Source organism: Streptomyces cylindrosporus (genome assembly GCF_022698165.1).
Taxonomy (GTDB): Bacteria; Actinomycetota; Actinomycetes; order Streptomycetales; family Streptomycetaceae; genus Streptomyces; species Streptomyces cylindrosporus.
Window position 1 is genome coordinate 1 of sequence record NZ_JALDAY010000025.1, and the last position, 57,091, is coordinate 57,091.

Below are 57,091 nucleotides of genomic sequence, written 5' to 3' on the forward strand. Positions count from 1 at the left end.
TTTCGAAGCCCTGAAGGACAAGCAGCAGGCGGAGGAGGCGGTGATCCGCCTGGACCACGGGCAGCCGATCCGCTTCGGTGCGGACGGTTCTCGGGGGGTGGTCCGGGATGCGGTCACGGGTGACCTGAAGGTGGTCGACGTGACGCCGGACAACGAGTCTCAGATCCTGGTCCACGACGCCCACGCCGCCTCCCCGACAACCGCCTTCGCCCTCTCCCGCCTGGCCGACCCGGACACCCTCCACCACACGCCGATCGGCGTACTGCGGTCCGTGGACCGGCCGGTGTACGACACGCAGATGGCGGACCAGCTGGATGCGGCGATCGAACAGAACGGGAAGGGCGACCTGGCGGCGTTGCTGGCGGGTGGGGATACCTGGACGGTTGTGGGCTGACCGAACCGACCGCCCTCGGACACACGAAGGGCCCGGATGCGTACGGCATCCGGGCCCTTGGCGCGTCAGGGCGTCAGGCGTCGGGGATGTCGCGCTTGGCGCGGAGCAGGGTCTCGCGATCGATGACGACGATGCGCTCGTAGTCGGCGCGGGCGGCGTCCTCCGGCAGCAGCGCGTCCAGCTCTTCGGTCCGGTCGGTGCCGATCACCGCGAAACTACCGTCGCTCAGTTCGAAGAGGTCCGGGCACGTCTCCATCGTTGCGCTGCCTCGCAGCTTGGGTGGATCTCCGAGACGGCGGACGACGCTCAAGGACACCTGTGCTCCCTCTGTGCACCCCCTTCTCGCCCCGGGCCGCCCGGACACGTCGGTGTGGCGGCACACGGGTGTCCGCCGAGCGACCATGCAGGATCAGCACACAGCGGAGAAGGACCACTGGATCTGAAAATGCCGACCGAAGGGTCCGGGAGCCCTCCGCGTCGCGGCAGCGTCCCACCACACTCGGCTGACGACTACAGCCTGCCACATTTCACAGAAATAAGTAACTTGCTGTGACCAAATCGGCAAGTCGACAGTGCGTAATTGACTAAAACGGCCCATTCGGGGCGGGCCCCGAGGCTGTCGTATCCGGGCCAGGCCGGCCCACGATCCACCACTCCTCCGGGTCGTCGGCGAGTTCCTCGATCATCAAGTCGACGATCGAGCCGACCCGCGCCTCCGTCGAGTCCACGGGCAGGGACCTGCGGTGCTCCATCGTTCGGTCCCAGTACTCGGCGAAAAGCTTGTTGCGGCACAGCACGCGGAGATGACCCACGAGCTCGTCCCAGGTGTGCACTCCGACCCGATGCCCCAGGAGAAGGTTTCCGAACTCCCGGTTGGCGAAAATCATCTGACGTCGCTTCGCCTCGGACAGACCTGTGAGCGTGCTCCCCGCATCCGCCAGCGTCGGGTCGTCGATCGCGCGGTCCATCTGGTCCAGGGTGAGGCGGTACTGCTGGATCAGGTTCGCGCGATGGATCTCCTCGGTCATGACCCTGAGCTGACCGAGCAACTCCAGCAGGATGTCCTCCTGGCGCCGCCGACGGGAGCGCCGGGCGAAGAGGGCTCGCATCAGGCCGAGTCCCGCCGTAACAGCAGAACCGATACTCCTACTACGGGCGGCCGGAGTCTGTGTGGCCATGTCAAGGCATCCCCCTGGATCCGGTGACCATGCGCCATGCGGTGGCATCGCGGGGCGACGCACGGTGGGCAAGTGCTCCGCATCCAGCGTGCCCGGTGGCTCAAGTCGGCGCGGGAGGCGGAGAGGGGGCGCATGGATGGACGTTCCGCTCATGTCAACCAACGCCCTGACATATGTGTGCCCCCTGGCGCCGTCCACATTCCTTCAGGCGGACCGGATCCTGCGCGTCATCCCTGCTCAGCCCCCGCTTTCCGCGCGTCGTACCCCTCCCGCGCCTCCTGCACCGCACCCATCCGCTTCTGCGTCCATTCCGCCAGCCCCCGCACCTGTTCCGCCGCCTCGCGGCCCAGGTCGGTGAGGGAGTAGTCCACCCGGGGCGGGATGACCGGCTTCGCGTCGCGGTGGACCAGGCCGTCTCGTTCCAGGGTCTGGAGAGTCTGCGTGAGCATCTTCTCGCTGACCCTGCCGATCGCCCGGCGCAGTTCGCTGAAGCGGTACGGACGGTCCAGGAGTTCGATCAGGACCAGGACGCCCCAGCGGCTGGTGACGTGTTCGAGGACCAGGCGGTACGGGCACATCGCCTCGCCGTCACCCGTGTCGTACTTGCCGACGGCTGCCGGCTCCTCACTTACGGCCATGCCAGTACCTTACTTCAAAGTGGGTACTTTCGCAGAGTTAGCGCATCCCATAGGGTTAGTGGCATCCGCACCCCACAAGGAGATCGCAGATCATGAGCATCGTCGTCACCGGAGCCACCGGCCACCTCGGCCGTCACGTCGTCGAGCAGCTGCTGGAGAAGGTTCCGGCGGAGCAGATAACGGCCGTCGTACGGGACGAGTCGAAGGCCGCCGACTTCGCCGCCCGCGGCGTCAAGCTCGCCGTCGCCGACTACAACGCCCCCGAGACCTTCGACACCCTCTTCTCCGCGGGCGACAAGGTGCTGCTCATCTCGGGCAACGAGTTCGACAAGGGCCGCGTCGGCCAGCACAAGGTCGTCATCGAGGCCGCCAAGGCGGCGGGCGTCGCGCTGCTCGCCTACACCAGCGCCCCCGGCACCCTGACGGCCGCCCTCGTCGACGACCACCGCGGCACGGAGGAGGCCCTCCTCGCCTCCGGCGTGCCCTACACCCTCCTGCGCAACGGCTGGTACCACGAGAACTACACCGAGAACCTGGCCCCCGTCCTGGAGCACGGCGCCGTCGTCCAGGCCGCCGGCGACGGCCGCGTCTCCTCCGCCTCGCGCGCCGACTACGCGGCCGCCGCGGTCGCCGTACTGACCGGCGAGGGACACGAGAACCAGACGTACGAGCTCGGCGGCGACGAGGCGTGGAGCTTCGCCGAGTACGCGGCCGAGCTGAGCAAGCAGACCGGCAGGGAGATCGCCTACAGCCCCGTCTCCGCCGAGGCCTACACCGGCATTCTCACCGGCGCCGGGCTGCCCGCGCCGCTCGCCGCCGTCTTCGCGGGCGTCGACGCCTCCATCGAGAAGGGCGAGCTGGTCGTCTCCAGCGGCGACCTGTCCCGGCTGATCGGCCGGCCGACCACGCCGCTCGCCGACGCGATCACCGCGGCCGTCAAGGCCTGACCAGCGGAAATTCCGGTTGGCCGGCCTTCGGCCCCGGGGGATCGATCCGTCACCCCTGACTGTCATGACCGTATAGCGATACGGGCATGACAGCCAGGGGTGCTCGGCGTTACCTTCGTGCCTGCACGCGTGTGCGATCAGGCGCGAAGAGGCGAGACGGAGGTGCCCGTGACCGGGGAGTCGAAGGGTGAGCGGCGAATAGGTCTGCTGAACGGCTTCGCGGCATACGGCATGTGGGGGCTGGTACCGCTCTTCTGGCCGTTGCTCAAGCCCGCCGGCGCGGTCGAGATCCTCGCCCATCGCATGGTCTGGTCGCTCGCCTTCGTGGGCGTCGCGCTTCTCTTCGTACGGCGCTGGGCCTGGGCCGGCGAGCTGCTGCGGCAACCCCGGCGGCTGGCGCTGGTCGCGGTGGCCGCGGGCGTCATCACCGTCAACTGGGGCGTCTACATCTGGTCCGTGAACCACGGGCACGTGGTGGAGGCCTCGCTCGGGTACTTCATCAACCCGCTGGTCACCATCGCCATGGGCGTGCTCCTGCTGAAGGAACGGCTGCGGCCCGTCCAGTGGGCGGCGGTGGGCATCGGCTTCGCCGCGGTGGTCGTACTGACCGTCGGGTACGGGCAGCCCCCGTGGATCTCCCTCGTGCTCGCCTTCTCCTTCGCCACGTACGGACTGGTGAAGAAGAAGGTCAACCTCGGCGGGATCGAGTCGCTGGCCGCGGAGACCGCGATCCAGTTCCTGCCGGCCCTCGGGTACCTGGTGTGGCTGAACTCGCGCGGCGACCTCACCTTCGCGACCGAGGGGACGGGGCATGCGCTGCTGCTCGCCGCGACCGGGGTGGTGACGGCGCTGCCGCTGGTGTGCTTCGGGGCCGCGGCGATCCGGGTGCCGCTGTCGACGCTCGGGCTGCTGCAGTATCTGGCGCCGATGTTCCAGTTCATGCTCGGGGTGCTGTACTTCCACGAGGCGATGCCGGCCGAGCGGTGGGCCGGGTTCGCCCTGGTGTGGGCCGCGCTGTGCCTGCTGACGGCCGACGCGTGGCGGGCGGCGCGGCAGGTGCGGGCCGAGGTGGGGCTGCCGCGGGTCTCGACCTCGGCCACGGCATCGACATCCGTGGACGTCTGAGCGCGCCGGGAATGTCAGACCCCTGCTGAATAGTGGAGGCATGACCGAGACACCCGCCGCCGCGCCCACACCCCTGCACTGGAAACTCGTCGTCGACTCCGCCGACCCGCACGCCCAGGCCGACTTCTGGGCCGCCGCGCTGCACTACACCGTCGAGGACAACAGCGCACTCGTACGGCGGCTGCTGGAGGCCGGGGTCGTGCCCGCCGAGGGCACCGTCGACTTCCACGGCCGCCCGGCCTTCCGGGACCTCATCGCCGTACGGCATCCGGACGATCCGTACGACGAAGGCAGTGGGACCGGGCTGGGGCGGCGGCTGCTGTTCCAGCGGGTGCCCGAGGCGAAGACCGTCAAGAACCGGCTGCATCTGGATCTGCATCCCGGCGCCGAGCGGCGGGACGAGGAGGTCGAGCGGTTGGAGGGGCTCGGAGCGGGTGTGCTGCGGCGGGTGCGGGAGCAGGGCGGGGAGTGGGTGGTCATGGCCGATCCGGAGGGGAACGAGTTCTGCGTGCAGTAGGCCGCGGCTACAAGGGACTGCTGACTGCTACTGGGCCGACTTGCGGGCGCGTTCCGTGAGTCGGTCCATGCGGGTCCGGGCCGAGTCCAGGCGTTCGATGTCCTCGGCGGCCGGGCCGTCCTCGGTGGTGAGTTCGGTCCACAGGGCGATCAGGTCGCGGCCCAGGTCCAGGCCCTGGCGGGGGTCCCGCACGGCGCGCCAGGCGGAGGCCGCGCTCTGGACGTTGCCGTACGCCGCCTCCGCGTCGCCGGTGCGGCGGTGGATCCGGGCGAGGTCGAGCGAGAGCCGGAAGGCGCGGACGGGCTCCCCGGCCAAGTAGGCGATGTACGCGCTGAGTTCACGCAGCCGCAGCACCTCGGCGTGCTCGGTCCCGAGGACGGCCATGGCCTCCCCGACGGTACGTTCGGCCACTCCGGCCGCCTCGTCTATCCGGCCCGCCTTCACGGCCTCGTTGATCCGCCCCATGGGCTCCGCGAGAAACCCGGGGCCGGTCGGCGGCTCGTCCCCGAGCACGGCCTCGGCGACGGCGTCGAACCCGCGGGCGGGAGTGTGCTTCGGGTCGGGTTCGGGCTCGGTGGGGAAGGCGAGGGGGGCCGGAGGGGCGGAGGAGGTGGAGGCGGAGGACGTGGGGCGGCTGGTGGTGGTCTGAGGGCGGAGGGTGGATTCGGGGGTGGGGGCGGCGGCCGGTTCGGGTGTGGCGGCCGGTTCGGGTGCGGCCGTGCGGTCGGGACCGGGTGGGAGCGTGGGCCCGGCCTCCAGTGCCGGTCGCGGCGGTACGGCGTCCATCACCGGCGGTGGTCCGAACTCACCCTGGGGCGGCGCGACGGTGCCGGGAGCGCGGTCCTGGGGCGGTGCCGGCAGCGCCCGGAACCGGAACGTCGGCACGTTCTCCCCGAGCGGCTGCGGCTCGGACACCGCCCGCAACGGGAAGGTGGGCGCGCTGTCCCGCACCGGCTCCGCGACCGACCGCATGACCTGCGTGGGCTTGTCGAACCGCGGCGCGTCCTCGGGCACGGCGGCCGGCACCGGCGCCTCGCCGGGCTCGCCGGGGCCGGTCTCGCCCCCGGTCGCGCCCGTCGGCCCCGCGGGCAGCCCCGGCGCGCTCTCCGGCTCCACCGGCGGAGGAGGCATCCTCACGGGCTCCCCCGCGAACGAGCTCCCGCCGTCCGCGCCCACCTCCAGTGGTACGACGTAACCGATCCGTTCGTCGTGGATCATCGCCCGGACCGGGTGGCCCGTCGCCAGGGCGATGCGGTGGAGGTGGTTCAGGACCGTCTGCTGGATCTCCTCGCCGGGGACCGCCGGGACCGGTACGCCGCCCACCGTCGCGTCGCCCGCGCGCGGCCCGTCGGCGAGGACGCGGACGTCGATCGGCGCGGCCACGAGCGCCGCCGGCTGTGCGGCGGGCTTCTCTTCCCGCTTCTTCTCGCGGCTGAGTCGAGACATCGCTTCCCTCACTCGGATGCGTCGGCAGTGCGGCGGACGGCGCCTTCGGGTTCCATGGTGCTCCCTCCCGCCGCCGGGTTTCCGCTCCCCCGACATCAAGATCCGGTCGTACACGTACTGTTGAGTCTCTCCGGTCGCTCCCGGTTCTCACGTCACCGTGGCGTCACAGACTCGTCCCAGGAGCGGATGCCGCACCGGGTTCGGCGGGCGTGACGAGGGAGGAGAGCGGGCATGCGCAGGGACGTGCAGCAGGGACCGGAGATCTGGCTCCGTGGTCCGGTCGCCGCGCCGGGACCCGGGCCGCGCGAGCCCGCGCACCCGGCGACCGCGGCCGCCGCCCGGCGCTACTCCTGGGTCGGCACCCACGGCGGCGCCGGCGTCTCCACCCTCGCCGCGGTGTACGGCGGCCACGACAGCGGCCGCGACTGGCCCGGCCCCGACGCCCCGCGCTCGGTTCTGCTCGTCGCCCGCACGCACGCCTCCGGTCTGACCGCCGCCGCTCGCGCCCTCGAAGCGTTCCGGCTCGGGGAGGCCCCGGCCGGGCTCGACCTCGACGCCCTGGTGCTGGTCGCGGACGCGCCGGGCCGGCTGCCGAAGCCGCTCGACCGTCACGTACGGCAGCTCGCGTCGGTCATCGACGTGTACCGCGTGCCCTGGGTACCCGACTGGCGCCTCGGCGACCTCGGCGGGCGTCTGCCCCGGGGGACAGAGCCGCTGGCCCGCCTCACGGGGGCCGGCGAGCGGCACGGCTGAGCAGCGCCGACGCACTGGAGCGCCCTCACGTTGCCCCCTTTCCCTCCCTTCCCTGTGCACCCCTGGACTATTAGATGCGTACGCATATAATGCAGATGCGAGTAATCGTCGCGCGCTTAACATCCCGTGCCCAACATCCTGGGGAGATGTCATGACCCGCCGCTTCCTGTTCGTCCTCGGCAGCAGCCGCGCCGAGGGCAACACCGAACTGCTGGCCCGCCGGGCCGCCGAGCAGTTGCCCGCGGACGTCGAGCAGCAGTGGCTCAGCCTGGCCGAGCACCCACTGCCGGACTTCGTGGACCTGCGGCGCGACAGCGACCATGTGCAGCCGCCGACCGGGAGCACCCCGGCGCTGTTCCTCGACGCCACCCTCGCGGCCACCGACATCGTGATCGCCTCCCCCGTGTACTGGTACTCCGTCTCCGGCCTCACCAAGCGCTACCTCGACTACTGGTCGGGCTGGCTGCGCACCCCCGGCATCGACTTCAAGGCGACCCTCGCAGGCCGCACCCTGTGGGGCGTCGCCGCCCTCGCCGACGCGGAGCCGAGCGTCGCCGACCCGCTGGTCGGCACCCTCAACAACTCGGCCGCCTATATGGGGATGCGGTTCGGCGGGGTGCTGCTCGGCAACGGCAGCCGGCGTGGGGACGTGCTCGACGACACCGAGGCGTTGGCCCGCGCCAAGACCTTCTTCGCCCAGGACGCGCCGCTCGCCCGGTTCCCGCACCAGGCCGGCTGAGTACTACGCCGTGATGTCCTTCGCCGTGAACCGTGCCCAGGCCGCCGAGCCGAACACCGCGGCGTACAGCGCCTGTAGGCCGAGGTTCTTGGTGAGGTCGTCCCAGTAGACCGGGTCGCGCATCAGGTCGGCGAAGGACAGCCAGTAGTGGGAGAAGAAGTACGGCTGTATCGCGTGCAGTTGGGGTATCTGGTCGAGGATCTGGACGGTGATCAGCAGGCCGACGGTCGTCGCCATCGCCGCGATACCGCTGTTGGTGAGCGTCGAGACGAACAGGCCGAGAGCCGCTGTGCCGGTCAGCGACGCGGCGACCACCAGGGCGATGAGGAACGCTCGGCCCAGGCCGTCGGTGAAGCTGATCTGTGTGCCGGAGATCGTCGTCAGGTCGCCGAGTGGGAAGAGGATCGCTCCCACTGTCAGGGCCGAGATCGCCACGACGAGGGTTGCCACCAGGCAGAACGTCAGCACCGTCGCGTACTTGGTGAGCAGGAGGCGGGTGCGGCCTGCGGGGGCGACCAGGAGGTAGCGGAGGGTGCCGGCGTTTGCCTCGCCGGCTATCGCGTCTCCCGCGATGACGCCGATCGCCATCGGGAGGAAGAAGGGGAGGGTGGCGGCGAGGGCGGTGAAGACCAGGAACAGGCCGTTGTTGGTGATCTGGGAGATGAAGGCCGGGCCACCGTCGCCGCCGCCGGGGCCTGCCTGTGAGCCGTCGCTGGTTTCGATCTTCACCGCGATGCCGACCAGGATGGGGACCGCTGCGAGTACGGCCAGCAGGGCCAAGGTGCGCCAGCGGCGGAACGTTGTGAGTAGTTCGTTGCCGAAGAGGGTGCCGCGGAGGGTTGTTCGGCGGGTGACGGGTAGTGGGGGTTGAGCGCGCAGTTCCCCGCGCCCCTTAATAGCCTTCAGCTCAACCGGCGACATCGAAGCCCTCCCCCGTCAGCGCCACGAACGCGTCTTCCAGTGAGGCTCGTTGCAGACCGAAGCCTCGGACCCGGACACCCGCCGACACCAACGCGGCGTTGACGTCCGCCAGGTCGCGGTCCGGGGGCTCGGCCGTCACCTTGTCGTCCTCGGTCACCACATCGCTCGCGCCCTGTTCCTTCAGGACCCGGGCCGCCTCTCCCGGGTCCGGCGTCGTGACGATCAGGCGGCCCCGGGTGCCTGCCGCCAGGTCGCTCACCGGGCCCTGGGTGATCAGGCGGCCCTGGGCCATCACCGCTGCGTGGGTGCAGACCTGTTCGATCTCGTCCAAGAGGTGGGAGGAGAGGAAGACCGTCGTGCCGTCGGAGGCCAACTCGCGGACCAGGGAGCGGATTTCGCGCATGCCCTGGGGGTCCAGGCCGTTGGTCGGCTCGTCCAGGACCAGGAGTCTGCGGGGCTGCAGGAGGGCGGCGGCCAGGCCCAGGCGTTGTTTCATGCCCAGGGAGTAGGCCTTGGCCTTCTTGGTGGCCGCCGCCGTCAGGCCCACCCGGTCCAGTGCCGCGGCGACGCGGGCACGCCGGGTGCGGGGGTCGGAGGTCGGGTCCGCGGCGTCGTAACGCAGGAGGTTGTCGCGGCCGGAGAGGAAGCCGTACAGGGCGGGGCCCTCGATCAGGGCGCCCACGTGCGGGAGGACCGCGCGGGCGGCGCGGGGCATGGGGCGGCCGAGTACGCGTGCCGTACCGGACGTGGGCTCGATCAGGCCCATCAGCATGCGGATGGTGGTGGTCTTGCCCGAGCCGTTCGGGCCGAGGAAGCCGAAGACGCTGCCCGCCGGGACGGTCAGGTCGAGGCCGTCGACGGCGAGCTGTCCGCCGCGGTAGCGCTTGGTGAGGGCGCGGGTGGCGATCACGCTCTCCCCCGCGTCCTCCCGCTCCCGGTCCGGCTCCGTGGCGGACGGCTCGTCCATCGGCACCCTCGATTCGTGCTCGTACACCCTCACATGACGACTACTCACAGTGACTACGAATGGCCGTCCCGCAAGGTTCCCGGCCGGGTCGGGTCCGGCGGATCACGCCGGCCCCGTCTCAGCCCGCGTTCGCCGCCTTCACCAGTGCGGCCTTGTCCACCGCGCCGACGTAGACCTTGCCGTCGTCGGTGATCAGGGCGTTGATCAGGCGGGTCTTGAAGATCGTGCCCGAGCCGAACTTGCCCGAGACCTTGTCGCCCAGCGAGTCCAGGAAGCCGCCGAAGGCGCCGCCGCCGGCCTCGGAGCCGGACGGGACGCCCTGGCCGCCGGTGTCGAAGGTGGCGATGGAGTCCCAGCCCTCGCCGATGACGTTCAGGCCGTCGAGGCCCTTGCCGAGGTCCTCGTCGGACTTGGCGCCCTTGTCGGCGCCCTTGAGACTGCCGTCGGCGTGGTCGCTCCGGTCGTCCTCGGTGACCTTCGCGCCCTTGGGCGTCTTGAAGTCGAAGGTCGACGCGGACGGCTTCGAGAAGCTGATCTGGGTGAAGCCCGCGTCGATCACGGCCGCGCCGCCGCTCGCCGGGGTCAGCGTGAACTTCAGCGGCAGACCGGTCCTGGAGTCGACCGCGACGGTGATCTGACCGACCGTCGAGCCGCTGTCCTTCGGCTTGATGACCAGCCGGTACGCGTCCCGGCCCGCGACCTGGGCGGTGCCCTGGACGGTGACCGAGGTGGTGTCGTCGACCGCCTTCAGGGCGTCCTTGGCGAGCTGGTCCGGCGTGGCCGGGGTCTCGTCCTGCTTCTGCTTGGCGTCGGCGCTGTCGGCGACCGTCGAGTGGTAGACCTCGTTCGACTGGCTGTCGTAGCCCCAGACGTCCTTGCCGTTGTGGATGAGGCTGTACTCCGCCGCGTTCTCCAGCAGGGACAGCTTCTGCTTGTCCGGGCCGTCGGCGGCGACGCGCAGGGTGTGCGTGCCGGTGGCCAGTTCGGTGAGCTTGGTGGAGGGGTCGGCGGAGGATCCGTCCCCGGAGCCGCGGGCGGCCCCGGACGTCAGGCTGCTCTCCAGGCCGCCGAGGTCGGGCAGGCCCAGGTCCGTGGTTACCTTCACCGTGCCGGACATCTGCTGCACGTCCGACTTGGCGATCTTCTCGATGAGTTGCTGCGCGCTGATCTTCGGCAGGTCCGGGTCGCCGGAGTCGGCGAGTGCCGGGACGAGCCCGATGGTCGCAGCCGCCACCCCCACCACCGCGACCGGGACGACGTACCGCGCGGCCTTGCGTCGACCGGGGTGCAGGTCGTCGGCCTCCCCGGCGCTCGTGCTGTCGTCGGATTCGTACGGTGCCATGTGTGCGCTACCTCCGTCGTCGGCGGCGGCTTCCAACTTCGTCTGCCTGCACTCGTCTTCCACCCCAGCCGCCATTCTCACCCGAATCGGTGAGGAGTGGTGTTTTCCGTGGTTTCCAGTTGACCAAATCGGCCAGGAGGAAGCGTCAGACCGCGGAGGCAACTCGGTGTACTCCTGGGGTATGACGTGAGAGGGCGGCGCCTCCCCCGACCCGTAGGGGTCGTGTGCGGGAAGGCGCCGCCCGGTGGAGCCTGTGTCAACTCCTGTCTCAGCCCTGCACGAACACGTAGTCCGCCCGGTAGGGCACGCCGACGACGGTGCCCGGCGAGCAGGTGCCCGAAGGCGCGACTCCGCCGACGGTGTTCAGGCGCAGGATCTCCGCGGTGCCCGCGAGAAGGCCGTGGTGCTTGCCGGGCTGCGTGGCCTTCAGGTCGAGCTCCGGGATGTTGCCGTCCCCGTTCGGGGTCTTGGACAGGAGGGCGCCGGTGACGGCGCTGCCGTCGGGCGCGACCCACTGCGGCGTACCGGAGTTGGGCTTGACGAACGAGTGCTGGATGCCGCCGCCGAGCAGGGCGCTGACGTCCCGCTGGGCGAAGGCGTAACCGCCGCCGTCGGCCGGCTTGCACTCGTAGATCTGCTTGCCCTTGACCACGGACGCCTGGAAGTTGTCGAAGGCGTCGCGGAAGTCGAAGGCGGCGACGGTGACCTTGTGGAGCTGGCCGCGGACGGCGCCGCCCGGGAACTCGGCCGTGTGCAGGTTGGCGTAGAAGGATCCGGGGTCGGACTTCAACGCGTCGAGCAGCGCCTGGTCCTTCACCTGGACCGTGCCGGTGACGCTGTGCCGCCGGCTCTTCTCCAGCAGCTTGCTGAAGTCGACCTTGACGCCGCCGTTGGTGCCCTTGGCGCCCTGGTGGATGTGGAGCATGGTCGGCTTGCCGGTGCCGCGCCAGGTCACGGCGACGGAGACCTTGTCGCCCTTGACCTTGATGAACTCCAGCGCGGCGCCGTCCTTGTCGCCCACGGCCGGACCGCCCGCCACCGGAACCTCGTTGGCGCCACGCAGGCTGGTCGCGAGCAGGGTTCCCCCGGTGCCGCCGGAGACGGTCCCGCTCTGGCTGACGATGGTCCGGTCACTCGTGCCGGCGTGCCCCGCGTGGTCGGCGCGGGTGCCGGAGGCCGCGAAGGCGGGTACCACCGCGGCGGCGATGCCTCCGGCGGCGGCCACCGCGACAGCGGTGACGATCAGGCTCTTACGGCGCTTCGAGAACGTCGCGTTCATGCCCATGATTCTTTTGTCTCCCCGTAGCTCGGCCGGCACCCCCTGCGCCGGCCTTCCGAGTACGAGTACGGAATCAATCTTGGATTGGACTCAGTCCAGGGTGGTGACGTGCGTCACATGCCCCAGAAGGTGGTACGAGGCTCAGCCGGCCCGGTGCACCACCGCGTCGCACATCTCCATCAGCGAGAGCTTGGCGTCGCACTCGGGCAGCGGGGCCAGCGCGGACCGCGCGTCCTCGGCGTACCGGACGGTGTCCCGGCGCGCCTGCTCCAGCGCGGGGTGCGCCCGCAGCCCGGCCAGCGCCTCGGCGTGCCGCGCGTCGTCGGTGAGGTCGGAGTCCAGCAGCTCGCACAGCGCGAGGTCCTCGGCCAGCCCCAGCCGCGCCGCCCGCTCGCGCAGCCGCAGCACCGGCAGCGTCGGGATGCCCTCGCGCAGGTCCGTGCCCGGCGTCTTGCCGGACTCGTGCGAGTCGGAGGCGATGTCCAGGACGTCGTCGGCGAGCTGGAAGGCGACCCCGAGCCGCTCGCCGTACTGGGTGAGCACGTCCACGACCGTCTCGTCGGCGCCCGACATCATCGCGCCGAACCGGCACGACACGGCCACCAGTGAGCCCGTCTTGCCGCCGAGCACGTCCAGGTAGTGGTCGACCGGGTCGCGGCCGTCCTGCGGGCCCGCCGTCTCCAGGATCTGGCCGGTGACCAGCCGTTCGAACGCCTCGGCCTGCACCCGTACCGCCTCCGGACCGAGGTCGGCCAGGATGTGCGAGGCGCGCGCGAAGAGGAAGTCGCCGGTGAGGACCGCGACCGAGTTGCCCCAGCGGGTGTTGGCGCTGTCGACCCCGCGGCGCACGGCGGCCTCGTCCATGACGTCGTCGTGGTACAGCGTCGCGAGGTGGGTCAGCTCCACGACCACGGCCGAGGGCACCACTCCGGGGGCATACGGGTCCCCGAACTGGGCGGCGAGCATCACGAGGAGCGGACGGAACCGCTTTCCACCCGCCCGTACCAAGTGCTGCGCGGCCTCCGTGATGAAGGGGACCTCGCTCTTGGTGGCTTCGAGCAGTCCCTCCTCGACGGCCGCCAATCCGGCCTGGACATCGGCTTCCAGAGCCTGGTCCCGCACGCTCAGCCCGAACGGCCCGACGACGGTCACGAGGGGTCTCCTGTCTGCTGGTGTCTACTGGCGGTTACGCGGTTTGTCGATAGGTCGCTGCCATCACTCAAGTCAGCGTATCCGGTCACCTTTCGATCACCGATGCCGCCCGCCCGTCCAGCAGGGGCGGTATCGGATCACGCCCGGTATGTTTCTGATCACCTGATAACAACGGATATTTATCGACTTGATCTGTCCACTTGTTCCACCTGGAGGGAAGCCGTCGCCTGTGTCCCGAACCGAAGTCGACGTCGAGCCCGGAAGCCAGCCGCCCCCCGAGGACGATCACGCCTTCTTCGGCCAGCCCAAGGGTCTGCTCACCCTCTCCGGCCTGGAGGTCTGGGAACGCTTCTCGTTCCTCGGCATGCAGGCCATCCTGGTGCTGTACTTCGCCGACACCGTCGCCCACGGCGGCATGGGCATGGCGGCCGGCACCGCCGCCTCCGTCTCCGCGGCCTACGGCACCCTCGTCTACCTGGTCTCCGTCGCCGGCGGCTGGCTCGCCGACCGCATCCTCGGCTCGTACCGCGCGGTCCTGTGGGGCGGCATCCTGATCGCCTGCGGCCACTACGCGATGGCGCTGCCGACCCAGGCGATGACCTGGGTGGGCCTCGGTCTCATCAGCGCGGGCACGGGGCTGCTCAAGCCCAACGTCGCCACCATGGTCGGCAAGCTGTACCGGACCGACGACGAGCGCCGGGACGCGGGCTTCGCGCTCTACTACATGGCGATCAACATCGGCGCCTTCGCGGGCCCGCTGATCACCGGCTGGCTCGGCGACCACAAGGGCTGGCACTGGGGTTTCTCGGCGGCCGCGATCGGCATGACGTTCGGGCTGGTCCAGTACGTCGCCGGTCGCCGTCACCTGGCCGGGCGCAAGCACACCGCGGAGTTCGCGCTCGCCCCGGCCGCCATGCGCCGGGCGGTCCGCCTGATCGTGGCCGGTACGGCCGCCGTGGCCGTGATCGCCGCCCTGCTGGCAGCAGCAGGCTGGCTGACCATGGGCCGCTTCGTCGACCTGCTCACGCTGATCTCCGTGATCGCCCCGGTGGTCTACTTCGCGGTGATGTTCGCCAGCCCCCGCGTGACCCCCGAAGAACGCGGCCGGCTGCGGCCGTACATCGTGCTCTTCCTCGCCTCCACGGTCTTCAACTTCATCCTCTTCCAGGCCTACTCGACGATGATGCTGCTGGCCGCCTCGAACGCCGAGACGACCATCCTCGGCTTCGACTTCCCCGCCAGCTGGTACGCCTCCGCGCTGGGCGCCTTCGAGGTCGGCCTCGCGCCCGTCGTCGCCGCTCTGTGGGTGCGCATGGGCCGCCGCCAGCCGCACGCCTCCAACAAGATCGCGATCGGCGTCGTACTCGGCGGGCTGTCCTTCCTGCTGATGGTCCTGCCGACCTCCGGGCACGCGAACGACGACTACCTGATGTCGGCCTGGTGGATCGTGGGCTCGTACTTCCTGCTCGGCCTCGGCGACATCCTGCTGGAGACCTCCGGCATGTCGGCCACCACCAAACTCGCCCCGGCCGCCTTCTCCAGCCAGACCATGTCCCTCTGGTTCCTGTCCCTGGCCCTCGCCAACGGCATCCAGGCCCAGACGGTGAAGCTCTACGACGACGTCTCCAAGCCCGCCTACTTCGGCGTCAACGGCGCGATCGCGGTGGCCGCGGGCCTCGCGGTGACGGCCGCGGCGCCCTGGCTGCGCCGCACGATGCACCCGGTCCGCTGAAGCCAACGGGGTCCCGCCCATGCACATCCGTACCTCCCTCCCCTACGACACGACCCACGAGGACCTCTGGATCCCCCTGCCGGACCAGACCCTGCTGTACGCGCGCGTGTGGCGCCCGCTGACCGACGAGCCCGTACCGGCGCTCCTGGAGTACCTCCCGTACCGCCTGAGCGACTGGACCGCCCCCCGCGACCACCAGCGCCACCCCTGGTACGCCGGCCACGGCTACGCCTCCGTGCGCGTCGACATCCGCGGGCACGGCAACAGCGAGGGCATGCCCGGCGACGAGTACTCGGCGACCGAGCTCGCCGACGGGGTCGCCGTGGTCAACTGGCTCGCGGAGCAGCCCTGGTGCAACGGCAGGGTGGGCATGTTCGGCATCTCCTGGGGCGGCTTCAACTCCCTCCAGATCGCGGCCCTCGCGCCCGAGCCGCTCAAGGCGATCGTCACGGTCTGCTCCACGGACGACCGCTATGACAACGACGTGCACTACATGGGAGGTTCCGTCCTCGCCGTCGACATGCACGCGTGGGCGGCGACCATGCTCGCCTTCGTCTGCCGCCCGCCGGATCCGCTGTACGTCGGCCCGGTCTGGCGGGACATGTGGCTCAAGCGCCTGGAGACCGTCGACCCGTTCGTCCACACCTGGCTGGAGCACCAGACCCGGGACGAGTACTGGCGGCACGGCAGCGTCTGCGAGGATTACGACGCCGTCCAGGCGGCCGTCCTCGCGGTGGGCGGCTGGCACGACCCGTACCGCGACACGGTGCTGCGGCTGGTGGAACACCTTCCGGCCGACCGGGTACGGGGCCTGATCGGCCCCTGGTCGCACCAGTACCCGGACCGGGGGCTGCCGCCGGGGCCGGCGATCGGGTTCCTGCAGGAGACGCTGCGGTGGTGGGACCACTGGCTGAAGGGAGTCGATTCGGGGGCGATGCGGGAGCCGCTGCTACGGGCCTACGTCAGCGACTCGCATGCGCCGGCGACGGTGTACGGGGAGTTGCCGGGGAGGTGGGTGGGGGAGCTTCGGTGGCCGTCGCCGCAGGTCACGGGCGTTTCATTGGAATTCCGGGACAGTGCTATGTCACATACCACTGGCAGTACTATGTCACATAGCACTGAGCCCGTCGCCGTCCGCTCCCCCCAGCACACCGGCCTCGACGCCGGCCGCTTCTTCCCCTTCGGCAACGACGCCGACCTCCCGCCCGACCAGCGCGACGAGGACGCCCGCTCGGCCTGCTTCGACTTCGAGGTCGCCGAGGAGACCTGGGTGCTGGGACGGCCCAGGGTCCGGCTGCGGCTGACCTCCCGGGCGCCACGCGGACAAGTCGTCGCCCGTCTGTGCGACGTCGCGCCGGACGGCTCGTCGACCCTCGTCACGCGCGGCGCGCTGAACCTCTCCGCACGGCACGGGCGGGACAGGGCCGTCCCCTGGACGCCCGGCGACACCGAGGACGTCGAGTTCGAACTGAACGGCATCGGGCACGCCTTCCCGGCCGGGCACCGGCTCCGTGTCGCCGTCTCCTCCGCGTACTGGCCGTGGATCTGGCCGCAGCCGGAGTCGGCGGCCGGGTTCACGCTGGACCCGGCGGGCAGTTCGCTGGAACTGCCCGTACGCGCGCGTGCGTCGGAGGAACCGGCGATCACCTTCGAGGAGCCGGAGCAGTACGAGCCGCTCGGCGTCAACTACCCCGTCACGCTGGACGAACCGCGGCCCGAGCGGCTGGTGGTGCGGGACGTCGCCAAGGGCGAGTGGCGGCTGGAGGTCGATCCGCGGTACGGCGCCACGCGCGTGTACCCCGACGGTCTGGAGTTCACCGAGGACGCGCTGGAGACGTACACGGTCCAGGAGGGCGATCCGCTGTCGGCCCGCACCCGTTCCGACTGGTCGATCCGGTTGCACCGGCCGGATCTGCCCTGGGAGACGACGATCCGCACGCGCTCCGAGATCACCTGCGACGCGGAGTCCTTTTTGACCTCAAATGAGGTTGTTTGCTCGGAGGGTGGCGAGGTCGTCTTCCATCGGACCTGGGAGAAGCGGATTCCACGGACGGCCGGTTGACGGCGAGTTGAGGGCATTGCCCGATTTGCCACTCTTGTGGACGCCAGTGAGTTGGCTCACGCCGGACCATGATCCGCATTCCGCCGCATTTCACCTGATCCGCCTTTTCCGGTACGCCAGTTGAGGCTTGGCGACAGCAAAGGATCAAGTGCCCCATACGGCTCAGAGCAAGGTCAATAGGGGTGTTCTGTGAATCCGGCACTTGTTCCGGACATGTGCTCTCGCATACGTTCCCGGCCTGTCGGGCGGACGCCGAATCCTGCCACCGCCCGAGCCATCCACCGAGAACGTACGGGCAGGAGCGGGGGACCCAGGTAAGTCGCCGGGTCGGGGCGTCTTCGGACATTCCGGACCGGCTTGGGGTGAAGTCGTGTCGCCTCGCGGCGGCGCGGCCGGGCATCTCCCGCCCGAACCCGACAGCTCACCTCGCAGGCGACGGAGAGGAACCCCGTCATGTCCGCTGCCGCTCAGCACCGCCGCCCGCGCCGCTCCCGCATCGCCCGCAAGCTCGCCGTCGTGAGCCTCGGCGCCACCGTCCTCGCCCTCCCGGTCATCGGCGCGACCAGCGCCTCCGCGGCCACCACGACGACCGTGACCGCCACCTCGCTGGGCTACTCGAACACCCTCGACGGCTGGATCCGCGCCTCCCTCCAGGTCATGGCGCAGCACGGCATCCCCGGCTCGTACGACGGCATCTACCGCAACGTGATCCGCGAGTCCTCGGGCAACCCGTACGCCATCAACAACTGGGACTCCAACGCGCTCGCGGGCACCCCGTCGAAGGGCCTGCTGCAGGTCATCGACCCGACCTTCGCCGCGTACCACGTCTCCGGCACCTCGTACGACCCGTACGACCCGGTCGCCAACATCACCGCCGCCTGCAACTACGCGGCCCAGCGGTACGGCTCGATCGACAACGTCTGGGGCGCCTACTAGGCCGCCGGCGGGCCTGTCGCTACCGGGCCTGCGGGAAGAGTGCTTCGAGGACGACGGCGATGCCGTCGTCCTCGTTCGACAGGGTGATCTCGTCGGCCACCGACTTGAGTTCGGGATGGGCGTTGGCCATGGCGACGCCGTGCGCGGCCCAGTCGAACATCGGGATGTCGTTGGGCATGTCCCCGAAGGCGATCGTCTCGTGCGGGCCCAGGCCCAGGTGTTCGGCGGCGAGCGCGAGGCCGGTCGCCTTGGTGATGCCGCATGGCTGGAGTTCGACGGTCCCGGGGCCCGACATGGTGACGGTGGCGAGGGAACCGACCACCGCGCGCGCCGTCGCCGCCAACTCGTCGTCGGACAGGTCGGGATGGCGCAGCAGCACCTTGCTGATGGGCTCGCACCACAGGTCGTCGCGGCGGCTGACGCGGACCGCGGGCAGGGTCGGGTGCGGCATCAGGTAGCCGGGTTCGATGAGCGTGAGCCCGTCGACGCCGTCCTGGTCGACGGCCGCGTACACCTGGCCCACCTCGGCCTCGATCTTGCCGAGCGCGGTCTCGGCCAGCTCCCGGTCCAGGGTGACCGACCACAGCAGACGGTCCGCGCCGGCGTCGTACACCTGCGCGCCCTGCCCGCACACCGCGAGCCCCCTGCTGCCGAGGTCGTCCAGGAGCGGCCGCACTCTGGGGGCCGGCCGGCCCGTCACGACCAGGTGCCGGGCACCCGCCTCCGCGACGCGCGCGAGGGCGGCGAGGGACCGGTCGGAGAGCGTGTCGTCGCCTCTGAGCAGCGTGCCGTCCAGGTCTGTGGCGACGAGTGCATATGCGGTGGGTGCGGCCATGATCAGAGAATACGGACAGGACGCCCCACCGACTCATCGCGAACCGGCCGACCGCCTTGTTCACCTGCGTATCTCAGTCAACTCCCGTATCCGCGTCTGCTCTTCGGGGCGGTGGGCGGCCGGTGGGCCACCCGCCGCTCGTCGTCAGGCGTGGGCCGCCGCCAGGTGCTTGGCCAGCCGCGGTGAGGCGAACTCCGTGCCGCACACGAACCGCATCACCGGCCCGTACGAGGACGCGGACGGCAGGCCGGTGAAGTACAGGCCCGGGACCGAGGAGACGTAACCGGCGCCGAGCTTGGGCGTGCCGCGGCTCACGGCGAGGCGGGTGCGCAGTTCGTGGCCGAGGAAGTCCATCGCGGCTATGTCGACGCGGTAGCCGGTGGCGGCGATGACGTGGTCCGCGGAGAGGTTCTCCGTGCGGCCGGCGTGGGTGCGGACCGTGAGCGTCGGGCTGCCGCCGTCCGCGTCCGTGCGGACGATCCGCTCGACCTCGCTGACCTGCACCTTGCCCTCGAAGCGGTCGCGCAGCCACCAGGCGCCGAGCGGGCCGAGGACGCGGCGGACGAGGTAGTGGCGGGCCTCGGCGGGCAGACGGCGGTACTGGTGCGGGTAGTAGCTCAGCGCCCACAGGGACCAGGCGCGGCCGAAGGGCGACTCGGGGCGCAGCCTCGGCTGCTTCCAGGGCGGTGCGCCGAAGGCGACCCTGCCTCGGCCGCGGGAGACCACTCGCACCTGGGCGCCCGCCTCCGCCGCCAGCACGGCCGTCTCCAGCGCGGACTGGCCGGCGCCGACCACGATCAGGTCCTTGCCGGAGTAGCGCGTGAGGTCGTGGTGCTGGGAGCTGTGGGAGACCGGGCCCGTGGGGGTGGGTCCGTCCGCCGCGGCCGTGGCGAGTTCGGCGGGCAGGTGGGCCAGGCCGGACAGGCCGGTGGCGACGACGACCGCGCGGGCGGTGAACAACTCCCCCGAGTCCAGCTTCAGTTCGAAGCCGCCCGCCTTGTTCCGGTCGACCGACACGACCCGCACCCGCTCCAGTTCGGGCACCAGCTTCTGCTGGAACCACTCGCCGTAGGCGATGAAGGTCTCGATCGGGATGATGTCCTCGTCGGTCACCAGCCGCTTGATGCCGGCGGCGTCGCAGTAGTCGACGAGGTTGTGGCCCTGCTGCGGCGCGTCCAGGTTGGAGGCGACCGGGGTCGACTTCAGGAGCATGCCGGCGGGCATGTGGTCGCGCCAGCTGACCATGGGCTCGCCGAAGACGCGGACGGGTATGCCGCGGGCTCGGAGATGCGCGGCGGTCGACAGGCCGAAGGGCCCGGCGCCGATGACTGCAACCGGTTGGATCACGAAGTCCCTCCCCAGGACGTCACTTCGTCACTTCGTGTCCGGTGCGCGAGGCTGTACTTGCTGGCTCAGCCCCCCGAACCGGTGGTGCTGCCGCGGCGGTTGGTGCGCCACAGCTGATACAGGTGCTTCGCGCCCGGCCGCACGAAGCGCGCGAGCATCGTGAGGAACGGCAGCGGGTCGTCACCCGCGAGCCAGGCCAGCTCCGTCCCGCTCGCGCGCGCCGGTGCGTGCGGCGTCGTATAGCCGCTGCGGCGGTAGGCGAGCAGGGCGGGCAGGTCGATGTTCTCCACGATGTACCGGTGGCCGGCCCGCTGTTCCCCCTCCGGGACGGAGCGACCGGTCAGGTCCAGATGCATCGCGCGTACGACGTCCACCGCCGACTCGTTCTCGAAGAGGCGGAACTGGGCGCCCATGCGCGGGTTGAAGTCGAGGAGCTTGTACTGTCCGTCGCGCCGGTCGAAGCGCAGGTCGAGGTCGATGATTCCGGTGAAGCCGATCTGCTTGATGAAACGCGCGGCGAGGTCGGCGAGTTCCGGATTGTCGACGACGTACGCGTTCGCGGTCATTCCGGCGTGCGGCGGCCAGGAGCGCACCTTCACGCCGGTGAACATCGCGAGCGGGGTCGAGTCCTGGTCGAAGTAGGCGTGCACGATCCAGTCCTCGGCGTCCTCCCTCGGCAGGTACTCCTGGAGGATCACGCCGGGGTGCTCGCCCCAGTCGCGGGCCAGGTCGAGCAGGCCCTCACGGGTGGCGATCCTGGTCGTGCCGTTCACCGCGGGCTGTTTGCGGCGCAGGAACGCCTCGCGGTTCTTCGCGACGACCGGGAAGCGGGCCTTCTCGGCGAAGACCGCGATGTCGTCGTACGACTGCGGGAAGGCGGCCGTCGGGCTCGGGATGCCGTGTTCCACGCACAGTTCGTGCAGGCCCTGCTTGCTGGCCAGGCGGCGGGGCAGGGCGGGGTCGACGCGCGGGAACAGGAAGCGGCCGGCGAGCACGTCCTGGTGCTCGGCGATCAGGACGGCGGCCTCCTCGTCGGTGGGGACGAGGACGGCGGGGCGGCCGATGCGGCGCCCGACGCGCAGCAGGCCCTCCACCAGGTGGTCGGGGTCCTCCGTGCCGGTGGTCGGCCAGACGAAGGCCTTCTTCAGATAGCGGGAGGAGGCGGCCGGTGTGTAGGGGTCCTCGGTTATCGCGTACATGGGCACGCCGAGACGGCCCAGGCTGCGTATCGCCCCGACCCCTCCGTGGTGCAGCGGGTAGTCGCCGAACTTGACGATCAGGCCGGGCACCTCACGGTCGGCCCGGAAAGGCACACTGCTGCTCCTGGCCACGGGTCCCCCCACGCGTCCCCCCTACGGACCGGACCCACCCCGTCCGTGTCCCCCAAAGGACGCTAAGCCGGAATTGCCCAGTCCGACAAGCCCAATTCGGACATTGCAAACTCTTTAGACACTGCCCAGGACCGCCGACTCGGCCGTAACGTGTGGCACGACCAGCAGGAACACACGAGAGTGAGGCAGCACCCCATGCCCCCCTTCGACGTTTCCGAGGGCGATCCCTTCGGTCCGCACAACCTTCCCTACGGCGTGTTCTCGCGCGTGGGTTCGGCGGAGCGGACGGTCGGCGTCCGGCTCGGCGACCACGTCCTCGACGCGGGCGCGGCGGCCCTGGCGCTCGACTCGCCGTACGCCTCCCTGCTCGCGCGGCCTTCGCTGAACCCGCTGCTCGCGGCGGGCCGCACCGCCTGGTCGGACGTGCGGCGCGCGCTGACGGCGTGGATGACGGTACGTCAGGAGGAGATCGCCGGGTTCTTCCATCCCCTGTCCGCCGTGACCCTGCACCTCCCCTTCGAGGTCGCCGACTACGTCGACTTCTACGCCTCCGAGAACCACGCCAGGAACGTCGGCCAGATCTTCCGGCCCGACGCCGCGGACTCGCTGACGCCCAACTGGAAGCATCTGCCGATCGGTTACCACGGCCGGTCGGGGACGGTCGTGGTGTCGGGGACCGATGTCGTACGTCCGTCCGGGCAGCGCAAGGCCCCGACCGACCCGGCGCCGGTCTTCGGGCCCTCGGTCCGCCTGGACATCGAGGCCGAGGTCGGCTTCGTGGTGGGTGTGCCGTCCGCAATGGGAACGCCCGTGGGGCTCGGGGAGTTCCGCGAGCACGTCTTCGGGCTGTGCCTCCTCAACGACTGGTCCGCGCGCGACGTACAGGCCTGGGAGTACGTCCCCCTCGGGCCGTTCCTCGGGAAGTCCTTCGCCACGTCGGTGTCGGCGTGGATCACGCCGCTGGACGCGCTGGAGCACGCGCGCGTGGCGCCGCCGCGGCGCACGCACGCGTTGCTGCCGTATCTGGACGACGCCGGCCCCGACGCCGAGCCGGGCGGCTACGACCTGCGCATCTCGGTCGCGATCAACGGTCACGTCGTCTCCGAGCCGCCGTTCTCCACCATGTACTGGACGGCCGCCCAGCAGTTGGCCCACATGACGGTGAACGGGGCCTCCCTGCGGACCGGCGACCTGTACGGCTCGGGCACGGTGAGCGGGCCCGAGGCGGGGCAGCGCGGGTCGCTGCTGGAGCTGACCTGGAACGGGCGCGATCCGCTGGAACTTCCGGACGGCAAGCGGACGTTCTTGGAGGACGGGGACGTGGTGACGCTGTCGGCGTGGGCGCCCGGGCCGGGTGGGGTCCGGGTCGGGCTGGGGGAGGTGGTGGGGCGGATCGTGGCCGGGTGAGGCCCTGATTCCGTGCGGGATGTCGCGGGTGTGACGGTCGCTGTACGGGACGTAGTGGGGCCGCTTCGGTTCCTGACTCCTGACCGCTTCGCCGTCATACTGGCGGCGGGCGACTCGTGCGCCGGGGCTGATCCGCCGGACGGGCCCCGGGGCGGCCGCCCCGCCCTCGCCCTCTCCTCCGATCAGGATCCGGAGCCCGTGGCATGACCGTCTGTCTGCTCCTGCTGAGCGTCGTCGCGCTGACGGCCGCAGTGCCGGTTCCGCGTGCCCTGGTGCGGGCGGCCTGGCCCGAGCGGGAGCCGGTGGTGGCGCTGTGGGTGTGGCAGTGCCTGGTCGCCACCGTGCTGATGTGCTGTCTGACGGCGCTCGTGCTGGGCGCGACCGCCGTCTTCCACACCGTCCGCGACCATGTGTTCGCGCCGGCGCCCCCGGCCGTCGCCGCCGCGTACGACCTGTCCGTCGCGCCGGTCTGGGCGGCCGCCCTCACCCTGCTGCTGGCGGCCGGTGCCGCCTGGACGACGGCGATGCTGGCCCGTGAGCTGGTCGAGGCGCGGCGGCGGCGCGGGGTGGCCCGGGCGCATCTGCGCGAGCGCGCTCCGGAGCTGCCCGGGGGTCTCGAAGAGGCGGCGCGCGGGCCGCTGCTGGTGCTGGAGGACGAGTATCCGGACGCCTGGTGGATGCCGGGGCACCCGCCGCAGCTGGTCGTCACGACCGGGGCGCTGCACCGGCTGACCGACCACCAGCTGGACGCCGTACTCACCCATGAGCGGGACCACGCGCGGGCGCACCACGACTGGCTGCTGCATCTGTCGAGCGCGCTGGCCACGGGCTTTCCCCGGGTGCCGTTGTTCGCGCACTTCCGCGACCAGACGCACCGTCTGGTGGAGCTGGCGGCGGACGACACGGCGTCGCGGCGGTGCGGGCATCTGACCACCGCGCTGGCGCTGATCGAGCTGAACCAGCACCGCGGGGTGCTGTCCTGCTCCTCCAGCCACCGGCTGCTCGGCGAGCGCGTCGACCGGCTGCTGCAGCCGCAGCCGCGGCTCGGGCGGCGGCGCCGGGCGCTGACGACGACGGTGGCGGCGCTGGTGCCGCTGCTACCGCTGCTGATCACGTTCGCGCCGGGGCTGACGGCACTGTCGTAGCGACTCGGCGCGGGGGGCGGTCGACGCGGTGTGCGTCCGCGCGGAGCGCGGTCGACGCGGAGTGCGGTCGGCGCTGGGTGCGGTCGACGCGGAGTGCGGTCGGCGCTGGGCGCGGTCGACGCGGAGTGCGGTCGGCGCTGGGCGCGGTCGACGCGGAGTGCGGTCGGCGCTGGGCGCGATCGGCGCTGGGCGCGATCGGCGCTGGGCGCGATCGGCGCGAGGTGCGGTCGGTGCCGGGCGTCCTTTCGGCAGCCGTGGCAGTGGTGGCAGATCTTCCCTGTCGGACACCGAACCCGCAGGTCAGCGGCTCAACCGGCGGAGCCCGTGGTGGCGCAACATCGCCGCAACACTTCATTCCCTACCGGCTCGCTATGGTTCGAGACATGCCACCCAGCGACCGCATCCGAGACCACGCCGGACAGGGCGCGACCACCGTCGCCGCCCACCGTGCGCGGCGCCGGCTGCGGGCCGACCAGGCGCGGCAGCTCGCCGATCTGCTCCGGCACCAGGTCCTCGCCGGCGGTTTCCCGGACGGCGCGCTCCCCCACGAGACCGTCCTCGCCGCCGACTACCGCGCCAGCCGCAACACCGTCCGCCAGGCGCTCGACCTGCTCAGGGCCGAGGGCCTGGTCGACCGGCTGCCGGGGGTCGGGACCGTGGTCGTCGCCCGGAAGTACCCGCACGGGCTCGACCGGCTGATGGGCCTCGCGGAAACCCTCCGCGAGCACGGCACGGTCACCAACGAGGTCCGCACCATGGGCCCCGCCCCCGCGCCGGCCCCGGTCGCCGAACGCCTCCGCGTCCCCGCCGGCACCGACGTCCTCTACATCGAACGCCTGCGCCGCCTGAACGGCCTCCCCCTCTCCCTCGACCTCACCTACATCCCGCTCGACATCGGTACCGCCCTGCTCGGCGCCGACCTGGAGAACACCGACGTCTTCCGCCTCCTGGAGTCCATCACCGGGCAGCGACTCGGCCACGCCGAGATCACCCTGGAGGCGGTCAACGCGGACGCCCACTCCGCCGCCGTGCTGGAGGCCCCGCGCGGCGCGGCCGTCCTCATGCTGGAACGGCTCACCCACCTCGCCGACGGCCGCCCGGTCGACCTGGAGTTCATCCGCTTCCGCGGCGACCGCATCACCATGAGCGGCCTGCTGCACCGCTCCCTCTGACCTCTTTCCGACCCGTTCCGACCTCTTTCCGACCCGTTTCCCGGAGACAGCCATGCCCTTGGCACCCCAGCGGGCCGACGTGCCCGTGACCATCGACGAGTCGAAGTGCATCGACGGCTGCACGCTCTGCGTGGACATGTGCCCACTGGACTCCCTGGCCATCGACGACAGCACCGGCAAGGCCTACATGCACGTCGACGAGTGCTGGTACTGCGGCCCGTGCGCGGCCCGCTGTCCCACCGGAGCCGTCACCGTCAACATGCCCTATCTGCTCCGGTGAGAGGTCCCGAACCCCCATGAAACGCACGGCACTCGCGGCTTCCACCGCGCTTCTCCTGCTCCCCCTAACCGGCTGCGGCGGCAGCGCCGCGGCCGGTGACGGCAAGAACGTCACCATCACCGTCGGCTACCAGTCCAAGACCATCAACACGGTCACCGCAGGAACCCTGCTGCGCTCCCTCGGCTGCTTCGAGAAGGAGCTGAACGCCCTGCACGACGGCCACACCTACAAGGTCGACTGGCAGGACTACGCCACCGGCGCCCCGATCACCGCGCAGATGACCGCCGGGAAGATCGACATCGGCTCGATGGGCGACTTCCCGCTCCTCATCAGCGCGGCCCGCGGCAAACAGCTTGGCAAGCCGACCCGCCTGGTCTCGGTCACCGGCTACAACCTCCGCGGCGGTCTCAACACGATCGTCACCTCCCCGGACTCGAAACTGTCCTCGCTCGCCGACCTCAAGGGCAAGAAGGTCTCCACCAGCGTCGGTTCGGCCGCCGACGGCACGCTCGTACGAGCCCTGCAGCGGGCCGGCATCGACCCCGACAAGGGCATCGAGAAACTCAACCAGCAGCCCGCCGTGGGTGCTTCGGCCCTGTCGGCGGGCAGCGCGGACGCACTCTCGCAGTTCGTCGCCTGGCCCGGACTGCTCGCCTTCCAGGGCAAGGCGAAGGCCCTGTACGACGGTGCCGAGCTGAACCTCCCCACCTTCCACGGCGTCACCGCCCGCGAGGACTTCGCCGAGCAGCGGCCCGCGGTCCTGGAGGCCTTCCTCAAGGCCCAGTCGGAGGCCACCGACTATCTCGACGCCCACCCGGTCGCCGCCGCCGAGTCGGTCGCCGAGGCCACGGGGCTGCCGGCCGAGGTCGTCTACCTCTACAACGGCGCCCACGGCATCTCGACCTTCGACCCCGCGCTGCAGCCGCGGCTGATCTCCGCGCTGAAGCAGGACGTCTCGATTCTGAAGACCGCCAAGCTCACGGGGGACATCGACGTGGACTCGTTCGTCGACGACCGGTACGTGAAGAAGGCCCTCGGCGCGGACTACGCGCAGCGGCTCGCGGCGACGCCCCCTGCATCGGCATCGGCATCGGCTTCGGCTTCGGCTTCGGCGAACGAGGTGTGGCCGAAGGGGTCGGAGAAGACGGTGGCCTTCAAGTCGCCTGCCGAGCTGCTGAGTTACGTGGCTCGGCACAAGGACGGGGTCCGCGCGGCCTACGTCCCCGACGCCACAACCGGCACCCTGTGGTTCGCCGACAAGGCGGTCTGGGTGGCGGACGCCGACCGACTCCTCCCCTTCGTGGCACCGGCCACCGCGCGGGCGTACGTCGACGGACACGGGGGCGCGCGGGTCATCACGTACGCGGAGGCACTGGGGCGGGCGTCGTGAGCCGACGGCCCGCGGCCCGGTATGCGTTGCGAGCGGCGTCCCTGGCTGCCGCGCTCGGGCTGTGGCAGCTGCTGACCAGCCTGAACGTCGATCTGTGGCTGCGCTTCTCGCAGTTCCCCACGGTCGCCGACGTGGCCCGTGCCTTCGGCGACCGGCTGTCCGGGCCCGACTACTGGACGGACCTCACCGACAGCCTCACCCGTATCCTCACCGGCTTCCTCCTCGCCGCGGTCCTGGGCGTGGCGACGGGCGTGCTCGTGGCGCGCTCGCGGTCGGCCGAGGACGTGCTCGGGCCGGTGCTGGAGGTCGTCCGCCCGATCCCGGCGATCGCGCTCGTACCCGTGGCGATCCTCCTCTTCCCCTCCAACGAGCAGGGCATCGTCTTCATCACCTGCACCGCCGCCTTCTTCCCGGTCCTGGTCTCCACCCGGCACTCGGTGCGCGCGCTGACGCCGGTGTGGGAGGAGGCGGTGCTCACCATGGGCGGCGGCCGGTGGCGCGTCCTCGGCTCGGTCGTCCTGCCGGGCGCGCTGCCCGGCATCTTCGGGGGCCTGTCGGTCGGCATCGGCGTCTCGTGGATCTGTGTGATCTCCGCCGAGATGATCTCCGGCCAGTACGGCGTCGGCTACCGCACCTGGCAGGACTACACGGTCGTCAACTACGCGGGCGTCTTCGTCGGCATGGTCACGATCGGCGTGCTCGGCTGGCTCACCTCCACGGCCGTGGAGCTGCTGGGCCAGTGGCTGACGCGTTGGCTGCCGCGTACGTCGTACGTGCCCGGTGGGCGAATGCCGCGGGCGGCGGCCGTGGCCGTGGCGGGGACCGGGAGGCGGACTCAGGCCGGCGTCCCCACCGGAGCCGGCAGCGCCCTCACGTCGAAGGACACCGAGCCCGGGGAGGCCCGCGATGAGCACCTCGTCTGAGACGACCCGGGCGACGGGTGACACCCCGGAGACGTTCGCGACCGGTACGGGGACTCCGGTGACCGGCGCCGGAGTCACGGCCCCGGCTCGCGGCACCCGCCTCGCCCTCCGCGGCGCCACGCTCGGCCGCCCAGGCGCTCCCGTCGTCACCGGCGTCGACCTGGACGTCGCCCCCGGCGAGATCCTCACCGTCGTCGGCTCGTCCGGCTGCGGCAAGTCGACGCTGCTGCGCACCCTGGCCGGCCTCCTCCCCCTGCTCTCGGGCGAGGTCACCCAGGACGGCCGCCCGCTGACCGGCCCGGCCGCCGACCGCGCCCTGGTCTTCCAGGAGGACGCGCTGCTTCCCTGGCGCACCCTGCGCGCCAACGTCGAACTCCCGCTCGCCATCAAGGGGTTGCCGCGCGCGGAACGCCGGGCCCAGGCCGACGCCTGGCTCGGTCGCGTCGGACTCGCCGACCACGCCCGGCAGTTGCCGCACCGCGTCTCCGGCGGGCAGCGCCAGCGCGCCCAGCTGGCCCGTGCGCTCGCGGCAGCGCCCCGCGCCGTCCTCATGGACGAACCCTTCGGCGCCCTCGACGCCCAGACCCGCGCCGGCATGCAGGACCTCCTGGTCGAGGTGCTCGGCGGCACGGGCGCGACCGTCGTCTTCGTCACCCACGACGTGGACGAGGCCCTCTTCCTCGGCGACCGCGTGGCCCTGCTCGGCAACGGCCGGCTGACCGCCGTACGAGATGTGCCGCGGCCACGCGACCGTACGGCGCACGACGACCCCGCGCGCGTGGCGCTGCGGCGTGACGTCCTCTCCTCGCTCGGCACCTGACCGGCGCCCCGGAACCGAAAGGCACCTCGGTGACCACCCCCGCGAACCCCTCCGCGAACACCCCTCTGGAGATCCCGGCCCTCTCCGACGCCGAGGAGATCCGCTGCGACGTCCTCGTGGTCGGTGGCGGCACCGCCGGCACCATGGCCGCGCTGACCGCCGCCGAGCACGGCGCCGACGTGCTCCTGCTGGAGAAGGCCCACGTCCGCCACTCCGGCGCGCTCGCCATGGGCATGGACGGCGTCAACAACGCGGTCGTCCCCGGCCGCGCCGAGCCCGACGACTACGTCGCCGAGATCACCCGCGCCAACGACGGCATCGTCGACCAGTCCACCGTCCGCCAGACCGCCACCCGCGGCTTCGGCATGGTGCAGCGACTGGAGTCGTACGGCGTGAAGTTCGAGAAGGACGAGCACGGCGAGTACGCCGTCCGCCAGGTGCACCGGTCGGGTTCGTACGTGCTGCCGATGCCGGAGGGCAAGGACGTCAAGAAGGTCCTGTACCGGCAGCTGCGGCGGCGCGAGATGCGGGAGAGGATCCGCATCGAGAACCGGGTGATGCCGGTGCGCGTGCTGACGGCCGAGGGGCGGGCCGTGGGGGCGGTCGGCTTCAACACGCGCACGGGCGCGTTCGTGACGGTGCGCGCGGGCGCGGTGATCCTGGCGACGGGTGCGTGCGGCCGACTGGGGCTGCCGGCCTCCGGATACCTGTACGGCACCTACGAGAACCCCACGAACGCCGGTGACGGTTACGCCATGGCCTACCACGCGGGCGCCGAGCTCACCGGCATCGAGTGCTTCCAGATCAACCCGCTGATCAAGGACTACAACGGCCCCGCCTGCGCCTACGTCGCCAACCCCTTCGGCGGCTACCAGGTCAACCGGCACGGCGAACGCTTCGTCGACTCCGACTACTGGTCCGGCCAGATGATGGCCGAGTTCGCGGCGGAGGTGGCGAGCGACCGGGGGCCGGTGTACCTGAAGCTGAGCCATCTGCCGGAGGAGTCGGTCTCGGCACTGGAGTCGATCCTGCACTCGACGGAACGCCCGACGCGCGGCACGTTCCACTCCGGCCGGGGCCACGACTACCGCACCCACGACGTCGAGATGCACATCTCCGAGATCGGCCTGTGCGGCGGTCATTCGGCCTCGGGTGTACGGGTCGACGACCACGCCCGTACGACCGTCCCCCGGCTGTACGCCGCCGGGGACCTGGCCTGCGTGCCGCACAACTACATGATCGGCGCGTTCGTCTTCGGCGACCTCGCCGGGGCGGACGCTGCCCAGTACACGCCGTACGAGGGCGAGTTGCCCGCGGATCAGGTCCGGGACGCGCACGAGCTGATCTACCGTCCGCTGCGCCATCCGGACGGTCCGCCGCAGACCCAGGTCGAGTACAAGCTGCGCCGTTTCGTGAACGACTACGTGGCGCCGCCGAAGTCGGGGGCCCGGCTGTCGCTGGCCCTGGAGGCCTTCGAGCGGATGCGCGCCGACATCGCGGAGATGGGCGCGCGGACCGCGCACGAGCTGATGCGCTGCGCCGAGGTCTCCTTCATCCGCGACTGCGCGGAGATGGCGGCGCGCGCGTCGCTGGCCCGCACGGAGTCCCGCTGGGGCCTCTACCACGACCGTCTCGACCACCCCCACCGCGACGACACCTCCTGGTTCCACCACCTCGACCTGCACAAGTCCCCCTCCGGTGCGATGGAGTTCACGGCCCGTCCCGTGGCTCCCTATCTCGTGCCCATCGACGAGTTCACGCCGGTGGGCGGCCCGTCCCGCTCCCTCGGCGAGATCCACGCCGAGGACGTCGCCACGGCGGGGCCACGGGACGTGGCGCCGGTGGCGGGCGGGGTGACCGGGGCGACGGGTTCTTCCGACGGGACGGATACCGCCGACGGAACCGGTACCGCCGACGGAAGTGCTGCCGCCGACGGAATCGGTACCGCTGACGGAATCGGTACCGCTGACGGAAGTGCTGCCGCCGACGGGATTGGTACCTCCGAGGGAGCTGGTTTCCCCGAGACCATGGCTGTTGCCGACCCGCCCGCCTCCCGCGCCGGACAGTCCTCCTCCCGTCTCCTCGAACTCGTCGCCCTCGCCGAGGACGAACCCGAACTCGACGCCCTCCTCCCCTACTTGACCGACCCCTCGTCCGCCGTCCGCCGTGAGGCCGTCGCCGTCCTCACGGAAACGCTGCCGCCGGGCACGGGGCCCGCCCTTGCCGAGGCGCTTCGCGACACCGCCGCCGAGGTGCGTGCCGCGGCCGCCGCCTCCCTCCGCGAGCTCGTCGAGACGCTCCCGCCGGAACCCGCCCTCCGCGACCGCCTCGCCGCCGCGCTGACCGAGCCCGACCCGGTGGTCCGTGCCGCCTCCCTCGACGTCCTTCGCGCCCTGCGCCTGGGTGACGCGACGCTGTTCGCCGAAGCCCTGACCGACTCGGACATCCCGGTCCGCATCGAGGCCGTCCGCGCCCTGGTCTCGGTCGACGCCGCCGTGGAACTGGCCCACGCGGCCACCACCGACCCGTCCCGCGAGGTCCGGGTGACCATTGCGAAGGCGTTGGCGACGGTTTGGGCGGGGAGTACGGGAGGGGAGGGGTCCGCGGAGGATGCGGGTGCCGTCGCGAGCCGGACGGGTGATGCGGACGGTGCGGGCGATCCGAGCGAATCGGAGGACGTCCAGGTGAGCGGTGCCGCCGCTCAGGCCGGCCCTCCGGGTGCTCTCGCAAGCTCTGATCCCTACGCCGCCCCCACCCCCTCCGCGCCAACCACCGGCTCCGGCACGGTCCTCGCCGCCCTCACCCACCTCGCCGAGGACCCCGACCCGCTCGTCCAGGCCGCCGCCTACGCCGCGTTCGGCACCACCGGCTGCCCGGCGCCGCTCGCCGCCCGCGCCGTCGCCGCCCTGTCCGCCCAGGCCTGGCAGGTCAGGTCGGGCGCCGCGACCGCGTTGTCCGCCGCCGAGCCGGAGGTGGCCGTCCCCGCCCTCGCCAAGGCCCTGGCCGACCCGAACGCGGACGTCCGCAAGGCCGCCGTCCTCGCCCTGACCCGGCACAACCACACCGAGGACGCCCGCGCGGCCCTCGCCACGGCCACGGCGGACTCGGACGCGGACGTCAGGGCATACGCGGCACGCGCTATGTGACGGTCACCCCCACCGCGGGCCGGCTCCGGAGAGGCGCCGACCCGCCGCCTATATCCAGGCGCCCAGCTCCCGCCCCACCTCCAGGCGGCCTCCCCTACACCCAGTCCTCCGGCTCCGGCTCCGCATCCGTCTCCGGCCAGTCGTCGTCCGGGCCGTGGCCGGCAGCCTCCGCAGTGGGACCGGGTGTGGGCGCTGTCGTCCCAGGTGCATCGCCCAGTGACGCCAGGACACCGATCACGCCCTCCCCGTACGTCGCCAGCTTCTTCTCGCCCACGCCGCTGATGCCGCCGAGCTGCCGTACCGACGTCGGCCAGACCGTGGCGATCTCGCGGAGTGTGGCGTCGTGGAAGATGACGTACGCCGGGACGCCCTGTTCCCTGGCCTGTTCGGCGCGCCAGGCGCGCAGGGCCTCGAAGGCCGGCTGCAGTGCCTCCGGCAGCTCCGCCGCCGCTGCCTTCGCCTTGCGCTCGCCCCTGGTCGAGCCCGACCCGGACGCCGCTCGCGAGGTCACCGGCTTCTTCGGCTCCTTGCGCAGCGGCACCTCCCGCTCGCGCCGCAGCACCGATCCGCTGGCCTCGGTCAGCACCAGCGTGCCGTAGTCCCCCTCGACCGCGAGCAGCCCCTGCGCCAGCAACTGCCGTACGACGCCCCGCCATTCGCCCTCTTCGAGCTCCTGGCCGATGCCGAACACGGACAGCTGGTCGTGGTCGAACTGGATGACCTTCGCCGTGCGCTTGCCGAGCAGGATGTCGACGATCTGCACGGCGCCGAACTTCTGACCCCGCTCGCGCTGGAGCCGTACCACCGTCGACAGCACCTTCTGTGCCGCGACCGTGCCGTCCCAGGTCTCCGGCGGCACCATGCAGGTGTCGCAGTTGCCGCAGCCCATCGGGTCCGGGTCCTGGCCGAAGTAGGCGAGGAGCTGGCCCCGGCGGCACTGGGCGGTCTCGCACAGCGCCAGCATCGAGTCCAGGTGGGCGGAGGCGCGGCGGCGGAACGCCTCGTCGCCCTCGCCGGACTGGATCAGCTTGCGCTGCTGTATGACGTCGTTGAGGCCGTAGGCCATCCAGGCCGTGGAGGGCAGTCCGTCGCGGCCCGCGCGGCCCGTCTCCTGGTAGTAGCCCTCGACCGACTTGGGCAGGTCGAGGTGGGCGACGAAGCGGACGTCCGGCTTGTCGATGCCCATGCCGAAGGCGATGGTCGCGACCACGACCAGGCCGTCCTCGCGCAGGAAGCGGGACTGGTGGGCAGCGCGGGTGCCCGCGTCCAGGCCCGCGTGGTACGGCACCGCCTCGATGCCGTTGCGCGACAGGAACTCCGCCGTCGACTCCACGGACTTGCGGGACAGGCAGTACACGATGCCCGCGTCGCCCGCGTGCTCCTCGCGCAGGAAGGCCAGCAGCTGCTTCTTCGGGTCGGCCTTGGGCACGATCCGGTACTGGATGTTGGGCCGGTCGAAGCTCGCCACGAAGTGCCGGGCCGTCGGCATGTGCAGCCGCTGGGTGATCTCCTGGTGGGTCGCGTGCGTGGCCGTCGCGGTGAGCGCGATCCGCGGGACGTCAGGCCAGCGATCGCCCAGGAGGGAGAGGGTCAGGTAGTCCGGGCGGAAGTCGTGGCCCCACTGGGAGACGCAGTGCGCCTCGTCGATCGCGAAGAGGGCGATCTTGCCGCGGGAGAGGAGGTCCAGGGTGGAGTCCAGGCGGAGCCGCTCGGGCGCCAGGTACAGCAGGTCCAGCTCACCGGCCAGGAACTCGGCCTCGACCACCCGGCGCTCGTCGAAGTCCTGCGTGGAGTTCATGAACCCGGCGCGCACGCCGAGCGCCCGCAGCGCGTCCACCTGGTCCTGCATCAGCGCGATGAGCGGGGAGACCACGATGCCCGTACCGGGTCTGACCAGGGACGGGATCTGGTAGCACAGCGACTTGCCGCCACCGGTCGGCATGAGGACCACGGCGTCGCCGCCGGCCACCACATGCTCGATGACGTCCGCCTGTTCGCCGCGGAAGCTGTCGTACCCGAAGACGCGGTGGAGCGTGGCCAGTGCCTCGCTCTCGCCGTGTGCCGCAGGCCTTTCTGCCTCGGTCGTCACAACCGTCCCGCCCATCCCGTACATCGCTCGTCCCCCGTACGTCGTCCCTCGACCACTGCCTCCACGATAGGGGCCGTGACTGACACCGTCGGAGTTATCCACAGGCTCCGTCGAGGGCGGAGCCGGTCATGCCATCGGCGATCCCGGTCACGCTCGGTGCTCAGCCCAATGGCCCGCGTCACGTGGCGTGCCACCGGCGGCCGGGACATGCTGCTCGGGCGGGACGGGGGAGGCCCGCTCTCCCCCATGGACGGCGTGCCAGGCGTGTGCGCCTCCCCCGCACCAAGGAGTTCGACCATGGCCCCTCGGCCCCTCAAGGCCGCCGTCACCCTGGCGATGGCCGCGGCCTTCTCACTGGCCGCCCTGCCCGCGCACGCGGCGCCCGACCCCGATCCGTCCGTCTGGAACGACCTGTCGAAGACGTACGACGCGACGGCGAAGTACGGATACGAGGCGTTCGCGCCGAAGGGCGGATTCGCCCGCACCGACGTCTGTGTCGCCGACCCGAAGGAGGGCGGCATGGGCTACCACTACGTCAATCCGGCGAATATCGGTTCACTCGATCCAGCGAAACCGGCGGCTCTGCTGTACGCGGACGAGTTCAAGGACGAGTACGCGGACGTGGACGAGTTCAGCGAGGGGCGCAAGCTCGTCGCCGTGGAGTGGGTCGTGAAGGACTCGGGGCAGACCGCGCCGACACTGTTCGGCGAGACCTTCCAGAAGGACCAGCTCCCGGGCTACTTCACGCTGCACGCCTGGATCTACAAGCCCAACCCCAGCGGGCTGTTCGCGCCCTGGAACCCCGAGGTGGCGTGCCCGAAGGCCTGACCTGGCGCACGCGAAGGGCCCCGGCTTCCCCTGACGGGAGAACCGGGGCCCACGTGTCGCGGGTCAGCGCACGAAGACTCCGGCCTGGCTGGCCAGGTCCAGGAAGTACTGCGGCGCCACACCGAGCACCAGCGTGACCACGACACCGAGTCCGATCGCGGTCATCGTGAGCGGCGACGGCACGGCGACCGTCGGGCCCTCGGGCCGCGGCTCGCTGAAGAACATCAGCACGATCACGCGGATGTAGAAGAAGGCCGCGACCGCGGACGAGATCACACCGACCACGACCAGCGGGGCCGCCCCGCCCTCCGCCGCCGCCTTGAACACGGCGAACTTCCCGGCGAAGCCGGAGGTCAGCGGAATGCCGGCGAAGGCCAGCAGGAACACCGCGAACACGGCCGCCACAAGGGGTGAACGGCGGCCCAGCCCGGCCCACTTGGACAGGTGGGTCGCCTCGCCGCCCGCGTCGCGCACCAGGGTGACCACGGCGAAGGCGCCGATCGTCACGAAGGAGTACGCGCCCAGGTAGAAGAGGACGGACGAGACGCCGTCCTTCGACGTGGCGATGACACCCGCGAGGATGAATCCGGCGTGCGCGATCGACGAGTACGCCAGCAGCCGCTTGATGTCGGTCTGCGTGATGGCGACGATCGCACCGCCCAGCATGGTGACGATCGCGACCGCCCACATGACCGGCCGCCAGTCCCAGCGCAGGCCCGGCAGGACGACGTACAGCAGGCGGAGCAGTGCGCCGAACGCGGCCACCTTGGTCGCCGCCGCCATGAAGCCGGTCACCGGGGTCGGTGCGCCCTGGTAGACGTCCGGGGTCCACATGTGGAACGGGACGGCGCCGACCTTGAACAGCAGCCCCATGACGATCATCGCGCCGCCGACCAGCAGCAGCGCGTCGTTGCCCATGGTGTCGGCGAGCGCCGGGTCGACGTTGGTGACGGTGCCGTCGACGACCTGCGCGATCCGCGCGTACGACACCGAGCCCGCGTACCCGTAGAGCAGCGCGATGCCGAACAGCGTGAACGCGGAGGCGAAGGCGCCGAGCAGGAAGTACTTGACCGCGGCCTCCTGCGACATGAGCCGCTTGCGGCGGGCCAGGGCGCACAGGAGGTAGAGGGGCAGCGAGAAGACCTCCAGGGCCACGAACAGCGTCAGCAGGTCGTTGGCCGAGGGGAACACGAGCATGCCCGCGATCGCGAAGAGCAGCAGCGGGAAGACCTCGGTGGTGGTGAACCCGGCCTTCACGGCCGCCTTCTCGCTGTCGCTGCCCGGCACGGACGCGGCCTGCGCGGCGAACGAGTCGACGCGGTTGCCGTGCGCCTCCGGGTCCAGCCGCCGCTCGGCGAAGGTGAACAGGCCGACCAGTCCGGCCAGCAGGATCGTGCCCTGCAGGAACAGGGACGGCCCGTCGACCGCGATCGCGCCCATGGCCGCGATGTGCGCCTTGGTGGTGCCGTATCCGTCTGCGGCGAGCGCGACGACCGCCGCGAAGGCGGCGCAGAGCGCGACCGCGGAGACGAACACCTGGGCGTAGTAGCGGGACCTGCGCGGCACGAACGCCTCGATCAGCACCCCGACGATCGCCGCGCCCACGACGATCAGGGTGGGCGACAATTGCCCGTATTCGATCTTCGGCGCGGGGATCTTCGAGATCGAATCGGTCCCGGCCGCCGCCGTTGTCCACAGGCTGTGGACGGCTGTTGCGCTCACTTGGCCGCCTCCACCGAGGGCTTGGGGTCCTTCTTGTGTACGTCGGACAGGGTCGACTTCACGGCCGGGTTGACGATGTCCGTCACCGGCTTCGGGTAGACGCCCAGGAAGATCAGCAGGACGATCAGCGGCGCCACGACCAGGAGCTCACGCGCGCGCAGGTCGGGCATGGCGGAGACCTCCTGCTTCACCGGGCCCGTCATCGTCCGCTGGTAGAGGACGAGGGTGTAGAGCGCGGCGAGCACGATGCCGAAGGTCGCGATGATCCCGACCGCCGGGTAGCGCGTGAACGTGCCGACCAGGACCAGGAATTCGCTCACGAAGGGCGCCAGTCCTGGCAGCGACAGGGTCGCGAGGCCGCCGATCAGGAAGGTGCCGGCGAGCACCGGGGCGACCTTCTGGACACCGCCGTAGTCCGCGATGAGCCGGGAGCCGCGCCGGGAGATCAGGAAGCCGGCGACCAGCATCAGCGCGGCCGTCGAGATGCCGTGGTTGACCATGTAGAGCGTCGCGCCGGACTGGCCCTGGCTGGTCATCGCGAAGATGCCCATGATGATGAAGCCGAAGTGCGAGATCGACGCGTACGCCACCAGCCGCTTGATGTCCCGCTGGCCGACCGCGAGCAGCGCCCCGTAGATGATGCTGATGAGCGCCAGTACGAGGATCGCGGGCGTCGCCCACTTGCTCGCCTCCGGGAAGAGCTGGAGGCAGAAGCGGAGCATCGCGAAGGTGCCCACCTTGTCGACGACCGCCGTGATGAGGACGGCGACCGGGGCGGTGGACTCCTGCATGGCGTTGGGTAGCCAGGTGTGCAGCGGCCACAGCGGCGCCTTCACCGCGAAGGCGAAGAAGAAGCCGAGGAACAGCCAGCGTTCGGTGTTCGTCGCCATGTGCAGCGAGCCGTTGGCGCGGGCCTCGGCGATCTCCTGGAGGCTGAAGTTCCCGGCGACCACGTACAGGCCGATCACCGCGGCCAGCATGATGAGGCCGCCGACCAGGTTGTAGAGGAGGAACTTCACGGCCGCGTACGACCGTTGCGTCGACGCCGCCTCCTCACCGTGCTCGTGGGCACGGTCCCCGAAGCCGCCGATGAGGAAGTACATCGGGATGAGCATGGCTTCGAAGAAGATGTAGAAGAGGAAGACGTCGGTGGCCTCGAAGGAGATGATCACCATCGCCTCGACGCCCAGGATCAGGGCGAAGAAGCCCTGTGTCGGACGCCAGCGGCGGCTTCCGGTCTCCAGCGGGTCGGCGTCGTGCCAGCCCGCGAGGATGATGAACGGCATCAGCAGGGCGGTCAGCGCGATCAGCGCCACCGCGATGCCGTCCACGCCCAGCTCGTACCTGACTCCGAAGTCCGCGATCCAGGCGTGGGACTCGGTGAGCTGGTAGCGGCCGCCGTCCGGGTCGAAGCGGACCAGGACGGTGATCGCGAGGGCGAGGGTGGCGAGCGAGACGACCAGCGCCAGCCACTTGGCGGCGGTGCGCCGCGCGGCCGGTACGGCGGCCGTGGCCACCGCTCCGAGGGCCGGGAGCACCGCCGTCGCTGTCAGCAGAGGAAAGGACATCGGTATCAGACCGCCCTCATCAGCAGGGTCGCGGCGATGAGGATCGCCGCACCGCCGAACATCGAGACCGCGTACGACCGCGCGAAGCCGTTCTGCAGCTTGCGCATCCGCCCGGACAGGCCGCCGACCGAGGCCGCCGTGCCGTTGACGACACCGTCGACCAGGGTGTGGTCGACGTACACCAGGGAGCGCGTGAGGTGCTCGCCGCCGCGGACCAGGACGACGTGGTTGAAGTCGTCCTGCAGCAGGTCGCGCCGGGCGGCCCGGGTGAGCAGCGAGCCGCGCGGGGCGACGGCCGGGACCGGGCGGCGGCCGTACATGGCCCACGCGATGCCGACGCCGATCAGCAGGCAGACCATGGTCCCGCCGGTGACCGCCGCCGCGCTGAGCGGGGAGTCGCCCTCGCTGTGGCCGGTGACCGGCTCCAGCCAGTGCAGGAAGCGGTCGCCGATGCTGAAGAACGCGCCGCCGAAGACCGAGCCGACGGCCAGCACGATCATGGGGATCGTCATGACCTTCGGGGACTCGTGCGGGTGCGGCTCGGCGTGCTCGCCGTGGTGCTCGGCGGCGGGCTCCGCGCTCGGCGCCTCCGGGGAGCGGGTGGGTTGGTTCTTCCAACGCTCCTCGCCGAAGAACGTCATCAGCATCACGCGCGTCATGTAGAACGCGGTGATGGCCGCGCCCAGCAGTGCGCAGGTGCCCAGGATCCAGCCCTCGGTGCCGCCCTTCGCGAAGGCCGCCTCGATGATCTTGTCCTTGGAGAAGAAGCCGGACAGGCCCGGGAAGCCGATGATCGCGAGGTAGCCGAGGCCGAAGGTGATGAAGGTGACCGGCATGTACTTGCGCAGGCCGCCGTACTTCCGCATGTCGACCTCGTCGTTCATGCCGTGCATGACCGAGCCGGCGCCGAGGAAGAGCCCGGCCTTGAAGAAGCCGTGCGTCACCAGGTGCATGATCGCGAAGACGTAGCCGATGGGGCCGAGGCCCGCGGCCAGCACCATGTAGCCGATCTGCGACATGGTCGAGCCGGCGAGGGCCTTCTTGATGTCGTCCTTCGCGCAACCGACGATCGCACCGAACAGGAGCGTGACGGCACCGACCACGGTGACCGCGAGCTGTGCGTCGGGGGCGGCGTTGAAGATCGCTCCGGAGCGGACGATCAGGTAGACGCCCGCGGTCACCATCGTCGCGGCGTGGATGAGGGCGGAGACCGGGGTCGGGCCCTCCATCGCGTCCCCGAGCCAGGACTGCAGCGGCACCTGGGCGGACTTGCCGCAGGCGGCGAGCAGGAGCATCAGGCCGATGGCGGTGAGCTTGCCCTCGGAGGTGTCGCCGGTGTGGCTGAGGACCGGTCCGAAGGCGAAGGTGCCGAAGGTCGTGAACATCAGCATGATCGCGATGGACAGGCCCATGTCGCCGACGCGGTTGACCAGGAAGGCCTTCTTGGCCGCGGTCGCCGCGCTGGGCTTGTGCTGCCAGAAGCCGATCAGGAGGTACGAGGCGAGACCGACGCCTTCCCAGCCGACGTACAGCAGGAGGTAGTTGTCGGCGAGGACCAGCAGGAGCATCGCCGCGAGGAACAGGTTCAGGTAGCCGAAGAAGCGGCGGCGGCGCTCGTCGTGCTCCATGTACCCGACCGAGTACAGGTGGATCAGCGAGCCGACGCCGGTGATCAGCAGGACGAACGTCACCGACAGCTGGTCGAGCCGGAAGGCGACGTCCGCCTGGAAGCCCTCGACCGGGACCCAGCTGAACAGGTGCTGCATCAGGGTCCGGTGTTCGGCGTCCTTGCCGAGCAGGTCGGCGAAGAGGATCACACCGAACACGAAGGAGGCGGACGACATCAGTACGCCGATCCAGTGGCCGACGGCATCGAGCCGCCGGCCGCCGCACAGCAGTACGGCCGCTCCGAGCAGTGGCGCCGCCACCAGCAGCGCAATCAGGTTCTCCACGATTCAGCGACCCCTCAGAGCTTCATCAGGCTGGCGTCGTCGACCGAGGCCGAGTGGCGGGAACGGAACAGGGACACGATGATCGCCAGCCCGACCACGACCTCCGCGGCGGCAACGACCATCGTGAAGAACGCGATGATCTGGCCGTCGAGGTTGCCGTGCATCCGGGAGAAGGTGACGAACGCGAGGTTGCAGGCGTTCAGCATCAGCTCGATGCACATGAACACCACGATCGCGTTGCGCCTGATCAGCACGCCGGTGGCGCCGATCGTGAACAACAGGGCCGAGAGATACAGGTAGTTGACCGGGTTCACTTCGACGCCTCCTCCCGCTTGAAGGTGGCCGGTTCGATCTCGGTGCGCTCCAGGCGCTCCTCCGCGCGCTGCTCCAGCGCCTTGAGGTCGTTCAGCGCCTCGGCCGACACGTCACGGATCTGTCCGCGGTCGCGCAGCGTCTTGCTGACGGTGAGCTCGGACGGGGTGCCGTCGGGCAGCAGGCCCGCGATGTCGACCGCGTTGTGCCGCGCGTACACGCCGGGGGCCGGCAGCGGCGGTACGTACTTGCCCTCGCGGACGCGCTGTTCGGACAGCTCGCGCTGCGTCTTGGCGCGCTCGGTGCGCTCGCGGTGGGTGAGCACCATGGCACCGACGGCGGCCGTGATCAGCAGGGCGCCGGTGATTTCGAAGGCGAAGACGTACTTGGTGAAGATGAGGGTGGCGAGGCCCTCCACGTTGCCGTTCGCGTTCGCCGTGGAGAGTCCGTCGAACTCCGTCAGGGACGCGTTGCCGATCCCGGCGAGCAGCAGGATGCCGAAGCCGAGGCCGCAGAGAAGGGCCAGCCAGCGCTGGCCCTTGATGGTCTCCTTCAGCGAGTCCGCGGCCGTCACGCCGACGAGCATCACCACGAAGAGGAACAGCATCATGATCGCGCCGGTGTAGACGACGATCTGCACGATGCCCAGGAAGTAGGCGCCGTTGGCGAGGTAGAAGATCGCCAGGATGATCATGGTGCCGGCGAGCGAGAGCGCGCTGTGCACGGCCCGCTTCATGAAGACGGTGGCCAGGGCGCCGATCACGGCGACGGTGCCGAGGACCCAGAACTGGAAGGCCTCTCCGGTGGAGGTGGAGTAGGCGGCGAGTTCCTGTGCGCTCATCGGCCGATCACCTTCTCCGACGCCGGCTCGTCCTCGCCGAAGGTCGAGGCGGCCTCCTGGACGACCTCGCCCTTGGAGAGGGCCACTTGGCGCTCCGTGCCGGGCGCGGCCTCCGTGACGAGTCCCCGGTAGTAGTCCTGCTCGTCCGTCCCCGGGTACATCGCGTGCGGGCTGTCGACCATGCCGTCTTCCAGGCCCGCGAGCAGCTGCTCCTTGGTGTAGATCAGGTTGGCGCGGCTGCTGTCCGCGAGCTCGAACTCGTTGGTCATCGTGAGCGCGCGTGTGGGGCACGCCTCGATGCACAGGCCGCACAGGATGCAGCGGGCGTAGTTGATCTGGTACACGCGCCCGTACCGCTCGCCCGGCGAGTAGCGCTCCTCGTCCGTGTTGTCCGCGCCCTCCACGTAGATGGCGTCGGCGGGACAGGCCCAGGCGCACAGCTCGCAGCCGACGCACTTCTCCAGGCCGTCCGGATGGCGGTTGAGCTGGTGCCGTCCGTGGAACCGAGGGGCGGTGGTCTTCTGCTGCTCCGGGTACTGCTCGGTCAGCCGCTTCTTGAACATGGCCTTGAAGGTCACGCCGAAGCCGGCGACGGGGTTCATGAAGCCGGGCTTCAGCTGCTCGGTCTCCTTCGGCTCCTCAGCCATCGGACCCCTCCTTTCCATCCGAAGATCCGTCACTGGCAGTATCCGACCCACCACTGACAATCAGCTCCCGCTCACGGCGCGGGCTGCGCCTGGGCACCGCCGCGAGCTGCTGTCCCGGCAGTGGCGGTACGGGGAATCCGCCCGCCATCGGGTCGAACTCGGCGGGCTGCGCGGCGGCTTGCCCGGACTCCTTCGCCTTCTCGCGGAACATGTCGACGACGAAGGACAGGAGCAGCAGGGCGAGGACGGCGCCGCCGATGTAGAGGGCGATGTCGGCGAAGTCGTAGTTCTCGTTCCTCAGCGCCCGCACCGTCGCGACCAGCATCAGCCAGACCACGGAGACCGGGATGAGGACCTTCCAGCCGAGCTTCATCAGCTGGTCGTAGCGGACGCGGGGAAGCGTGCCGCGCAGCCAGATGAAGAAGAACAGCAGCAGCTGGACCTTGATCACGAACCAGAGGAGCGGCCACCAGCCGTGGTTGGCGCCCTCCCAGAAGGTGCTGACCGGCCAGGGGGCGCGCCAGCCGCCGAGGAAGAGCGTGGTGGAGACGGCGGAGACGGTCACCATGTTGACGTACTCGGCGAGCATGAACATCGCGAACTTGATCGACGAGTACTCGGTGTTGAAGCCGCCGACCAGGTCGCCCTCGGACTCCGGCATGTCGAAGGGGGCGCGGTTGGTCTCGCCCACCATGGTGACGATGTAGAGGATGAAGGAGACCGGCAGCAGCAGGATGTACCAGCGGTCGTGCTGCTGCTCGACGATCGTCGAGGTCGACATCGAGCCCGAGTAGAGGAACACCGAGGCGAACGCGGCGCCCATGGCGATCTCGTACGAGATCATCTGCGCGCAGGAGCGGAGGCCGCCGAGCAGCGGGTAGGTGGATCCGGAACTCCAACCCGCCAGCACGATGCCGTAGATGCCGACCGAGGCGACCGCCAGGATGTAGAGCATCGCGATCGGCAGGTCGGTGAGCTGCATCGTGGTGCGGTGGCCGAAGATCGAGATCTCGTTGCCGGCCGGGCCGAAGGGGATCACCGCGATCGCCATGAAGGCCGGGATCGCCGCGACGATCGGTGCGAGGACGTAGACCACCTTGTCCGCGCGCTTGACGATGATGTCTTCCTTGAGCATCAGCTTGATGCCGTCGGCGAGCGACTGGAGCATGCCCCAGGGGCCGTGCCGGTTGGGGCCGATGCGCAGCTGCATCCAGGCGACGACCTTGCGCTCCCAGACGATGGAGAACAGCACGGTCACCATCAGGAAGGCGAAGCAGAACACCGCCTTGACGACGACCAGCCACCAGGGATCGCGGCCGAACATCGAGAGGTCTTCAGCGGCGAGGTACGGGTTCATGCCTCCACCTCCTTCGGGGCCTCGCCGACGAGCGTCGCCGGGCCGATGCGGACGAGTGCGCCGGGCAGCGCCCCGGTGTCGGAGGCGACGCCCCTGCCGACGGAGTTCAGCGGGAGCCAGACCACGCGGTCGGGCATCTCGGTGATCAGCAGCGGGAGTTCGACCGTTCCGGCGGAGCCGGTCACGGCGAGGAGGTCGCCGTCCTTGACGCCCGCCTCGGCGGCCGTCGCGGCCGACACGCGCGCGTGGGCGGCGTGCCGCGTCCCGGCGAGCGCCTCGTCGCCCTCCTGGAGGCGGCCCTGGTCGAGCAGGAGCCGGTGCCCGGCCAGTACGGCCTCCCCGGCGGCGGGCCGGGGCAACTGGCTCCCGCTCTCCAGCGGTTCGGTCGCCCGCGGCCCGTCCCAGGGCCCGAGCCGGTCGATCTCCGCCCGTACGGTCCGCAGGTCCGGCAGACCCAGGTGTACGTCCATGGCGTCGGCCAGCATCTGCAGCACGCGCGCGTCGGTCGGCGCGAGGCGGCGGGTCATCTGGTCGGGCTTGAGCGCGGCGTCGAAGAAGCGCACCCTGCCCTCCCAGTTGAGGAAGGTGCCGGCCTTCTCGGCGACCGCGGCCACCGGCAGGACGACGCTGGCGTGCTCGCTGACCTCGCTGGGCCGCAGCTCCAGCGAGACGACGAAGCCGGCCTCGTGAAGTGCTTCACGCGCGCGTGCCGGGTCCGGCAGGTCGGCGATCTCGACGCCCGCGACCACCAGGGCCTGCAACTCACCGTTGGCGGCGGCCTCGACGATCTGGCTGGTGTCGCGGCCGTAGCGGTGCGGGAGTTCGGCGACGCCCCAGGCGGCGGCGACCTCCTCACGCGCGCGTGGGTCGGTCGCCGGGCGTCCGCCCGGCAGCAGCGACGGCAGCGCGCCCACCTCGACGGCGCCGCGCTCCCCGGCCCGCCGCGGGATCCAGACGAGCTCGGCGCCGGTCGCGGAGGCGGCCCGTACGGCGGCGGTGAGGCCACCGGCGACCGCGGCGAGGCGCTCGCCCACGACGATCACCGCGCCCTCGGCGCGCAGCGCCTCGGCCGCCTCGGCTCCGCCGTCCTCCAGGCCAACGCCGCCGGCCAGCGCGTCCAGCCATTCGGTCTCGGTGCCGGGAGCCGCCGGCAACAGCCTGCCGCCCGCCTTCTCCAGACCCCGCGTCGCGTGCGTGGCCAGCGCGAACACCTTCTGCCCGTGCCCCCGCCAGGCCTTGCGCAGCCTCAGGAAGACGCCGGGCGCCTCCTCCTCGGCCTCGAACCCGACCAGCAGGACCGCGGGCGCCTTCTCCAGGGAGGTGTACGTGACACCCGTACCGTCGAGGTCGCGGCCGCGGCCGGCGACCCGGGCCGCCAGGAAGTCGGCTTCCTCGCTGCCGTGCACGCGCGCGCGGAAGTCGATGTCGTTGGTGTCGAGCGCCACGCGCGCGAACTTGCTGTACGCGTAGGCGTCCTCGACGGTGAGGCGGCCGCCGGTCAGGACGCCGGTGCGGCCGCGCGAGGCGAGCAGGCCCTGGGCCGCGATCTGCAGCGCCTCCGGCCAGGAGGCCGGCTCCAGGTCGCCCTCGGCGTTGCGCACCAGGGGCGTCTCCAGGCGGTCGCGCTGCTGGGCGTACCGGAAGGCGAAGCGGCCCTTGTCGCAGATCCACTCCTCGTTGACCTCGGGGTCGTTGGCCGCGAGGCGGCGCATGACCTTGCCGCGCCGGTGGTCGGTGCGGGTGGCGCAGCCGCCGGAGCAGTGCTCGCACACGCTCGGCGAGGACACCAGGTCGAAGGGGCGGGAGCGGAATCGGTACGCCGCCGAGGTCAGCGCGCCGACGGGGCAGATCTGGATGGTGTTGCCGGAGAAGTACGACTCGAAGGGGTCGCCCTCGCCGGTGCCGACCTGCTGGAGCGCGCCGCGCTCCAGGAGCTCGATCATCGGATCGCCCGCGACCTGGTTGGAGAACCGGGTGCAGCGGGCGCACAGCACGCACCGCTCGCGGTCGAGCAGCACCTGCGTGGAGATCGGGACGGGCTTCTCGTACGTCCGCTTCTTGCCTTCGAAACGGGAGTCGGCCTGACCGTGGGACATGGCCTGGTTCTGCAGGGGGCACTCGCCGCCCTTGTCGCAGACCGGGCAGTCCAGCGGGTGGTTGATGAGCAGCAGCTCCATCACACCGTGCTGGGCCTTCTCGGCGACCGGTGAGGTGAGGTGGGTCTTCACGACCATGCCGTCCGTGCACGTGATGGTGCAGGACGCCATCGGCTTGCGCTGGCCCTCGACCTCGACGATGCACTGGCGGCAGGCGCCGGCCGGGTCGAGCAGCGGGTGGTCGCAGAAGCGGGGGATCTCGATGCCGAGCTGCTCGGCGGCCCGGATGACCAGGGTGCCCTTGGGCACGCTGATCTCGGCGCCGTCGATCGTCAGCGAGACGAGATCCTCCGGCGGGACCGCCGCCTCTCCCCCTCCCGCGGGAGCGTTGGTGGTCACGGTCATGCGTTCACCTCCGGGCGGTCGGCCCAGGCCGTCGACTTCGCCGGGTCGAAGGGGCAGCCCCGGCCGGTGATGTGCTGCTCGTACTCCTCGCGGAAGTACTTGAGCGAGGAGAAGATCGGCGAGGCGGCGCCGTCGCCGAGGGCGCAGAAGGACTTGCCGTTGATGTTGTCGGCGATGTCGTTCAGCTTGTCGAGGTCGGACATGGTGCCCTTGCCGGCCTCGATGTCGCGCAGCAACTGCACGAGCCAGTACGTCCCTTCGCGGCAGGGTGTGCACTTGCCGCAGGACTCGTGGGCGTAGAACTCGGTCCAGCGGGTGACGGCGCGGACCACGCAGGTCGTCTCGTCGAAGCACTGGAGAGCCTTGGTGCCGAGCATGGAACCGGCGGCGCCCACTCCCTCGTAGTCGAGGGGCACGTCGAGGTGCTCGTCGGTGAACATCGGCGTCGAGGAGCCGCCCGGCGTCCAGAACTTCAGGCGGTGTCCGGGGCGCATCCCGCCGCTCATTTCGAGGAGCTGGCGGAGCGTGATGCCGAGCGGGGCCTCGTACTGGCCGGGGCTGGCGACATGGCCGCTGAGCGAGTAGAGCGTGAAGCCCGGGGACTTCTCGCTGCCCATCGACCGGAACCATTCTTTGCCCCGATGCAGAATCGCGGGAACCGACGCGATCGACTCGACGTTGTTCACAACAGTCGGGCACGCATAGAGGCCCGCCACCGCAGGAAAGGGGGGACGGAGCCGCGGTTGACCACGGCGGCCTTCGAGCGAGTCGAGCAGTGCGGTCTCCTCACCGCAGATGTACGCGCCGGCGCCGGCGTGCACGGTGAGTTCGAGATTCAGGCCGCTGCCCAGGATGTTCTCGCCGAGGTAGCCCGCCGCGTAGGCCTCGCGCACGGCCTCGTGCAACCGCCGCAATACGGGGACGACTTCACCACGCAGATAGATGAAGGCATGCGAAGACCTGATGGCATAACACGCGATGACAATGCCCTCGATGAGGCTGTGCGGGTTCGCGAACAGGAGCGGGATGTCCTTGCACGTCCCTGGCTCCGATTCGTCGGCGTTGACAACTAGATAGTGTGGCTTTCCATCACCCTGGGGAATGAACTGCCATTTCATTCCCGTCGGGAATCCCGCGCCACCGCGGCCGCGCAGACCGGAGTCCTTGACGTACGCGATCAGGTCGTCCGGCGACATCGCCAGCGCCTTGCGGAGCCCCTCGTAGCCCTCGTGCCTTCGGTAGACGTCCAGAGTCCAGGACTCGTCCTCGTCCCAGAAGGCCGACAGCACGGGTGCGAGCAGCTTCTCGGGGCTGTTGTTCTTGAGTTCGGGTGCCAAGGTCATCACTCCCCCTCCTCGGCGGCAGGCCCTGCCGGGTGGGCTGGGTCGGAGGCCGACGTGTCCTGCGGCGCATCGTGTGAGCTCAGGTGCTCGGTCGGCGACGGGTCGTGCACTGCCCTGTCCTGCGGCTCGTCCTCGTGCGGGCCGCCGTCCCGCGGATGGACCACGCGCGCGGGTGCGGCCTCTCCCCTTGCCAGGCGAAGGCCCACCAGCGACGCCGGTCCCGCACTGCCGCTCTCCTCGACGGCCCCGGGCCGCTCGTCGGGGAAGCCGGCCAGGATCCGCGCGGTCTCCTTGAACGTGCACAGGCGCGCCCCGCGCGTGGGCTGGACGTCCCGTCCCGCGCGCAGGTCGTCGACGAGGCGCTTGGCGCTGGCCGGGGACTGGTTGTCGAAGAACTCCCAGTTGACCATCACCACCGGCGCGAAGTCGCAGGCCGCGTTGCACTCGATGTGCTCCAGGGTGACCTTGCCGTCCTCGGTGGTCTCACCGTTGCCGACACCGAGGTGCTCCTGGAGCTCCTCGAAGATCGCGTCGCCGCCCATCACCGCGCACAGCGTGTTGGTGCAGACGCCCACCTGGTAGTCACCGCTCGGCTTGCGCCGGTACATCGTGTAGAAGGTCGCGACGGCGGTGACCTCGGCCGTGGTCAGCTCCAGCACGTCCGCGCAGAACTGCATCCCGGTGCGCGTGACATGGCCCTCCTCCGCCTGCACGAGGTGCAGCAACGGCAGGAGCGCGGACCGCGAGTCGGGGTAGCGGGCGATCACCTCGCGCGCGTCCGCCTCCAGGCGGGCTCGGACGTCGTCCGGGTAGGCGGGCGCGGGCAGTTCGGGCATGCCCAGGCTGACGCCAGAGGAACTGGTGGTCACCGGTCGACGCCTCCCATCACGGGGTCGATGGACGCGACGGCGACGATGACGTCGGCGACCTGGCCGCCCTCGCACATCGCCGCCATGGCCTGCAGGTTGGTGAAGGACGGGTCGCGGAAGTGGACCCGGAAGGGGCGGGTGCCGCCGTCGGACACGGCGTGCACGCCGAGTTCGCCCTTGGGTGACTCCACGGCCGCGTACGCCTGGCCCGGCGGGACCCGGAAGCCCTCGGTGACCAGCTTGAAGTGGTGGATCAGGGCCTCCATGGAGGTGCCCATGATCTTCTTGATGTGGTCGAGGGAGTTGCCGAGTCCGTCCGGTCCCAGGGCGAGCTGGGCGGGCCAGGCGATCTTCTTGTCGGCGACCATGACCGGGCCGGGCTGCAGCCGGTCCAGGCACTGCTCGACGATCCTCAGCGACTGCCGCATCTCCTCCAGGCGGATGAGGAAGCGGCCGTAGGAGTCGCAGGTGTCGGCGGTGGGGACGTCGAAGTCGAAGGTCTCGTAGCCGCAGTAGGGCTGCGCCTTGCGCAGGTCGTGCGGCAGGCCGGTGGAGCGCAGGATCGGGCCGGTGGCGCCGAGGGCCATGCAGCCGGCCAGGTCGAGGTAGCCGACGTCCTGCATACGGGCCTTGAAGATGGGGTTCCCGGTGGCGAGCTTGTCGTACTCCGGGAGGTTCTTCTTCATCTTCTTCACGAACTCGCGGATGTGGTCCACCGCGCCGGGCGGCAGGTCCTGCGCGAGTCCGCCGGGGCGGATGTACGCGTGGTTCATCCGGAGGCCCGTGATGAGCTCGTAGATGTCGAGAATCATTTCACGATCACGGAATCCGTAGATCATGATCGTGGTGGCGCCGAGCTCCATGCCGCCGGTGGCGATGCACACCAGGTGCGAGGAGAGCCGGTTGAGCTCCATGAGGAGCACGCGGATGAGGGTGGCGCGGTCGGGGATCTCGTCCTCGATGCCGAGGAGCTTCTCGACGGCGAGACAGTAGGCGGTCTCGTTGAAGAAGGACGTCAGGTAGTCCATGCGCGTCACGAACGTGGTGCCCTGTGTCCACGTGCGGAACTCGAGGTTCTTCTCGATGCCGGTGTGCAGGTAGCCGATGCCGCAGCGGGCCTCGGTGACCGTCTCGCCGTCGATCTCCAGGATCAGGCGGAGCACTCCGTGGGTGGAGGGGTGCTGGGGGCCCATGTTGACGACGATGCGCTCGTCGTCGGCGCGGGCCGCGGACTGGACGATCTCGTCCCAGTCGCCACCGGTGACCGTGTAGACGGTGCCCTCGGTGGTCTCGCGAGGAGAGGCTTGCGAAGTGCTCACGAGTACGACCTCCGCTGGTCCGGAGCCGGGATCTGGGCGCCCTTGTACTCGACGGGGATGCCGCCGAGCGGGTAGTCCTTGCGCTGCGGGTGGCCCTGCCAGTCGTCCGGCATCATGATCCGGGTCAGGGCCGGGTGACCGTCGAAGACGATCCCGAAGAAGTCGTAGGTCTCGCGCTCGTGCCAGTCGTTGGTCGGATACACGGAGACCAGGGACGGGATGTGCGGGTCGGCGTCCGGGGCGCTGACCTCCAGGCGGATCAGCCGGTTGTGGGTGATCGAGCGCAGGTGGTAGACGGCGTGCAGCTCGCGGCCCTTGTCGTGGAGGTAGTGGACTCCGCTAACGCCGGTGCACAGCTCGAAGCGCAGGGCCGGGTCGTCGCGCAGGGTGCGGGCGACGCGCAGCAGGTGCTCGCGCTCGATGTGGAAGGTGAGTTCGCCGCGGTCGACGACCGTCTTCTCGATGGCGTTGTCGGGGAGCAGGCCCTGCTCCTCCAGCGCGCCTTCCAGCTCGTCGGCGACCTCGTCGAACCAGCCGCCGTAGGGGCGGGCCGCCGGTCCCGGGAGGCGGATCGAGCGGACCAGGCCGCCGTAGCCGGAGGTGTCGCCGCCGTTGTTGGCGCCGAACATGCCGCGCTGGACGCGGATCTCCTCGCCGCCCTCGCCGCGCTGGCCGGGGAGGTTGGAGGCGCCGAGGTCCTTCTCGGGGTTGACCCCGTTGGACCCGCCGGCGCCGGTGCCGTTCGCGTCGCTCACCGCAGCAGCCCCTTCATCTCGATCGTGGGCAGGGCCTTGAGCGCCGCTTCCTCGGCCTCGCGGGCGGCCTCCTCGGCGTTCACGCCGAGCTTGGAGGTCTGGATCTTCTGGTGGAGCTTGAGGATGGCGTCCATGAGCATCTCGGGCCGTGGCGGGCAGCCCGGGAGATAGATGTCGACCGGGACGATGTGGTCGACGCCCTGCACGATCGCGTAGTTGTTGAACATGCCGCCCGAGGAGGCGCAGACCCCCATGGAGATCACCCACTTGGGGTTCGGCATCTGGTCGTAGACCTGCCGCAGCACGGGCGCCATCTTCTGGCTGACCCGGCCGGCGACGATCATGAGGTCGGCCTGGCGGGGTGAGCCGCGGAAGACCTCCATGCCGAAGCGGGCCAGGTCGTAGCGTCCGGCGCCCGTGGTCATCATCTCGATGGCGCAGCAGGCCAGGCCGAAGGTGGCCGGGAAGACGGACGCCTTGCGCACCCAGCCCGCGGCCTGCTCGACGGTGGTCAGCAGGAATCCGCTCGGCAGCTTTTCTTCGAGTCCCATGTCGTTAAAGGCCCCTCAGTCCCATTCCAGGCCGCCGCGCCGCCATACGTACGCGTAGGCGACGAAGACGGTGAGCACGAAGAGCAGCATCTCCACGAGCCCGAAGATCCCCAGGGCGTCGAAGGTGACGGCCCAGGGGTAGAGGAAGACGATCTCGATGTCGAAGACGATGAAGAGCATCGCCGTCAGGTAGTACTTGATGGGGAAGCGCCCGCCGCCGGCCGGCGTGGGGGTCGGCTCGATACCGCACTCGTAGGCCTCGAGCTTGGCGCGGTTGTACCGCTTCGGACCGATCAGCGTGGCCATGACCACGGAGAAGATCGCAAAGCCTGCCCCGAGGGCTCCCAGTACGAGGATGGGCGCATAGGCGTTCACCGCTCCTCGCTCCTCTCAGTCGGCACTGACTGCTGGCGATGGCATCGGACTCACACCCGCCTCATACGCCGCTCTAACCTCCGCTCGTCCCAACGAAGATCGAGAACATGTGAAGCAGGTCACAAGCCCAACTGCCTCGCATCTTATGCCCGCCGCTCTGTGATCTGCGACACGGGGTATTGCACAAGCTTTGTGATCTCCACCACCTGACGAAGGATCATGAAGTCGGATGAGCGGTGATCTTCGCACTGGAAGCGTCCGAGTGATCACCAGAGGTGACATTTCCGCTTGTCGGCGCAGTTCGGGAGGGGCGTCTCCATATCAAGAGAGTTCTCTTGCATGCAAATTGGCGCTGGACGGGGCGCCTTGATAGAGGGCCGCATTCACACATCAAGGTGAGAGCCGAGGCGCGATGTGGACGCGTGCACGCGTTCACGAGCACGGCCGGCCGCGACCCCCTCGCGACCCCGCCGCAATGCGCTCGTGATCTACGCGCGTGACGCGAGCGCACCCGTGACCGTTGCGTGACCTCCGCCACATTGATGAGAGGCCTCTGAGAACGGGGCTTGGCCAACCGTCCCAACCGATGGTAGGCGGCGGGCAATTCGGACGTACCGACGAAAGACCGTGATCACGGGCCGGAAGACCGAGGTCCGCAATGTCCGTTACGGCGTCAATAAGGAGCGCCACGCCCGGGATTGGAGGGGCTGATTGAACAAGTGTGGCGCAGCACACGTTTCTTGAAGGTATGGAGGAGCCCCTGATACCGGTTGTTCTCATGTCCCACACCGCTCACATACGCAGCCACCGGAAACCCCGCCGCAGCGCGACGACGAACATCGCCGTGCGTGCCGGAGTTGCCGGTGGCGTTCTCAGCATGGCGGCGGCGGGCGCATCGGCCTCGGCGAGTGCCGCCGAGACGACGCAGACCCTGCAACTGCCCACCCTGACGGCCGATCTGGCCGCTCAGGTCGCCCAGTCCGCGGACGCCACGCAGCAGGCGGCCGCGAACTACGAGCTGCAGGCCGAGCGTGACGCGGCCGCCGCGAAGGCCGCGAAGCAGGCCAAGGCGGACCTCGCGGAGGCGAAGAAGAAGGCGGAGGCCAAGAAGAAGGCCGAGGCCGCCCGCAAGGCAGCGGCCGAGCAGGCCGCCTCCCGCAGCGCCGAGCGGACCACCCTGGCCGCCTCCACGACCTCCAGCGCCTCGACGAGCTCGTCGACGGCCACGGGTTCGGCCGCGGCCGTCATCGCCTTCGTGAAGGCGCAGATCGGCGACGCGTACGTCTCCGGCGGCACCGGCCCCAACTCGTGGGACTGCTCGGGTCTCGTGCAGACCGCCTTCAAGCAGATCGGCATCAGCCTGCCGCGCGTCTCGCAGGACCAGTCGACCGCCGGCACCCAGGTCTCGCTGAGCAACCTTCAGCCGGGCGACATCCTGTACTGGGGAAGCGCGGGCAGCGCGTACCACGTGGCGGTGTACGTCGGCGACGGCATGTTCGTCGGCGCGCAGAACCCGTCGACCGGTGTGGTCGAGAAGCCGCTCTCCTACGACCCGCCGACCGGCGCGGTGCGGGTGCTCTGACCCGGCGCGACACCAGGGAACGACCGAGAACGCACGGAAGGGCCGCAGCCGCTCGGGGGCAGCGGCCCTCCGTCACACCCTCCTCCGTCGAACCCCGGCGGCTATCCCAGGTCGAAGGTGTTGGGCAGGCCCAGCTTGTAGCGGAGCTCGTCGACGCGCTTGAGGGGCTCCATCTCCGGCGGGCGGTACAGCTCCACGATCTCGCAGCGCTCGGCGTCCGAATTGTCCGCGTCGAGCAGGGCGTTGACGGCACGTCGTGCCGACTCGTTGGCGCCTTCCATGGTCGCGAGGTCGACGTCCGTGCGGACGTAGTCGCCGGCGAGGAAGAAGTTCGGGACCGCGGTGCGGGCCGAAGGCCGGTTGTAGAGCGTGCCCGTGGGGTGGATGAGGAGCTGCTCGCGGTTCTGCGGGTCGGGGCCGCCCAGGCCCGTCACGGCGGGGTCCATGAACCAGCCGAGGCGGTCGTCGTCGGAGAGGACCGTCTTCCCGGCGTCGTTGAGCCCGTCCTTGAGCTGAGCCCACAGCTCGGCGACGATCTCGTCCTTGGTGCACTCCTTGGCCGTCTTGCCGTACAGGATGCCGGGCTTGTCCCACTCCGAGATGATCGCGGACAGACAGTCGTGGGCCTGGCCGTCGCCGTAGTCGCGGGAGAAGTCCCGGGCGTCCCAGAACTGGGCCTGCCCGATCCCGGTCACCGCCCAGGGTGAGTCGACGCAGTTGATGTGGCCGTGCACGACGGGGGTGGGCGTGCGCAGGTAGAACATCACGCCGGTCATCCAGTCCGTCCGCAGCGCGTCGCAGCGGGCGAGCTGCGGGTCGGCGGCGCGCAGGGCCGGGCCCCATGTCACGCGCGCGTGCTCGACCGGGAGCGCGGAGACGTAGTGGTCGGCGGTGACGACACGTTCCAGGCCGCCGTCACGCGCGGCGACGCGTACGCCGGTGACCCGGCCGCCCTCGTACAGGACCTCCTTCACCTGGGTTCCGGTGACGAACTCGACGCCCAGGGAGCGCAGGTGGGTCTCCCAGGGGTCGATCCAGGCCTCGCTGGTGGGGGCGTTGAGGACGCGGTCGATGTCGGCGTCGGGTCCGTCCAGGCCTCGGCCGAGCAGGCCCCAGAGGATGAGGGCCTCGATGATGACGCGGCCGACCGTGCGGGTGGACGCCACCTCGGCGCGGGTGGCGACGAGGTTGCGGGTCTGGCCGATGCCGAGGAGCCGCTGGTACTCCTCGCTCATCTCCTCGGCGCGGATGAAGTCCCACCAGGACGTCTTCTCCCACTGGTCCTCGCGGCGGGCGTCGCAGCTGGTGATGTGGACCAGGAGGCGGTCGGCGTAGTAGGCGGCCTCGTGGGCGGGTAGGCGGCCGGCCAGGTCGAGGGCGGCGAGGATCTGGTCGCGGATCCAGGTCGGGGTGATGTCACCGGGGGCGGGCGGGGTGGTGGCCCGGCGCAGGGGGACGTGCAGGTCGGCGCGGCCGGAGCTGCGGGAGAACAGCTCCTCGGTGGCGTTGCGGAGGTTGCCGCGGACGCCGCCCGGGTTTCCGGGGAAGGGGATGCGGCGCATGGTGTCGGGGAGGTTCCGGTAGAAGCCGGGGAAGAAGCGGAAGCCGTGCTCGCCTGGGAGGGGTTTGCGTCCGCCGCTCGCGGTGTCCGGGACGTCCATCGAGCGGGCCTTGCCGCCGAGGACGTCGTAGTACTCGTAGACGGTGACGGCGTAGCCGCGTTCGGCGAGTTCGTGGGCGGCGCTGAGGCCGGAGACTCCGCCGCCGAGGACGGCGACGTGGGTGGCGGCCGGCGCCGCGGACGCCCTGCCGACGCCCCCTAACGCGAGAGCCACTCCCCCGGCGGCCGCTCCCCCGGCCCCGGCGAGAAAGCGTCTGCGGGTGTGGCCGGTGTTCTCCCGCGGCCCGGTGTTCCCCTGCGGAGTGTGCGCGTGTTCTGTTGTCATGAACTCCGGAGGGTAGGGACGGGTTCCGGGGGCCGGAAGGCCGTCGCCCCACTACCCACAGCATCCTCACAACCACTAGGAGACACAGACATGCCCAGCGTGTTCGTACAAGGCAGGCCCGTCGACTCGTATCCGCCGTTCGCGCCCGAGGCGCGGCGCGGGCAGGTGCGGCGCGTCACCGAGGTCGGCGAAGGGGTCCTGCACAAGCCGTGCCGGGACGTCACCGAGTTCGGGCCCGACCTCGCCGCGCTCATCGACGACATGTTCCTGACGATGTACATCGCGGAAGGGGCGGGGCTCGCGGCGAACCAGGTCGGGGTCGGTCTGCGGCTGTTCGTCTACGACTGCCTGGACGACGAGGGGGTCCGGCACGTCGGGCACGTCGTCAACCCGGTCCTCGACAGCCTCGACCCGGCTGGCCGGCGGCTGCTCGACGAGAACGAGGGGTGCCTGTCGGTGCCGGGTGCCGTGATGGACGTACCGCGTCCCGACCGGGCCGTGGTGCGGGGGCTGGACAAGGACGGGGAGCCGCTCGTCATCGAGGGCACCGGCTACTTCGCGCGCTGCCTGGCCCACGAGACGGACCACGTCAACGGCCACGTCTACCTGGACCGGCTCTCCAAGCGCGACCGCAAGGACGCCCTGCGCCAGGTGGCGGACCGGCGCGACGAGGTGTTCGCACGCCGGGCCGCCAACGTCGCGGCGCTGAACGGCTAGCTACGCCTTCGGTGCCACCTTGCTCAGACCGTTGATGATGCGGTCCATCGCGTCGCCGCCCGTCGGGTCGGTGAGGTTGGCGAGCATCTTCAGGGTGAACTTCATCAGGAGCGGGTGGGTCAGACCGCGCTGGGCCGCGATCTTCATGACCTTCGGGTTGCCGATGAGCTTCACGAAGGCGCGGCCCAGTGTGTAGTAACCCCCGTACGTGTCCTTCAGCACCCGCGGGTAACGCTGGAGCGCCATCTCACGCCCCGCGGGGGTCGCGCGGGCGTGGGCCTGGACGATGACGTCGGCGGCGATCTGGCCGGACTCCATGGCGTAGGCGATGCCCTCGCCGTTGAAGGGGTTCACCAGGCCGCCGGCGTCGCCGACGAGCAACAGCCCGCGCGTGTAGTGCGGTTGGCGGTTGAAGGCCATGGGGAGAGCGGCGCCGCGGATCGGTCCTGTCATGTTCTCCGGGGTGTAGCCCCAGTCCGCCGGCATGGACGCGCACCAGGCCTTCAGCACCTCGCGCCAGTCCAGCTCCTTGAAGGAGTCCGAGGTGTTCAGGACGCCGAGGCCGACGTTGGACGTGCCGTCGCCCATGCCGAAGATCCAGCCGTAGCCGGGCAGCAGCCGGTCCTGGGCGCCGCGGCGGTCCCACAGCTCCAGCCAGGACTCCAGGTAGTCGTCGTCGTGGCGCGGGCTGGTGAAGTACGTCCGTACGGCCACGCCCATCGGGCGGTCCTCGCGGCGGTGCAGGCCCATCGCCAGCGACAGCCGCGTGGAGTTGCCGTCGGCGGCGACCACGAGCGGCGCGTGGAAGGTGACCTCGCGCTTCTCCTCGCCGAGCTTCGCGTGCACGCCGGTGATGCGGCCGGTGCGGTCGTCCACGACGGGCGCGCCGACGTTGCAGCGCTCGTACAGCCGCGCCCCCGCCTTCTGGGCCTGCCGGGCGAGCTGCTCGTCGAAGTCGTCGCGCTTGCGGACGAGGCCGTAGTCCGGGTAGGAGGCGAGATCCGGCCAGTCCAGCTGGAGGCGGACGCCGCCGCCGATGATGCGCAGGCCCTTGTTGCGCAGCCAGCCGGCCTCCTCGGAGACGTCGATGCCCATGGCCACGAGCTGCTTGGTCGCGCGCGGGGTGAGTCCGTCGCCGCAGACCTTCTCGCGCGGGAACTCGGTCTTCTCCAGCAGGAGTACGTCGAGTCCGGCCTTGGCGAGGTAGTAGGCGGTGGTGGAGCCGGCTGGCCCCGCGCCGACGACGATCACATCGGCGGTGTTCTCGGAGAGGGGCTCGGTCACGACGGGATCTCCCCAGGCTCGGAATCAAGTTCGGAATCAAGTTCTGAATCCGCGTGCCGACCGGCACTGGACATGGGCAGTCTATTCAGCAGCATTGATCACCCGGCTGAAGGGCTGCCCCGTGAACCGAGCTCTCCCCGTAGTACGGCTGCGCGTCCCCACCGACGAGGACGCGATCGCCTGGCACCGGGTCTTCGACGACCCCGAGGTCATGGAGTTCCACGGCGGCAAGGCCCGGGACCTCTCCGTCTACGAGGAGCTCACCGCCCGCCAGCGCCGGCACGACGCCGAGCGGGGCTTCTGCCTGTGGACGATGGTGGACGACACCGGGCGGGTCATCGGGTTCACGGGCGCCCAGCCCTGGCCGCAGGAGTGGGGCCCGACGGGCGAGATCGAGATCGGCTGGCGGCTGGGCCGGGAGTACTGGGGCAAGGGGTACGCGACCGCGGCCGCGCAGATGACCCTGGAGCGGCTCAGGGCGGCCGGGGTGGAGAGCGTGGTGGCGATGGTGCTGTCCGGCAACGCGCGCTCGATCGCGGTGACCGAGCGGCTGGGCATGCGGCTCGAACACGTCTTCACGGAGCCGAGGTACGGGCAGCAGGCGCACCA

49 protein-coding genes, 1 pseudogene and 1 riboswitch (1 of these 51 cut by a window edge) are annotated in these 57,091 nt (G+C 70.5%); of the genes and pseudogenes, 21 read left to right on the top strand and 29 right to left on the bottom strand.

Going from position 1 to position 57,091, the window contains the following annotated elements; all coding sequences use genetic code 11:
• A pseudogene (locus MQP27_RS49935) lies at window positions 1-394 on the top strand (2-oxoacid:ferredoxin oxidoreductase subunit beta); the annotation flags it as partial.
• A gap of 73 nt (window positions 395-467) precedes the next feature.
• Here the strand turns inward: MQP27_RS49935 and MQP27_RS49940 are convergent.
• The 3 genes from MQP27_RS49940 to MQP27_RS49950 all read right to left on the bottom strand — a co-directional run bounded on the left by MQP27_RS49940 (window position 468) and on the right by MQP27_RS49950 (window position 2,210).
• On the bottom strand, window positions 468-704 hold the full coding sequence (locus MQP27_RS49940) for a hypothetical protein (protein ID WP_242779212.1): 237 nt from the start codon (window positions 702-704) through the stop codon (window positions 468-470).
• Window positions 705-978: 274 nt separating this feature from the next.
• Window positions 979-1,620 (bottom strand): DUF6082 family protein, encoded by a 642-nt coding sequence (locus MQP27_RS49945; RefSeq protein ID WP_308290101.1) that lies wholly within the window; start codon window positions 1,618-1,620, stop codon window positions 979-981.
• A gap of 179 nt (window positions 1,621-1,799) precedes the next feature.
• Entirely contained in the window at window positions 1,800-2,210 is a 411-nt protein-coding gene (locus MQP27_RS49950) for a winged helix-turn-helix transcriptional regulator (RefSeq protein ID WP_242779047.1), read from the bottom strand.
• 92 nt (window positions 2,211-2,302) lie between these two features.
• Here MQP27_RS49950 and MQP27_RS49955 point away from each other — a divergent pair, with 92 nt between their 5' ends.
• The 3 genes from MQP27_RS49955 (at window position 2,303) to MQP27_RS49965 (ending at window position 4,799) form a co-directional block, all read left to right on the top strand.
• Complete coding sequence (locus MQP27_RS49955; RefSeq protein WP_242779050.1) at window positions 2,303-3,157, top strand: SDR family oxidoreductase; 855 nt, start codon at window positions 2,303-2,305, stop codon at window positions 3,155-3,157.
• 231 nt (window positions 3,158-3,388) lie between these two features.
• A complete protein-coding gene (gene rarD / locus MQP27_RS49960) occupies window positions 3,389-4,282 on the top strand; it encodes an EamA family transporter RarD (RefSeq protein ID WP_278197462.1) in 894 nt (297 codons plus the stop codon).
• 40 nt (window positions 4,283-4,322) lie between these two features.
• Complete coding sequence (locus tag MQP27_RS49965) at window positions 4,323-4,799, top strand: VOC family protein (protein WP_242779056.1); 477 nt, start codon at window positions 4,323-4,325, stop codon at window positions 4,797-4,799.
• 27 nt (window positions 4,800-4,826) lie between these two features.
• Here the strand turns inward: MQP27_RS49965 and MQP27_RS49970 are convergent, their stop codons facing one another.
• Window positions 4,827-6,245, bottom strand: coding sequence for a tetratricopeptide repeat protein (locus tag MQP27_RS49970; RefSeq protein ID WP_242779059.1), 1,419 nt, complete (start codon window positions 6,243-6,245; stop codon window positions 4,827-4,829).
• A gap of 231 nt (window positions 6,246-6,476) precedes the next feature.
• Here MQP27_RS49970 and MQP27_RS49975 point away from each other — a divergent pair, with 231 nt between their 5' ends.
• Together MQP27_RS49975 and MQP27_RS49980 are read left to right on the top strand one after the other, a co-directional pair.
• Window positions 6,477-6,998 carry a DUF6668 family protein gene (locus MQP27_RS49975; protein WP_242779062.1) on the top strand — a complete coding sequence of 174 codons (522 nt, stop codon included), beginning with the start codon at window positions 6,477-6,479 and terminating at the stop codon, window positions 6,996-6,998.
• Between the two features lie 151 nt (window positions 6,999-7,149).
• A complete protein-coding gene (locus MQP27_RS49980) occupies window positions 7,150-7,737 on the top strand; it encodes a flavodoxin family protein (RefSeq protein ID WP_242779065.1) in 588 nt (195 codons plus the stop codon).
• Between the two features lie 3 nt (window positions 7,738-7,740).
• Here the strand turns inward: MQP27_RS49980 and MQP27_RS49985 are convergent, their stop codons facing one another.
• From MQP27_RS49985 to MQP27_RS50005, 5 genes are all read right to left on the bottom strand, one after another.
• Window positions 7,741-8,658, bottom strand: coding sequence for an ABC transporter permease (locus tag MQP27_RS49985; protein WP_242779067.1), 918 nt, complete (start codon window positions 8,656-8,658; stop codon window positions 7,741-7,743).
• Window positions 8,645-9,625: an ABC transporter ATP-binding protein gene (locus MQP27_RS49990; RefSeq protein WP_242779070.1), complete on the bottom strand. Its 981-nt coding sequence runs from the start codon at window positions 9,623-9,625 to the stop codon at window positions 8,645-8,647. Before MQP27_RS49990 ends, MQP27_RS49985 begins: the two co-directional genes overlap by 14 nt.
• Window positions 9,626-9,743: 118 nt before the next feature.
• Window positions 9,744-10,967: a LolA family protein gene (locus MQP27_RS49995; protein ID WP_242779072.1), complete on the bottom strand. Its 1,224-nt coding sequence runs from the start codon at window positions 10,965-10,967 to the stop codon at window positions 9,744-9,746.
• Window positions 10,968-11,235: 268 nt separating this feature from the next.
• On the bottom strand, window positions 11,236-12,246 hold the full coding sequence (locus tag MQP27_RS50000; protein WP_242779088.1) for a CHRD domain-containing protein: 1,011 nt from the start codon (window positions 12,244-12,246) through the stop codon (window positions 11,236-11,238).
• Window positions 12,247-12,387: 141 nt separating this feature from the next.
• On the bottom strand, window positions 12,388-13,398 hold the full coding sequence (locus MQP27_RS50005) for a polyprenyl synthetase family protein (protein ID WP_242779090.1): 1,011 nt from the start codon (window positions 13,396-13,398) through the stop codon (window positions 12,388-12,390).
• A 229-nt stretch (window positions 13,399-13,627) separates the two neighbouring features.
• Between MQP27_RS50005 and MQP27_RS50010 the strand changes: the two genes are divergently transcribed.
• From MQP27_RS50010 to MQP27_RS50020, 3 genes are all read left to right on the top strand, one after another.
• Window positions 13,628-15,130 carry a peptide MFS transporter gene (locus MQP27_RS50010; RefSeq protein ID WP_242779092.1) on the top strand — a complete coding sequence of 501 codons (1,503 nt, stop codon included), beginning with the start codon at window positions 13,628-13,630 and terminating at the stop codon, window positions 15,128-15,130.
• Window positions 15,131-15,149: 19 nt separating this feature from the next.
• On the top strand, window positions 15,150-17,192 hold the full coding sequence (locus MQP27_RS50015) for a CocE/NonD family hydrolase (RefSeq protein WP_242779094.1): 2,043 nt from the start codon (window positions 15,150-15,152) through the stop codon (window positions 17,190-17,192).
• A gap of 256 nt (window positions 17,193-17,448) precedes the next feature.
• Window positions 17,449-17,640, top strand: a riboswitch (cyclic di-AMP (ydaO/yuaA leader).
• A 5-nt stretch (window positions 17,641-17,645) separates the two neighbouring features.
• Window positions 17,646-18,128, top strand: coding sequence for a transglycosylase SLT domain-containing protein (locus MQP27_RS50020; protein WP_242779096.1), 483 nt, complete (start codon window positions 17,646-17,648; stop codon window positions 18,126-18,128).
• Window positions 18,129-18,147: 19 nt separating this feature from the next.
• Here the strand turns inward: MQP27_RS50020 and MQP27_RS50025 are convergent, their stop codons facing one another.
• The 3 genes from MQP27_RS50025 to MQP27_RS50035 form a co-directional block, all read right to left on the bottom strand.
• Window positions 18,148-18,963: an HAD family hydrolase gene (locus tag MQP27_RS50025; protein WP_242779098.1), complete on the bottom strand. Its 816-nt coding sequence runs from the start codon at window positions 18,961-18,963 to the stop codon at window positions 18,148-18,150.
• A gap of 144 nt (window positions 18,964-19,107) precedes the next feature.
• Entirely contained in the window at window positions 19,108-20,310 is a 1,203-nt protein-coding gene (locus tag MQP27_RS50030) for an FAD-dependent oxidoreductase (RefSeq protein ID WP_242779100.1), read from the bottom strand.
• A 65-nt stretch (window positions 20,311-20,375) separates the two neighbouring features.
• Window positions 20,376-21,623, bottom strand: coding sequence for a carboxylate--amine ligase (locus tag MQP27_RS50035; RefSeq protein WP_242779102.1), 1,248 nt, complete (start codon window positions 21,621-21,623; stop codon window positions 20,376-20,378).
• A 213-nt stretch (window positions 21,624-21,836) separates the two neighbouring features.
• On the opposite strand from MQP27_RS50035, the gene fahA reads away from it, so the two are divergent.
• The 8 genes from fahA (at window position 21,837) to MQP27_RS50075 (ending at window position 31,924) form a co-directional block, all read left to right on the top strand.
• Window positions 21,837-23,048 (top strand): fumarylacetoacetase, encoded by a 1,212-nt coding sequence (gene fahA / locus MQP27_RS50040; protein ID WP_242779104.1) that lies wholly within the window; start codon window positions 21,837-21,839, stop codon window positions 23,046-23,048.
• A gap of 203 nt (window positions 23,049-23,251) precedes the next feature.
• On the top strand, window positions 23,252-24,193 hold the full coding sequence (locus tag MQP27_RS50045) for a M56 family metallopeptidase (RefSeq protein ID WP_242779106.1): 942 nt from the start codon (window positions 23,252-23,254) through the stop codon (window positions 24,191-24,193).
• Between the two features lie 383 nt (window positions 24,194-24,576).
• Entirely contained in the window at window positions 24,577-25,365 is a 789-nt protein-coding gene (locus MQP27_RS50050; protein WP_242779108.1) for a GntR family transcriptional regulator, read from the top strand.
• A gap of 52 nt (window positions 25,366-25,417) precedes the next feature.
• Window positions 25,418-25,645, top strand: a complete 228-nt coding sequence (locus tag MQP27_RS50055) for a 4Fe-4S dicluster domain-containing protein (RefSeq protein WP_030180763.1) — start codon at window positions 25,418-25,420, stop codon at window positions 25,643-25,645.
• Between the two features lie 16 nt (window positions 25,646-25,661).
• Window positions 25,662-27,035 carry an ABC transporter substrate-binding protein gene (locus tag MQP27_RS50060; protein ID WP_242779110.1) on the top strand — a complete coding sequence of 458 codons (1,374 nt, stop codon included), beginning with the start codon at window positions 25,662-25,664 and terminating at the stop codon, window positions 27,033-27,035.
• Entirely contained in the window at window positions 27,032-27,958 is a 927-nt protein-coding gene (locus MQP27_RS50065; RefSeq protein ID WP_242779113.1) for an ABC transporter permease, read from the top strand. Before MQP27_RS50060 ends, MQP27_RS50065 begins: the two co-directional genes overlap by 4 nt.
• Window positions 27,942-28,778, top strand: a complete 837-nt coding sequence (locus tag MQP27_RS50070; protein WP_242779116.1) for an ABC transporter ATP-binding protein — start codon at window positions 27,942-27,944, stop codon at window positions 28,776-28,778. The genes MQP27_RS50065 and MQP27_RS50070 overlap by 17 nt, the downstream gene beginning before the upstream one ends.
• A 29-nt stretch (window positions 28,779-28,807) precedes the next feature.
• Window positions 28,808-31,924, top strand: a complete 3,117-nt coding sequence (locus MQP27_RS50075) for a fumarate reductase/succinate dehydrogenase flavoprotein subunit (protein ID WP_242779119.1) — start codon at window positions 28,808-28,810, stop codon at window positions 31,922-31,924.
• A gap of 94 nt (window positions 31,925-32,018) precedes the next feature.
• On the opposite strand, the gene recQ is transcribed toward MQP27_RS50075, so the two are convergent.
• The gene (gene recQ / locus MQP27_RS50080; protein WP_242779122.1) at window positions 32,019-34,028 is read right to left on the bottom strand and encodes a DNA helicase RecQ; all 2,010 of its coding nucleotides are present in this window, start codon (window positions 34,026-34,028) and stop codon (window positions 32,019-32,021) included.
• Window positions 34,029-34,310: 282 nt separating this feature from the next.
• Between recQ and MQP27_RS50085 the strand changes: the two genes are divergently transcribed.
• Entirely contained in the window at window positions 34,311-34,841 is a 531-nt protein-coding gene (locus MQP27_RS50085; protein WP_242779125.1) for a hypothetical protein, read from the top strand.
• A gap of 63 nt (window positions 34,842-34,904) precedes the next feature.
• Here the strand turns inward: MQP27_RS50085 and nuoN are convergent, their stop codons facing one another.
• From nuoN to MQP27_RS50155, 14 genes are read right to left on the bottom strand one after another with little or no spacing between them, the layout of a single operon-like run.
• Window positions 34,905-36,563 (bottom strand): NADH-quinone oxidoreductase subunit NuoN, encoded by a 1,659-nt coding sequence (gene nuoN / locus MQP27_RS50090; protein ID WP_242779128.1) that lies wholly within the window; start codon window positions 36,561-36,563, stop codon window positions 34,905-34,907.
• Complete coding sequence (locus MQP27_RS50095) at window positions 36,560-38,131, bottom strand: NADH-quinone oxidoreductase subunit M (RefSeq protein ID WP_242779131.1); 1,572 nt, start codon at window positions 38,129-38,131, stop codon at window positions 36,560-36,562. The genes nuoN and MQP27_RS50095 overlap by 4 nt, the downstream gene beginning before the upstream one ends.
• A gap of 5 nt (window positions 38,132-38,136) precedes the next feature.
• Complete coding sequence (gene nuoL, locus MQP27_RS50100) at window positions 38,137-40,083, bottom strand: NADH-quinone oxidoreductase subunit L (RefSeq protein ID WP_242779134.1); 1,947 nt, start codon at window positions 40,081-40,083, stop codon at window positions 38,137-38,139.
• Window positions 40,084-40,097: 14 nt separating this feature from the next.
• Complete coding sequence (gene nuoK / locus MQP27_RS50105; protein WP_242779136.1) at window positions 40,098-40,397, bottom strand: NADH-quinone oxidoreductase subunit NuoK; 300 nt, start codon at window positions 40,395-40,397, stop codon at window positions 40,098-40,100.
• The gene (locus tag MQP27_RS50110; protein WP_242779139.1) at window positions 40,394-41,236 is read right to left on the bottom strand and encodes an NADH-quinone oxidoreductase subunit J; all 843 of its coding nucleotides are present in this window, start codon (window positions 41,234-41,236) and stop codon (window positions 40,394-40,396) included. Before MQP27_RS50110 ends, nuoK begins: the two co-directional genes overlap by 4 nt.
• On the bottom strand, window positions 41,233-41,883 hold the full coding sequence (gene nuoI / locus MQP27_RS50115; protein ID WP_242779142.1) for an NADH-quinone oxidoreductase subunit NuoI: 651 nt from the start codon (window positions 41,881-41,883) through the stop codon (window positions 41,233-41,235). The genes MQP27_RS50110 and nuoI overlap by 4 nt, the downstream gene beginning before the upstream one ends.
• Complete coding sequence (gene nuoH, locus MQP27_RS50120; RefSeq protein ID WP_242779145.1) at window positions 41,876-43,240, bottom strand: NADH-quinone oxidoreductase subunit NuoH; 1,365 nt, start codon at window positions 43,238-43,240, stop codon at window positions 41,876-41,878. The genes nuoI and nuoH overlap by 8 nt, the downstream gene beginning before the upstream one ends.
• Window positions 43,237-45,741, bottom strand: coding sequence for an NADH-quinone oxidoreductase subunit G (locus MQP27_RS50125; protein ID WP_242779148.1), 2,505 nt, complete (start codon window positions 45,739-45,741; stop codon window positions 43,237-43,239). The genes nuoH and MQP27_RS50125 overlap by 4 nt, the downstream gene beginning before the upstream one ends.
• A complete protein-coding gene (nuoF, locus tag MQP27_RS50130; RefSeq protein ID WP_278197460.1) occupies window positions 45,738-47,084 on the bottom strand; it encodes an NADH-quinone oxidoreductase subunit NuoF in 1,347 nt (448 codons plus the stop codon). Before nuoF ends, MQP27_RS50125 begins: the two co-directional genes overlap by 4 nt.
• Window positions 47,084-47,953 carry an NADH-quinone oxidoreductase subunit NuoE gene (nuoE, locus tag MQP27_RS50135; protein ID WP_242779154.1) on the bottom strand — a complete coding sequence of 290 codons (870 nt, stop codon included), beginning with the start codon at window positions 47,951-47,953 and terminating at the stop codon, window positions 47,084-47,086. The genes nuoF and nuoE overlap by 1 nt, the downstream gene beginning before the upstream one ends.
• The gene (locus MQP27_RS50140; RefSeq protein ID WP_242779158.1) at window positions 47,950-49,272 is read right to left on the bottom strand and encodes an NADH-quinone oxidoreductase subunit D; all 1,323 of its coding nucleotides are present in this window, start codon (window positions 49,270-49,272) and stop codon (window positions 47,950-47,952) included. Before MQP27_RS50140 ends, nuoE begins: the two co-directional genes overlap by 4 nt.
• The gene (locus tag MQP27_RS50145) at window positions 49,269-50,027 is read right to left on the bottom strand and encodes an NADH-quinone oxidoreductase subunit C (protein ID WP_242779161.1); all 759 of its coding nucleotides are present in this window, start codon (window positions 50,025-50,027) and stop codon (window positions 49,269-49,271) included. Before MQP27_RS50145 ends, MQP27_RS50140 begins: the two co-directional genes overlap by 4 nt.
• Entirely contained in the window at window positions 50,024-50,578 is a 555-nt protein-coding gene (locus MQP27_RS50150; RefSeq protein WP_003998928.1) for a NuoB/complex I 20 kDa subunit family protein, read from the bottom strand. The genes MQP27_RS50145 and MQP27_RS50150 overlap by 4 nt, the downstream gene beginning before the upstream one ends.
• Window positions 50,579-50,593: 15 nt before the next feature.
• Complete coding sequence (locus MQP27_RS50155) at window positions 50,594-50,953, bottom strand: NADH-quinone oxidoreductase subunit A (RefSeq protein ID WP_003992243.1); 360 nt, start codon at window positions 50,951-50,953, stop codon at window positions 50,594-50,596.
• A 778-nt stretch (window positions 50,954-51,731) separates the two neighbouring features.
• Here MQP27_RS50155 and MQP27_RS50160 point away from each other — a divergent pair.
• Window positions 51,732-52,535 (top strand): C40 family peptidase, encoded by an 804-nt coding sequence (locus tag MQP27_RS50160; RefSeq protein WP_242779164.1) that lies wholly within the window; start codon window positions 51,732-51,734, stop codon window positions 52,533-52,535.
• A 101-nt stretch (window positions 52,536-52,636) separates the two neighbouring features.
• Here the strand turns inward: MQP27_RS50160 and MQP27_RS50165 are convergent, their stop codons facing one another.
• Window positions 52,637-54,481: a hydroxysqualene dehydroxylase gene (locus MQP27_RS50165; protein ID WP_242779167.1), complete on the bottom strand. Its 1,845-nt coding sequence runs from the start codon at window positions 54,479-54,481 to the stop codon at window positions 52,637-52,639.
• A 90-nt stretch (window positions 54,482-54,571) separates the two neighbouring features.
• Here MQP27_RS50165 and def point away from each other — a divergent pair, with 90 nt between their 5' ends.
• Window positions 54,572-55,198 (top strand): peptide deformylase, encoded by a 627-nt coding sequence (gene def / locus MQP27_RS50170; protein WP_242779170.1) that lies wholly within the window; start codon window positions 54,572-54,574, stop codon window positions 55,196-55,198.
• Here the strand turns inward: def and MQP27_RS50175 are convergent, their stop codons facing one another.
• Window positions 55,199-56,482 carry a geranylgeranyl reductase family protein gene (locus MQP27_RS50175; protein WP_242779173.1) on the bottom strand — a complete coding sequence of 428 codons (1,284 nt, stop codon included), beginning with the start codon at window positions 56,480-56,482 and terminating at the stop codon, window positions 55,199-55,201. It abuts the gene before it with no gap.
• Between the two features lie 121 nt (window positions 56,483-56,603).
• On the opposite strand from MQP27_RS50175, the gene MQP27_RS50180 reads away from it, so the two are divergent.
• Window positions 56,604-57,091, top strand: the 5' portion of a protein-coding gene (locus tag MQP27_RS50180; RefSeq protein ID WP_242779176.1) for a GNAT family N-acetyltransferase. Its footprint extends 19 nt past the window's final position; only the first 488 of its 507 coding nucleotides appear in the window; the start codon lies at window positions 56,604-56,606; its stop codon lies beyond the right edge, outside the window.

Bases quoted from the DNA above. Each gene is read 5' to 3' on its own strand.
- MQP27_RS49955 (WP_242779050.1), top strand. From the start codon at position 2,303: ATGAGCATCGTCGTCACCGGAGCCACCGGCCACCTCGGCCGTCACGTC.
- MQP27_RS50070 (WP_242779116.1), top strand. From the start codon at position 27,942: ATGAGCACCTCGTCTGAGACGACCCGGGCGACGGGTGACACCCCGGAG.
- MQP27_RS50000 (WP_242779088.1), bottom strand. From the start codon at position 12,246: ATGAACGCGACGTTCTCGAAGCGCCGTAAGAGCCTGATCGTCACCGCT.
- MQP27_RS50150 (WP_003998928.1), bottom strand. From the start codon at position 50,578: ATGGGACTCGAAGAAAAGCTGCCGAGCGGATTCCTGCTGACCACCGTC.
- MQP27_RS50110 (WP_242779139.1), bottom strand. From the start codon at position 41,236: ATGAGCGCACAGGAACTCGCCGCCTACTCCACCTCCACCGGAGAGGCC.
- recQ (WP_242779122.1), bottom strand. From the start codon at position 34,028: ATGGGCGGGACGGTTGTGACGACCGAGGCAGAAAGGCCTGCGGCACAC.
- MQP27_RS49945 (WP_308290101.1), bottom strand. From the start codon at position 1,620: ATGCCACCGCATGGCGCATGGTCACCGGATCCAGGGGGATGCCTTGAC.
- MQP27_RS49995 (WP_242779072.1), bottom strand. From the start codon at position 10,967: ATGGCACCGTACGAATCCGACGACAGCACGAGCGCCGGGGAGGCCGAC.
- MQP27_RS50020 (WP_242779096.1), top strand. From the start codon at position 17,646: ATGTCCGCTGCCGCTCAGCACCGCCGCCCGCGCCGCTCCCGCATCGCC.
- rarD (WP_278197462.1), top strand. From the start codon at position 3,389: ATGTGGGGGCTGGTACCGCTCTTCTGGCCGTTGCTCAAGCCCGCCGGC.
- MQP27_RS50095 (WP_242779131.1), bottom strand. From the start codon at position 38,131: ATGTCCTTTCCTCTGCTGACAGCGACGGCGGTGCTCCCGGCCCTCGGA.
- nuoI (WP_242779142.1), bottom strand. From the start codon at position 41,883: ATGGCTGAGGAGCCGAAGGAGACCGAGCAGCTGAAGCCCGGCTTCATG.
- def (WP_242779170.1), top strand. From the start codon at position 54,572: ATGCCCAGCGTGTTCGTACAAGGCAGGCCCGTCGACTCGTATCCGCCG.
- MQP27_RS49950 (WP_242779047.1), bottom strand. From the start codon at position 2,210: ATGGCCGTAAGTGAGGAGCCGGCAGCCGTCGGCAAGTACGACACGGGT.
- MQP27_RS50025 (WP_242779098.1), bottom strand. From the start codon at position 18,963: ATGGCCGCACCCACCGCATATGCACTCGTCGCCACAGACCTGGACGGC.
- MQP27_RS50165 (WP_242779167.1), bottom strand. From the start codon at position 54,481: ATGACAACAGAACACGCGCACACTCCGCAGGGGAACACCGGGCCGCGG.
- MQP27_RS49990 (WP_242779070.1), bottom strand. From the start codon at position 9,625: ATGGACGAGCCGTCCGCCACGGAGCCGGACCGGGAGCGGGAGGACGCG.
- MQP27_RS50055 (WP_030180763.1), top strand. From the start codon at position 25,418: ATGCCCTTGGCACCCCAGCGGGCCGACGTGCCCGTGACCATCGACGAG.
- MQP27_RS50045 (WP_242779106.1), top strand. From the start codon at position 23,252: ATGACCGTCTGTCTGCTCCTGCTGAGCGTCGTCGCGCTGACGGCCGCA.
- MQP27_RS49975 (WP_242779062.1), top strand. From the start codon at position 6,477: ATGCGCAGGGACGTGCAGCAGGGACCGGAGATCTGGCTCCGTGGTCCG.
- nuoF (WP_278197460.1), bottom strand. From the start codon at position 47,084: ATGACCTTGGCACCCGAACTCAAGAACAACAGCCCCGAGAAGCTGCTC.
- MQP27_RS49980 (WP_242779065.1), top strand. From the start codon at position 7,150: ATGACCCGCCGCTTCCTGTTCGTCCTCGGCAGCAGCCGCGCCGAGGGC.
- fahA (WP_242779104.1), top strand. From the start codon at position 21,837: ATGCCCCCCTTCGACGTTTCCGAGGGCGATCCCTTCGGTCCGCACAAC.
- MQP27_RS49965 (WP_242779056.1), top strand. From the start codon at position 4,323: ATGACCGAGACACCCGCCGCCGCGCCCACACCCCTGCACTGGAAACTC.
- MQP27_RS50060 (WP_242779110.1), top strand. From the start codon at position 25,662: ATGAAACGCACGGCACTCGCGGCTTCCACCGCGCTTCTCCTGCTCCCC.
- nuoH (WP_242779145.1), bottom strand. From the start codon at position 43,240: ATGAACCCGTACCTCGCCGCTGAAGACCTCTCGATGTTCGGCCGCGAT.
- MQP27_RS50015 (WP_242779094.1), top strand. From the start codon at position 15,150: ATGCACATCCGTACCTCCCTCCCCTACGACACGACCCACGAGGACCTC.
- MQP27_RS49970 (WP_242779059.1), bottom strand. From the start codon at position 6,245: ATGTCTCGACTCAGCCGCGAGAAGAAGCGGGAAGAGAAGCCCGCCGCA.
- MQP27_RS50050 (WP_242779108.1), top strand. From the start codon at position 24,577: ATGCCACCCAGCGACCGCATCCGAGACCACGCCGGACAGGGCGCGACC.
- MQP27_RS50085 (WP_242779125.1), top strand. From the start codon at position 34,311: ATGGCCCCTCGGCCCCTCAAGGCCGCCGTCACCCTGGCGATGGCCGCG.
- MQP27_RS50125 (WP_242779148.1), bottom strand. From the start codon at position 45,741: ATGACCGTGACCACCAACGCTCCCGCGGGAGGGGGAGAGGCGGCGGTC.
- MQP27_RS50160 (WP_242779164.1), top strand. From the start codon at position 51,732: ATGTCCCACACCGCTCACATACGCAGCCACCGGAAACCCCGCCGCAGC.
- MQP27_RS49985 (WP_242779067.1), bottom strand. From the start codon at position 8,658: ATGTCGCCGGTTGAGCTGAAGGCTATTAAGGGGCGCGGGGAACTGCGC.